This is a genomic window from Subtercola vilae, assembly GCF_004923255.1.
Taxonomy (GTDB): Bacteria; Actinomycetota; Actinomycetes; order Actinomycetales; family Microbacteriaceae; genus Subtercola; species Subtercola vilae.
On record NZ_QYRT01000012.1, the window covers coordinates 1 to 55,768 of the forward strand.

Sequence of the window (55,768 nt, forward strand, 5' to 3'; positions counted from 1 at the left end):
CCCGCCGTCTCACCCGGCCCCATCGAGAAGACGCAAAGTGCTCTCAGACGGGCATGGACAGCACACGTCGAGGCCCCTCGCCTGCGGCGTGCTCAGCGGCGCTGGGCTCCGAGCCGGGGCAGCCGCGGAATGCGCCCCACGGCAGCACCGGCCTCGGGCGGAACGATGATCTCCTGGTTCGCCGCCACCCTGATCGACTCGCTCGACACCGCGAGAACGGCCTCGACGGGGGTAGTGCGCTTGACCAGCGCGAGGGCGATGGGGCCGAGCTCGAAGTGCAGTGCGCTCGACGTGATGAGACCCACCACGGTGTCGGGGGCATCCGGTGTCGTCGCGAGCACCGTCGCCGACGCAGGCACCAGCACCTCGTCGCCGGGCGCGGGCAGCACAGCGTCAGACCCGTCGAGGTGCAGCATGACCAGCCGGCGCGGCGGATGCCCGAGATTGTGTACCTTCGCCACCGTCTCTTGCCCGCGGTAACAGCCCTTGTTCAGGTGCACCGCCGAGCGGATCCAGTCGACCTCGTGCGGAATCAGCTTCTCATCGGCCTCTGTGCTGAGCCGCGGCCGCCAGGCAGCAATGCGCAGCGCTTCGGCGGCCAGCGCGCCGGCGACCTCGAGTTCGCCGCGGCGAACTGCATCGGCGAGCGCGCCGAGTGAGTCTCGCGGTACCAGAGTCTCTCGCCAGCGCCATTCGGCTCCCGGATGCTCGTCGATCTCTGCGTACTGGTGCCCCCCGGCGACGACTTCGGCCCACGGGTCGGCCCACGTCACGGCAACGCCGTTCTCCGCGGCGGCGAACTCTTCGATTCCGGCCTCGACCCCGGCGCCCGACGCACCCTGCTCGTCGGAGCCCGGCATCCAGCCCACCGTGGCGAACTCGACCGACCGGTCGGCGATCTCGACCCGCAGCATGAAGCGCATCCGCAACAACCACGCGGTCAGCGCCTCGACCTCGCCGCCGTCGACGAGCAACCACGCGGTGACGCCGTCGTCGAAGACGCGGATGGCGTGTTCTACGCGCCCACTCGGGTCGAGCAGAAGAGTCTCGGCCGACGAGCCGGCGGCCAGCTGCTTCAGGCTCTGGCTGGTGACGGAGTCGAGCCAGCTCAGCCGGTCGGGGCCGGTCACCGAGATGACCCCGCGGTGCGAGAGGTCGACCACCGCTCCGCCGACGAGAAGACGCTGTTCGCGCAGCGGGTTGCCGTAGTGCGCCGCGACCCCGAGTGTGTCACCGCTGCCGTTGACAGCGCCGGGCAGGGCGAGGAATGGGGATGCGGTCACGAGAACCTTCTCAGTCTGTTTTGGCGAGCCGTGCCGACGCATGGGTGCGCAGGTCTTGGCCGAGCGCCGCGATGTCCCACGCCCAGAGCAGGTGCCCCGCCACTAAGCCATAAATGCGAGTGGCCGCAGAATATTCCTTCGCCGAGTGCGAGCGCATCACGGCGTCAGTGGCGAGGTCGATGCGGGCGGCCTTCACCTGGCCGATGTAGAGCTCGTCGACGCCGCCCGGGTGCAGCAGCGAGACCTCGATGTCGAAGCCGTCGCCGGCATTGCGAAGACCCTCGACAGCCTCGGTGCTGGCGTACGGCCGCGGGTCGGCGCCGGGCAGCATGCCGGGGCCCGGGTCGCCGTCGACCGCGGGGCGGCTGAGCCGCCAGTACCCCATCTCGGTGACCAGCGGCGTGGTCTTCTCGTCGAGCAGCCAGCTGTACGAGCTGTAGTTCAGGTAGGGCAGACCGTCGTGGCTGAAACTCACACGCTGGCCGAACTCATACGTCTTCTTCTCGTCGCCGACGGTGTAGTCGATGACACCGGTTCCCTCCCACACGCCGAGGAGCCAGGAAAGTGGAACGATCTCGGGCGGCAGCCCAGAGGGGATTTCAATCACCACGAGGAGATGTCGGTTGCAGCAGCGGTTAGCGCTGGCCGCGGAACAGCCTCAGGATGACCACAATCGACGTGAAGGCGATGCCGACCCCCGCAAGACCGAGGAGCCCGAGGTAGAAGAGTTCAAGAGGCACGTATGACATGCGTCAATTCTAGGCGAATGTGAGGGGCACAAGCACGAGCGTCGTCACAGCGAGTATGACGAACGAGCCGGCGATGCTCGCCGCGACCCGATCGACGAAGCCCTCCGGCCGTGTCAACGCCAGCTGCGCGATGAGCGTGACGACGGTGGCCGAACCGAGCGCGACCGGCAGGTAGAGCAGGTACTCGCTGGGGGCCGACGCAACGGCGATGAGAACAGCTCCCACCGCAGTGAGCAGCCAGATGGGCACGACCGTCTTCAGCAGCAGCATGTTCACCTGCCCATTCTGCCCGATGCGGCGAGTACCGAGGTCAAACCGCTAGGATTGTGGAAGGTAATTTCTGGAGGATCTCTGTGGCGCAGTTGTTGATCCTGACCTCTGCGGTCGACAAAGAGGTACTTCCTGCGCTCTCTCTGTTGAGTCACCGCACCCGTCAGATTCCCGCAGAGGCATCACAGCTGGTGAACACCCCCAACTGCGATCTCATCTTCATCGACGCGCGGCGCGACCTCGCCAGCGCTCGTTCGCTCTGCAAGATTCTGAAGACCACGGGTATCGGCGTGCCCATTGTGCTCATCCTCACCGAGGGCGGGCTCACCGCCGTCAGCGCCGAGTGGGGCGCGGCAGACGTGGTGCTCGAGAGCGCCGGGCCCGCCGAAGTCGACACACGCATCCGTCTCGCCATCGGCCGTCAGGTTCAAGAGCAGTCGTCGTCGAAGATCCAGGCCTCTGGCGTGGTCATCGACGAAGCGAGCTATTCGGCCCGGGTGCACGGCCGCCCGCTCGACCTCACGTTCAAAGAGTTCGAACTGCTGCGCTTCTTCGCCCTCAACCCCTCACGCGTCTTCACCCGCGAGCAACTGCTCAGCGAAGTGTGGGGCTACGACTACTTCGGTGGCACCCGCACGGTCGACGTGCACGTGAGGCGCCTGCGAGCGAAACTCGGTGACCTCGAGTCGCTCATCGGCACCGTGCGAAACGTCGGCTACCGGTTCAACTTCTTCGAAGACGAGAATGACCGCCTCGCTGGGGCTCGCGGAGTTTGACCCGGAAGGCGCGGCGCACGTTGCCGCGCTGACCGCTCTGCTCTCGCGCGCCACCCTGTCAGACGGCCAGCCGCCGTTCAACGACCAGACGCTCGCCGACGCCCGTGCCGGAACGAACTTCGTGGTTCTGGCTTTCGAGGGCGACCGCCTCGACAGCGACAGCCTGGTCGGCGCCGCGGCTGTCACCGACGACACCCTCGAGCTGGTCATCGCTCCGGATGCCCGGCGGCGCGGCCACGGCGAAGCACTCACGGCGCACATGCTCACCAGCCGCACCGGACCGCTGCTGGTTCGACTACTCGAACCGTTCGTCGCAGCTCATCCCGCGCCCACCCTGGCCTGGGCCCACGGCGACCACCCTGGTGCCCGCGCCCTCGCCGCACGGCACGACTTCGAACCGGTACGCACCCTGCTGCAGTTGCGCATGCCGTTGACTGCCGAAATGCCGCCGCCGCCCGGTGTGACCCGCGTCGAAGCGTTCGTGCCGGGGCAGGACGATGAATCGTGGGTCGAGTTGAACGCGCGGGTGTTCCACGGGCATCCGGAACAGGGCAGACTCACCGTCGACGACCTGCACGCCCGCATGGCAGACGACTGGTTCGATGCGAACGACTTTCTCATCGCCCGCTCGCCCGACGGCGAGATGATCGGCTACAACTGGCTGAAGGTCGAACCCGGCGACACCGTCGGCGAGATCTACGTCATCGGCGTCGATGCCAGCCACTCGGGCCAGGGTCTCGGGCGTGAACTGATGCTGCGTGGGCTCGCTCATCTACTCGGCCGCGGCTGCCGCACCGCAGCCCTCTATGTAGAAGAAGACAACACCCCGGCCGTACCTCTCTACCGCTCGCTGGGGTTCACCGACCACACGATCGACGTGCAGTACCGTAGGCGTTAGCCGCCTCCCCCTCGTTCACCTCCCGTTTACTCTCGGAGATCACCCGGGGGTGACATGATGATGGGATGGACGGCGACAACATCACTCTCGACGCGGGCGTGGGCTCCGACTATCTCGACGACGATTTCGAGATGGTAGAAGACCCCAACGACCCGGCGTTGCCCGAAGGCCGCTACCTCGACCGCGAGCTGAGCTGGCTGGCCTTCAACCGCCGCGTGCTCGAGCTCGCCGAAGACGCCTCGCTGCCGGTCATCGAGCGGGCGAACTTCCTGGCCATCTTCGCCAGCAACCTCGACGAGTTCTTCATGGTGCGGGTCGCCGGTCTGAAGCGCCGTATCGTGACCGGGCTGGCCGTGCCCACCAACGTGGGGCGCGGGCCGCAGGAGGTGCTCGACGACATCTCGCTCGCCGTGCACGAACTGCAGGCCAGACACGCGGCGGCGTACCAGAACCTGGTGAAGCCGGCGCTCGATGGCGCGGGCATCCACATCGTCGAATGGCAGTCGCTCGAACAGAACGAGAAAGACCGCCTCACCGAGGTGTTCAGCGAAGAGATCTTCCCGGTGTTAATGCCTCTGGCCGTCGACCCCGCGCATCCATTCCCTTATATCTCCGGGCTGTCGCTGAATCTCTCGGTACGCGTGCGCAACCCGAAATCAGACCGCCAGGAATTCGCCCGCCTCAAGGTGCCGCAGGTGCTGCCCCGCTTCGTGCGGGTCGACCCGCGTGAACGCACCAGAGACGTGCGCTTCATCAGTCTCGAAGACCTGATGGCCAATCACCTCGGCCACCTGTTTCCCGGCATGGAGGTGCTCGAGCACCACGTGTTCAGGGTCACCCGCAACGAAGACGTCGAAATCGAAGAAGACGACACCGAGAACCTGATTCAGGCGCTCGAGAAAGAGCTTCTGAAGCGCCGCTTCGGCCCGCCCATCCGGCTCGAGATCACCGAAGACATGGATGACGTGACCCTCGGCCTCATCGTTCGGGAGCTCGACGTCACCGAGCAGGAGGTCTACCGTCTGCCCGGCCCGCTCGACCTCGGCGGCCTGTTCGAGCTCGGCAAGATCGACCGGCCAGACCTGAAGTACCCCAAGCACGTGCCCACCACGAACGTGCACCTGCTGCCGCCCGAGCCGAACGCGCGCCCCGACATCTTCAAGGCCATCGCGCGACAAGACATCCTGGTGCACCACCCCTACGAGTCGTTCGCCACCAGCGTGCAGGCGTTTCTCGAGCAGGCCGCGGCCGACCCCGACGTGCTGGCCATCAAGCAGACGCTCTACCGCACCAGCGGTGACAGCCCCATCGTCGAGGCCCTGATCGACGCGGCCGAGGCGGGCAAGCAAGTGCTCGCTCTCGTCGAGATCAAAGCGCGCTTCGACGAGCAGGCGAACATCTCGTGGGCACGCAAGCTCGAGAAGGCCGGCGTGCACGTGGTGTACGGCCTCGTGGGCCTGAAGACGCACTGCAAGCTGGCCCTCGTGGTGCGCCGCGAAAAAGGCCACCTCAGGCATTACAGCCACATCGGCACCGGCAACTACAACCCGAAGACCTCGCGTGTCTACGAAGACTTCGGGTTGTTCACTGCAGACGACCAGGTGGGCAAAGACCTCACCCGGCTGTTCAACGAGCTCTCGGGGTACGCCATCGAGAAGAAGTTCAAGCGACTGCTGGTGGCGCCGCTGCATCTTCGAAAAGGGCTGCTCAAACGCATTGCGCAGGAGGCCACGAACGCGTCACTCGGCTTGCCCTCTGGCATCAGCATCAAGCTGAACTCCATCGTCGACGAGGCCATCATCGACGGTCTCTACCGCGCGAGCCAGGCCGGCGTGCCCATCGATGTGTGGGTGCGCGGCATCTGCGCCATCAAACCGGGTGTGCCCGGGCTCAGCGAAACTATTCGGGTGCGTTCGATTCTCGGTCGCTACCTCGAACACTCGCGTATCTTCTCGTTCGTGAACAACGGCGACCCGCAGGTGTTCATCGGCAGCTCAGACATGATGCACCGCAACCTCGACCGCCGGGTCGAGGCGCTGGTTCGCCTCACAGCACCCGATCACCTCAAAGAGATCGCGTCGATGTTCGAGTTGGCCATGTCTGACACCGTCACCGCCTGGTGGCTCGACGGCGAAGGCGAGTGGGCCAGGCACACCACCAACGATGCCGGCGAAACGCTCATCGATCTGCAAGACCGCCTCATGTATCTCACCTCGCGCCGCAAACGAACGGGCATTGCACGGTGACCGTCTACGCCGCCGGCGCGGTGTGCTGGCGCCTCGACGGCGACAAGGTGCGCGTTCTCGTCATTCACCGGGAGCAACGGGCCGACATCTCTCTGCCCAAGGGCAAGGTCGAGCCGGGCGAGACGCTGCCGGAGACGGCCGTGCGCGAGACGCTCGAAGAGACCGGCCTCGCGATCGACCTCGGGGTACCTCTCGGGTTGACGAGCTACACCATGCCCAACAATCGCGACAAGGTCGTGTACTACTGGGCCGCCGAGGTCACCACCGCAGCGCTGTCGTCGTCGACCTTCGAACCGGGTGAAGAGGTGGCGGGGTGCGAATGGATGTCGCTACGCCGGGCCAAGAAGTCACTCACGTACGAACGCGACGTCGAAGTGCTCGAACGCTTCCAACTGCTCGTCGACCAGGGCGTCTCCCGCACCTTCGCCCTGATCGCGCTGCGGCACGCCAAAACCATCCCCGGCACTGAATTCGACGGCCCGGATGCCCTGCGAACGCTCACCCACCGCGGGCGCACCGACGCGAACGTGATCGTGCCCTCGCTCCGCGCATTCGGCGCCGAGGTCATCGTGTCGAGCACCGCCCGCCGCTGCCTCGAGACCGTGGCACCGTTCGCCGAAGCCACATCCATTCGCGTACGGGCAACCGATCGCATCAGCCAAGACGCCTTCGAAGACGGCACGAGCGACGTGCGGCACGTGGTGGCGAAGCGGGTGCGCAAGCTGCGGTCGAGCATCCTGTGCTCACACGGGCCTGTGCTGCCCGAGATCGTTCGGGAGATCGGTCTCGCCGCGGGCGGTTCTCGGCAGCCCTCGCTCAGCCGCGCTGGAGATCTGCCGGTGGCGGGCTTCTCGGTGCTGCACCTCTCGCACGATCGGCCCGGCTCCGGCATCATTGCGATCGAGACCCACGTTCCGCAACTCGTCTGACATCGGGTTCGGCTGAAACCCCGATTCGTCGACCGTCGTTAACCTTCTGTTCACCTCTCAGGGGGAGCGTGGTCAGGCGCCGTGCATATCTTCAGTGAGGGCCTGCACCGGCCTCGAATTGAAGGGAACACAGTGAAGTTCAAAAATGTGGCTGCGACCGGAGCCGTTTTCGTAACGGTAGCCATCGCGCTCTCCGCCTGCAGCAGTAGCAGCACCAGCGGCTCGAGCACCTCAGCTTCAACCGGCGCCGCGAGCACAGCCGTCACCTCGACTCCGCTCGACGCATCACTCACCGGTACCATCACTGCGGGCGGATCCAGCGCCCAGGCCAACGCCGAGAACGCCTGGATCACGGCGTACAAGGCCCAGGTCGCGGGCGTCACCGTGAACTACGACAAGTCGCAGGGCTCGGGCGGTGGCGTCACCAACTGGCTCGCCGGCAGCTACGACTTCGCTGGCTCTGACGCGCCGCTCAAGGCCGACCAGCAGACCAGCTCGCAGGCCATCTGCGGCACCGGCGGCGCGCTCAACCTGCCCGTCTACCTCGACGGCGTCGCGCTCATCTACAACCTCCCGGGCGTCACCACGCTGAACCTGTCGACCGACACGATTGCCAAGATCTTCTCGCTCGCCATCACCACGTGGAACGACCCGGCCATCGTCGCCGACAACCCCGGCGTCACGCTGCCCGCAACGGCCATCACCACGGTCGCTCGTTCAGACGGTTCTGGCACCACGCAGAACTTCACGAACTTCCTCAGCGCGGCGTCGCCGACCATCTGGACCAACCCGGCCAGCAACGCGTGGCCCATCAAGGGCAATGTCTCGTCGCAGAAGGGTGGCTCTGGCGTCGTTCAGGCCGTCACCGCGGGCTCCGGCACCATCGGTTACGCCGACCACAGCGCGATCGGCACAGCCACTGCGGCAACGGTCAACAAGGTCGCCTTCTCGCAGGAGGGCGCAACCGCAGCGTTCGCCGCAGCCGCCACCACGGTACCCACCGCTACCGGCGATCTGTCGCAGAAGTTCGACTACTCGAAGCTGACCGGCACCACGGTGTACCCGATCCCGCTGATCTCGTACCAGATCGTCTGCACCACGTTCAAGACCGCCGCCCAGGCCACGCTCACCAAGTCGTTCATCGGCTTCGTAGCCTCGTCGGTCGGCCAGCAGGTCGCCGCGAAGAACGCCGGCTCGGCTCCCATCCCGGATGAGATGCTGACCAAGGTTCAGACGGCCCTCGCCTCCGTCAAGTAGTAGTTTGAAACATCCGGTTTCTGTTTGATCTGCCTGCTGAACTCTCGAGAAAGAACGCTGTGAGCGACAAAACAACAGTTCGATCTGCAACCCCGAGTTCGGCGGGCGGGTCAGGCCAGACGCCGGGCACGACCGGCGCCGGGAAGGGATCGCGCGAAGACGCGACCCTCCCCCGGCGATCGACCCGGGCTCGCCCAGGCGATTTCATCTTCAAATCGTTGAGCACGGGCTCTGCGATGCTCATCATGATCATCCTCGCGGGCGTTGCGCTCTTTCTGATCATCTCGGCCATTCCCGCCATCACGGCCGACTGGTCGACCGAGAGTCAGCTCAACACCGGCCCCACCGCGGGCTTTCCCAACTTCTGGGCCTATGTCGGCCCGCTCATCTGGGGCACACTCTGGTCGGCTGCCATCGCGCTGCTGTTCGGCGCACCGATCGGCATCGGCATCGCCCTGTTCATCTCGCACTACGCGCCGCGTCGCCTCGCCAGCATTCTGGGCTACCTCGTAGACCTGCTGGCCGCCGTACCCTCGATCGTGTTCGGTCTCTGGGGCATCATCGTCATCCGCCCGTTCCTGCTCCCACTGTCAGACTGGCTGGCCGCGAACCTGGGCTGGATCCCGCTGTTCGGCGGCCCCGTGTCAACCACAGGCTCCACGATTCTCGCTGGCGCCCTCGTGCTGGCCGTGATGATTCTGCCCATCATCACCTCGATCTCCCGCGAGATCTTCCTGCAGACCCCGCGCCTGCACGAAGAGGCGGCCCTCGCCCTCGGCGCGACGCGCTGGGAAATGATTCGCATGGCTGTGTTCCCGTACGCCAAGTCGGGAATCGTGAGCGCCACACTGCTCGGCCTCGGCCGGGCGCTGGGTGAGACGATGGCCATTGCGCTCATCATCTCGCCGGCCATCCTCGTGTCGGTGAACCTCATCACCGAGGGTAAGAACTCGCAGACCATCGCGGCGAACATCGCCCTCAACTTTCCTATCGCCACCACGCTGCAGCGCGACGCGCTCATCGGTACGGGCCTGATGCTGTTCGTCATCTCGCTCGCCGTGAACTCGATCGCCCGTGTCATTGTCGGCGGCCGCAAAGGCAAGCGCACGAAGTCGAAGGTCTCGCCCAAGAGCCCCGGGCCACTCAGCCGCGTTCCCGCCGGTGACTTCGCTTCGGCCACCGCACTCGACGTGGTATCGGGTCGCAGCAGCGCCGGCATTGCCGACGACGAAGGCCCCACCCCTGAAGAAGACATCGAAGGAGCGAGATATTGACCGCCCTCAGCCCGCGCGTGAAGCCCACCGGGCCGGTCGGCAACTCGCTGACCACCGGCCAGCTGCCGCGCTTCGCCGAACTGTACGTGATCATCGGTGCCGCAGTTGTCAGCGCGCTGCTGCTTCTGCTCATCGGCTTCAACGTGGTGGGCTGGCTCGTGCTCACCGCCGTGGTCTACCTCATCGCCCTCGGGCTTCTCTCGGTCGTCGTAGAGAACCGTCGAAAGGCCACTGACCGTATCGTTCGCGGCCTGGTCACCGTTGCCTTTCTGCTGGCGCTCATCCCCCTCATCTCAACGCTCGCCACGGTTGTCGCCAAGGGTGCCAGCGAACTGAGCTGGAGTTTCATCACCCAGACCGGTGCCTCGACCTTCGACCCCAACACACTCGAGGTGACGCAGACGCCCGGCGCGCTGCAGGCCATCGTCGGCACGCTGATCATCACCGGCATTGCGGCTCTCATCTCGATACCCATCGGGCTGTTCACCTCGATCTACCTGGTGGAATACGCGCTGCCGAAACAGTGGCTCGCCCGAACGGTGACGTTTCTGGTCGATGTGATGACGGGCATACCGTCGATCGTCGCCGGCCTGTTCGCCTTCTCGCTGTTCTCGATCATCGTGGGCCCGAAAGCCTTCAGCGGGTTCTCTGCTTCGGTGGCCCTGTCTGTTCTGATGATTCCCACCGTCGTACGTGCCTGCGAAGAGATGCTGCGCCTCGTGCCCGGTGACCTGCGGGAGGCGTCGTACGCCCTCGGTGTGTCGAAGTTCGCAACAATCGTGAAGATCGTGCTGCCCACCGCCATCGCCGGCCTCATCACGGGCATCATGCTCGCGGTGGCCCGCGTCATCGGTGAGACCGCGCCCATCTTCCTGGCCGCGAGCTTCACCGACAACTTCAACGCCAATCCGTTCGACGGCCCCATGCAGACACTGCCCGTGCTGGCCTATACCGGCTTTGCCTTCCCAGGCAAAGACATCGCCGCATCGAACAGCTCGGCGTGGGGTGCCGCGCTGCTGCTCGTCATTCTCGTGGTGATTCTGAACCTGATCGCCCGTCTGATTGCGCGCATCTTCGCCCCCAAGGGCTCGCGCTAACGCCCCTCCCACACTCGTCCGCCGTTCTTCTGCTCTCACCCGAACATTTGTTAGGAACCCCGTGTCAAAGCGAATCGAAGTCAACGACCTCAACGTCTACTACACCGACTTTCTTGCCGTCGAAGGCGTCACGATCACCATCGAACCGCGCACGGTCACGGCGTTCATCGGCCCGTCGGGCTGCGGCAAGTCGACCTTCCTTCGCACGCTGAACCGCATGCACGAGGTGATTCCTGGCGCACACGTCAAAGGCGAGGTGCTCATCGACGGCAACAACCTCTACGACTCCGGGGTCGACCCCGTGATGGTTCGTCGCCAGGTGGGTATGGTCTTCCAGCGCGCAAACCCGTTTCCGACCATGTCGATTCGCGACAACGTTCTGGCCGGCCTGAAGCTCAACAACAAGCGTCTCAGCAAGGGCGACGGTGACGAACTCGTTGAGAAGGGCCTGCGCGGCGCCAACCTCTGGAACGAGGTCAAAGACCGGCTGAGCCTGCCCGGCGGCGGCCTCTCCGGCGGCCAGCAGCAGCGTCTGTGCATCGCACGCGCCATCACCGTCGAGCCCGACGTGCTGCTGATGGATGAGCCGTGCTCGGCGCTCGACCCCATCTCGACGCTCGCCATCGAAGACCTCATCACCGAGCTCAAAGAGCAGTACACGATCGTCATTGTGACGCACAACATGCAGCAGGCCAGTCGCGTCTCAGACAAGACGGCGTTCTTCAACATCGCGGGCACGGGCAAGCCCGGCAAGCTCATCGAGTACAACGACACCACCACCATCTTCGGCAGCCCCTCGATGAAAGAGACCGAAGACTACGTGTCGGGTCGCTTCGGGTAGCTGCTCGCCGTACTCGCTCTGCACCACGAGAAATGCCCCGCCGGATGACCGGCGGGGCATTTCTCTGCTGTGGCTGTGTTTCAGGTGCTGCTGTGTTTCAGGTGCTGCTGTGTTTCAGGTTGCTGTATTGCAGGTGGATCAGATGACGCTCGGAACCGCCAGGATGGGGTTCGTCGTGGGCTTCTGCGAGCCACCGGCCGGCTCGACGGTGACACCCACGGTGTCGCCCGCGGTCATGGTGCCCGTCAGAACGTGCCAGGTGGTGGTGTCGCCACCCGGCGTGAAGGTACCAGCCGGGCTCACGTTCGACCCGTTGATGTACCAGGCCTCGTACGTCTTGTTCGACGGCAGCGACGGCAGCCCGGTTGCGACGACCGCCGACTTGCCGAGCTTGCTCGACCAGAGAACGGTGGCCTCACCACCGCCATTCACGGTGCTGTGCGTGCTCTCGACATCAGAGGCCGCGTAGATCTCGGCCAGCGAGCTGGCTGCTGCCTGCTGCGACGTCGACGAGGTGTTCTGCATGAACGCAGACCCGACCACGCCACCACCGACGAACAGGGCGACAGCGGCTGCGGCTGCCACGAGGGCTCCGACCGGGCGGCTGAACCACCGCGAGTGGGCCTTTGCTGTAGCGGCGGTGAGGGGTTCGGCCTGGGCAGCGTCGGGCGACGCCGGGGCGGTTTCGAGCTGGCCAGCTTGAAGGCCTTCGGCCAGGGGCACGGCGGCCACGTTCGGCATCGAATGCAGGCTCGGGGTGAGCGGGGCATCCTGAGCCGTCTCTGCCAGCTTCGCCATGATCGACGACTTCAAGCCTGCGCTCGGTTCGACCGGCGTAGCCGCCAGTGCCAGAAGCACGGCCGTCTCGAGCAGATCGTCGCTCTCGGTTGCGAGGTCGGGCGACTCACGCATCGCCTGTTCGAACGCACGAGCCTCGTCGGGGGTCAGCGCATTCAGGGCGTAGGCACCAGACGAGAGGTAGTCAACATCTTTCGTCATGAGGTAACCCCCATCTCATCTCTCAGGCGAATCATTCCATCGCGTAATCGTGTTTTCACCGTGCCAATGGGCACGTGAAGCATTTCTGCCACCTCGCTGTGGCTGTACCCGCCGTAGTACGCGAGCGAGACGGCCTGGCGTTGAAGCTCGGTCAGTTGGCCCATCGCCTTCTTCACCCTCTCGTGTTCGATGCGAATCTCGACGCTCTCGGCGACGTGGTCATACTCTTGCGGCAGGTCGCGGATGCCGATCTTGATGTCGCGGTCGTGGCCCGACTGCGAGGCACGCACCCGGTCGACGGCTCGGCGGTGAGACATCGTGAGGATCCACGACATCGCGGCGCCTTTGTTGGTGTCGAACTTCGCTGCGGTCTTCCAAATCTCGAGGAAGACCTCTTGCGCCACCTCTTCAGATTGCGCGTGGTCGACGAGCAGGCGTTTGATCAGACCGAGCACTCGAGGGGCGACCCTGTCGTACAACTCGGAGAATGCCCGCTGATCTGAGGTGGCGATGCGCTGCAGCAGAGAGTCAAGACTCGACTCCTGCAGAGGGTCATCACGTTCGCTTTGATGGGTCACAAGCTTAAGCATCGCAGGTCTTGCCCTCCCTCGGTTGGTCATCAGTGTCTTGGGTGACAACGGATATTCGGCGCACCGGCTCAAACGGATTGCCCGAGGCGCCGTGAACGGCGTTTTCGGCTATCGCCGGCGGGTCGTAGCGGCGACAATCATGCCGCTGACCACGACAAAAGCCTGGGCGCCGGCCGAGATGGCTTTCTCCGTCGTCCACGAGCCCATGGGCACTCCTGGGAGGCCGAGCGGCAGGTGGATGGGCATCCACACCGAGACGACGAGGGTCGCCAGGCCAGTCAGGGCGACCAGCACGGCGAAGAGCGAACTCCAGACACGCGGGCGGATGAGCACCAGAACCGCGGCGAGCGCATTGACGCCGGCCTCGACGTAGTAGAGGGTGCCGAGGTTTATGCCACTGCTGGGCAGCGCAGAACCCGGAAACGTCTCGACGGAGGGGGCGAGCGTGAAATGGATGTACGCGTTCAGGCCGAGGGCCACCACGGTCCAGAGCACGGCTGCAAACCGGAACGGTCTCATGCGGCCACACGCCCATGCGGTGCGTACGCGACGGGCTCCGTGTACGCAGCTCGTGGCATAAGAGATGTCGGGCCGTGGAAACGCCTCTCGGCGCGAGGCCGCTCGGAGCGGCTAAATTTGGAGCCCGGGGTTACCACGGCCCGACCATCACAGTTTATCAAACGATCGGCCCGGTCGTTCAATCGAGGCTCTGACGTCGCCAGAGGGTTGCGCACGCCGTCAGTTCGGCTGCAATGGAGTGGAACCGCAGCGCACGGGTGGTCAGTTCGCTCGCTCTCGCCGGCGAAACCACCTCGGCGTCATCGGCCAGGCTCGCGCATCCCGCCGACATCAGGCGACAGAACGCGGCCGCCCGGTCGAGCGCAACGGCGAAGTCACCCTCGAACAGCCCGCGCAGAATCTGGTCGGCCAGCTCGGTGATCTCTTCGGGCCCGGTGGGCGTCGACGCGCCCGCAACCACCGGGTCGATGGTCGACGACATGTCGGCCCCCCGTTGAAAGACGAAACTCGACTGCTCAGGGTCTTGCCGCGTCAGCGCGCGCAGCAGGTAGATGCGCCAGAGGGCACCCGGCAGACTGCGAGCGGATGCCCGTGACCAGAGCTCGGCGATGGCATCGATACCGTTGACGTCGGTGTACGCGATGAGCCGGTCGATGACCTCTGGATCTCGGTCTTCGCGTACCCGGCTCAGCAGCGCTGCAGCGGTGTCGTGCGCCAACCGGCTGATGTGCGCCGGGTCTTCGCCGCCCTTGAACGCCTCGAACGTCGAGCTGGCGAACAGTGTCGGCTTGTGAAAATCGTCGCTCACCCGGGCTACTCCTGTTCTCGTGGTTTTTCCTCCACAAAGGTACGACATAAAAAGGTGCGTCAGCCGTGAGCCACAATTTCGGCCTCGGCGAATAAACCGGTAAGTTAGTTCACAAGGGCCTCTAGCTCAGTTGGTAGAGCATCGGACTTTTAATCCGTGGGTCGTCGGTTCGAGCCCGACGGGGCCCACCCCAAATGGCTGGTCAGTGGCAGTTTTTTGTGAAGTTGATTCAAACTCGATGTTATTCGACCACAGTCTGTCTACAACTGAAAGATACGAACCAGAGCGTTCTGCTTCTGGGTCAAGTTGAGCCAGCCGCCGACAGCGGCAGGAAAACTCGGGGGCGCCGCTGGCCAACGCCTTCAGGCTTCTCGCTCTGGGTCGAAACGCTATGCGCACCATAGAGAACAGTTGACCCGGTTACGCCGGGGTGGATCCTAGGTTACTTGACGAAATATCCATTATCAGCGCAAATACCCCTCAAGTATTTGTACCTCAATTTGCGCACAGCGTCAGGCTTCCTCTTTGTCAGCTCCCGGCGGATGTGGCTCTTTTCGTTCCATAGAGCCGTAGGCCCTGCACGCTGGCGTCCGGTGTTGTGTTTTTGAAGGGTTACGGGCGTGCTGATCGGATTCGTTGGACTTGATAGGCGAAGAGGAGGGCGAGCACGAGCAGGCCGAAAGCGATTCCAGTGATCACGGCGGCGATGAGCGGCACGCCGGTTCCGATGGTTAGGACGACGGCGATGCCGGCTCCGCCAAGAACGGAATTGACGACGGTGATCATGCTTGCTGTGGTGAAAAGCACAGCGGTGCGCCCGTATTTCACGCCCATTGTTCCTACCGTTGCCGTGTTGTCTGGTTGAAAATACGTAGCTGCGGCGGGATCTATGTCGGCGTAGAAGCGCCGGATGAGTTCGATCCGGTTTTGCGCGACGACGTTGGCGATGCTGGTGTCGACGAGGCGGACGACGGTGAAGCAGCCGAGGATGAAGACGGTTGGGAAGACGGTGAAGGAGAGTGCTGCGAGAATTCCGGGTGAGCTGCTGGAGAATCCGACGGCGACGAGGCCGCTTGAGAGCGCTGCCAGGTAGATCGAGGCCCTGCTGCCGGATTCGCTGATTGTTGAGCTCGCGGCGGATTGCAGAACGAAATGCTCGGTGACGAGCGCGCTCATCAATGCCGGCGATGCTTTCGTTTCCGTCATGGTGGGGCTCCCCTTGTTCCGGTGTCGCCGGGTGCGACAGCCGTGTGGTCATCAACGTAGGCCTGAGCTGTTGCTTACGCGTGGTGGCAGTGCGCCTAGGAGGAGCGGGGTCATGTCCGTGGTGACGGTAGGTGCGGCGGGGTCACGCCCTGTCGTGGTCGTGGCTCGTAGGCTCGCGGCCATGCACAGAATCGATCCTCTTCTCCTTGCTTGGCTCGAGTCCGTTCAGACGGTACCTGTTTTCGTTCGAAGTCATGACTTCGACGTGGTGGCATCGAACCGGTCGGCGCGGGAGCTCAGTGCCGTGTTCGAGGTTGGTACCAATTTGCTGCGTGCGACGTTCTTTGTCCCGGCCGCCCGGGAAGCGTTACCGGATTGGGCTGGCGCGACCGGTCAGGTTGTTGCGTTGGTGCTGAATGAGGCCGGCCTGATGTCGCCGGAACCGGAGCTCCGTCGCCTTGTCGGTGAGCTCGCGTCCAAGAGCGACCGGTTCTCCGAAGCGTTGGCTGAAGAGCCGGCCGTACTGCCGTCGGGTACGCCGATCGTGTTTGACCACCCGGAGCGGGGGCGGCTGCGGTTGTCGTTTCAGCAGTTGCGGCTGCCCGGCACCGACAGGCAAACCCTCGTCTTGGTCAGCGTCGATAGCGGGTCGCCCGTCTAACGTCTAGGGCAGAAGTGATCTGAGCGCGGTCTCTTCCTGGCTGCCGGGGAGCGCAAAGGTGGTGGTCAGCGCGAGTCGCGGGTCGGTTCGGATGCTCAGCTGCTGCCAGCGCAGTTCGACGACGCCGTACCCGTGGATCGGGTAGCTGGTTGTGCCGTGAGTGCAGGTTTTCACGTCGTGGCGGGCCCAGATACGCCGGAAATCCGTGTCGGTCAGGGAAAGCTCGCCGACGATCTCGTGCAGGCGCGGGTCGTTCGCGTCGGTGCGTTCCCGGGTCGCCGCGAGCATCTCTGACGCCACCGTCTCCCAGTCCGAAACGGTCGCCTTGGCCGTGTCGCTGAACAGCGCCAGCATCAGGTTCCGGCCCGGTTCGTACACCCCGGGCGCGAGCCTACCCGCGAGAGCGTTCGCGGCGAGGACGTCTTGGCAGCCGTTTGTCACGTACGCCGCTGAGTGGTCCCACCAGGTGAGGAAGTCCAGGTCTGCCGGGTCGACATCGGCGAGGGTCGGGGCGAACGGGTGCGTCGCGGTTGGGCTGACCAGCCGTTGCAGATATGCCGTGGCCTGATCATCCAGCAGCAGAGCTTTCGCGATGGCGTTCACGACCTGATCCGACGGGTGGGCGTCTTTGCCTTGCTCCAGGCGCAAGTAGTAGTCGCTGCTGATGCCGGCGAGTTGGGCGACTTCTTCGCGGCGCAGGCCGCTGACCCGCCGGCCGGCGTCGACGTACAAACCGACGTCTTCGGGTTGGACTGTTTCTCGCCGGGCACGGAGAAACTCGCCCACCGGGTTGTTGTCCATGCGCACAGGCTATCGCCCGGCGAACCATTCGCCCCTACGATCAGAGAATGAGCGGTGATGGTCTTCTAGCGGGCTACCTCACCGCGCGCCGCCAGTTAGTGACCCCAGAACAGGTCGGCCTTCCCGCACCCACCACGCACCGCCGAGTTCCCGGGCTGCGCCGGGAGGAAGTCGCGATGCTCGCCGGCATCAGCAGCGACTACTACCTCCGCATGGAGCAGGGCCGCGAACTCAGCCCCTCACCAACGGTCGTTGACGGGCTGATAAAAGCGTTGTGCCTTGACGGCGATGCAGCACTGTACCTGCACGAGATCGCTCGCCCGTCGCTTGGCGCTACCCGACAGTCGGACGCGTTGTTGAGCGCCAGCACGATGGAGCTCGTGGAATCGATGCGAAGTACGCCAGTGTACGTAGCCACCCGGTATCTCGACATTCTCTACGCGAACGACCTGTTCGACGGCCTGGAACCACGGCTTCAGGTCGGCCAGAACATCGTGAAGATCATCTTCGAAGCCGACAGGCCCCGAAACGAGATCTGGCAGTCCGTCGCGAGCCGCGCCGTTGCCGCGTTCCGGTCCGGAATCGACCCTCTAGACAATAGCCACGAGCTACTCACCTTGTTAGCCGAGCTGCATCAGTTCGATTACTTCAGCGAATACTGGGAACGACAAGACACGTTCGCCGCCTCCGGCATGCCCATCCCGGCGTATCACGTGACGGCGGGGATGCTAGCGCTACGGCTACTGACCTTCCGGATTCCAGCGACCGGTGGTCAGGTACTCGGCATGTACGTCGCAGAGCCGGGCTCTGAATCTGCAGCGAAGCTCGCCGCCCTTGCCAGCTGACTGTACCCTCGCCAGCTGACTGACTGTCATGTTCCTAGGTGCGCCGGGGCCACGTGCCCACCGGTACCGCGAACCTACCTTGAGTTCAGGCAGCCAACCGGTCGCCCAAACCGCATCTCTCGCATTGGAGCACCGTCATGTCAACACCCACCAACCCGCCCGTCGTCTTCATCCACGGCCTCTGGATCCACTCCGACTCCTGGACCCCATGGATCGACCTGTTCGACCAGCACGGCTACACCGCCGTCGCACCCGGCTGGCCCGGTGACGGCGACACCGTCGAAGCAACCCGGGCACACCCCGAAGCCCTCGACGGTATCGGGATCGAAGCGATCTTCGACCACTACGCCGACATCATCGAAGCCATGCCGCAGAAACCGATCGTGATCGGCCACTCCTTCGGCGGACTCATCGCCCAAGAACTCCTCGCCCACGACCTCGCCATCGCAGCGGTCGCCATCGACCCCGCCCCGATCAAAGGCGTCAAAGCACTGCCCTTCGCGCAGCTCCGCTCCGGCTTCCCCATCCTCGGCAAGCCATCCAGCAAGAAGCACACCGTCTCCCTGACCGGGGCGCAGTTCCAGTACTCGTTCGGCAACGCCCTCAGCAAAGACGAATCCGACGCCCTGCACACCCGCTTCACGATCCCCGGCCCGGGACGGCCGCTGTTCGAAGACGCCGCCGCGAACTTCTCCCGCACCTCACCCGCCGCCGTCGATACCTACAAAACCCCCCGAGGACCCCTGTTGCTGACCTCAGGGTCGCTGGATCACACCGTGCCTGAGAAAGTCACCCGGGAGGTCTTCGCGCTGTACACCAAGCACACCGACTCCGTCACTGACTTCCACGAGTTCGAAGGCCGCGGCCACTCCCTCGCCTTCGACTCCGGCTGGGCCGATGTCGCCGCCGACGTCCTCACCTGGCTCGACCAGAAAGTCACCACCGATGCGCCCCTGAAATCGTTTGCCGCAAACGCGTAGCGTCACCTTCCTCATCCCCGGGGTGCCCGGCTCGAACCCGACCAGGGCACCCCATAACGTCTCACCTATCGGTCAGCCCTCGGGCGAAGGAGTAAAAATGGATCTCCAACTAGCCGGCAAAACGGCCATCGTCACCGGCGCCAGCAAAGGCATCGGCCTCGCCATCACAACCGCCCTCGTGAACGAGGGCGTCACCGTGATTGCGGGCGCACGTTCGTCGTCGGCAGAACTGGAAGCGCTCGGCGACGCAGTCCGGTTCATCCCCGTCGATCTTTCCACCTCCGACGGCCCCGCCGCGCTTGTTGCAGAAGCCGGCGACGGCCTCGACATCCTCGTCAACAACGTCGGCGCGCTCGTACCCCGCACAGCCGGATTTCTCGCCATCACCGATAGTGACTGGGACGTCACCCTGAACCTTGACCTGATGGCCGTCGTGCGCACAACCCGCGCCGCCATCCCACTACTGATAAAGCGTGGCGGCGGGACCGTCGTCACAATCAGCTCCGTGAACGCGTTTCTCCCCGACCCCGGCGTCATCGACTACTCCGCCGCGAAAGCCGCCGTCTGGAACCTCTCCAAATCCCTCTCCAAAGAATTCGGCCCCCAAGGCCTTCGCTTCAACACCATCAGCCCCGGCCCGGTCTCCACCCCACTCTGGTTAGGTGACACTGGTGTCGCCGCGACAGTCGGCAAAGCCATGGGCGTATCCGCAGACGAAGCACGCAAACGAATCATCCAATCCGGCGGTGGATTCGCCACCGGACGCTTCACCCAACCCGACGAGGTCGCCGACCTCGTCCTCCTCCTCACCAGCAACCGAGCCGGCAACGTCACCGGCGCCGACATCCGCATCGACGGCGGGTTCACGAAAGAACTATGACGACCAGGCGCCCCATCGCGATACAGACGGTAAGGCTGTCAGTCGAGCCGCCTGTACCTGCCCTAAGCCTCGATTAGGGCAGGTTCAGTCGCTCGAATGAACCCGTAAAGCTGACGTATGGTCCGTTATCAGCGCGTTTGCGTCTTGCGGCCGTATGCATCGGATCAGTAGTGGTGCGATGTTCTCCATAAATTTCAGCTGCGTGCCACGGCAGGGCGTCATGCCCGACCGCGTGGCTCCCGGCGACCGCTGGACGCCGGACTGACAAGCTTTAAATGCGCCGAAGGACACTGAGCCTGCGCATGCACTCGCTAAAGCGTAGGCTCTCCGCTCGCCTTCTGCTCCTGCCAGGCGTCGCTGGGAGAAGTTGCGCTGTCAACGCTCTCGCGCTCTCCACCGAACTCTTCGTGCAGCGGTGTACCGACAGGGGCTGACCAAGCTCTTGCCTTATTTCGGAAGACAGTCTCGCTGACGACGACATCTTCAGTGAAAAGCTCTTCAGGCAGTTCGAGCAGCCCGGTCGTCCTCATGTTGCGGGTGACATTCAAAGTCGCAATAGTCAGCACCATGATGAAGCCGACAATCGGTGCGGCGGCTTTGAACCGCTCTTTCACGCCATGCATCTTCGTCGCCGCGAGGCGGTCGACATCGTTGTGCACGATATCCCCGTAGATGTAGGCAAACGCCAGTTCTGTATCGCTGAGGAATTCCGACTTGTTCCCGTCAGCATCCTCAATCTGAGTGCTGGCGCCGAGAATGTTTTTCCCCTTCGGCTGTATCCGATTCCAATCCGAGCGAATCGCAGCGAGGGCGTTCCGAAGCTTTTCGTCTCCGCTATCCTTCGCAAAATACCCGAGAGCGTTCAGAACTTTGATGTAGTGAACGCTATCTTCTTGAAGGATCAGGGGTCGCACACGTGCAGCGGCGGACTCCACCTGCTCTTCGGGTGGGAGAACCTGAATCAGGTATCCCTGATTTTCAGCTGCGACGAACTGGTAAGTCACCTCCATTCTCCAGAGCTTTTGGAGGAGGGCTTTGTCGACAGCCAGTGAATGTGCTTCCACACGTCTTGCCCTCAAGACGAACGCCGACAGAGTAGCGATGTGGCGTTCCTCAACTTGCTGCTTACGGGCGTCATTCATACCGTCATTCTTCCCGACTCGACCGACGCTCCCGTGGTGAACATCGCTCGGTCCGTAAACTGAGCGGGTGACTTCCGGGGATGCAAAAACAGGCGTTGAACTCTCACGCCAGAAAGCTCGAATCTTTGCCGACAAATGGGCAACGGTGACTAATGAGAAGCAGTTCGCCCAGTCTTTCTGGAGCGACTTCTTTCACCAGGTCATTGGCGTGGAAGACCTGCTTGCTACGGGAGTGGACTTCGAATTCCCGATAAAGAATGTTGCTACCGGAACCACGAATTTCATTGACGTTCTGTGGGGCGGCGTAGTTCTGATTGAGCACAAGTCCGCAGGTAAGTCGCTGGACAAAGCCGAAGTTCAGGCTCGTCAATACATGGTGAGCCTCAGCCCACACCTGCGACCGCCTATTCTTATCGTTTCCGACTTTGCCAATATCCGCATCATTGACGTGCTGCGTGGAGCCAGTATTCAGTTCCTGCTCACCGACCTTCCGAAGCACCTTGATCACCTTGATTCGATCTTCAAGGTGTACGGGTCAAAGGCGACAGCAGAGGAAATCGACGCCGACATCAAAGCCGTCAATTTGATGGCGAACCTCTATGTCGAGTTTGAAAAGAACGGCTACGAGGGTCACGCTGCCAGCGTGTTCATGGTTCGCATCCTCTTCCTCAATTTCGGTGATGACACGAGGATGTGGAAGAAGGGTCTCTTCGCTGAATTTTTGGCGGAGAGTGCCGAATCGGGAGGGGGTCTGGGTGGAAGTATTCAGGAACTTTTTCAGGTTCTGGACACCCCCAAAGAGAAACGTCCGCACAACCTTCCTGCGTCCATCTCGAATTTTCCGTATGTGAATGGCGGGTTGTTCAAGGAAATCATTCCCGTCTTCTCGTTCAACGCAGAGATGCGAACAGCACTTATTGCGTCAAGCTCATACGACTGGTCAAAAATCAGCCCTGCCATCTTCGGAGCAATGTTCCAGACCATCAAGAGCAAGGAGAATCGGCGGGCGTTGGGCGAGCACTACACGAGCCAGCAGAACATTTTGAAGGTCATCCGACCGCTCTTCTTGGACGAGTACTTGGATCGACTTCGCAAAGTCTGGGATGACCGTGCTGGACTCAAGAAGCTTCGCAAGGACCTCGGCACCAAGAACTACCTCGACCCCGCTGCAGGCAGCGGCAACTTCCTTTTGGTCACCTACAAACGGCTAAGGGACATAGAGTACAAGATTATCGCTCGACTGATCGAGCTTGAAGGAAAAGTAACGACAGGTTACGACGGTGAAGAGCTTCAAGTCGGTCTGGATGGCTTGGGAACCATCGGTCTTACAGTCAGCCTCGAGCAATTTCACGCCATTGAATACGAGCAGTGGAGCTCGCAGATCGCTTCGGTTGCGATGTACCTCGCTGAGCATCAGGCGAATCAGGAACTGGATGAGCTGACTGGTGCAGCTCCAACGATTTTCCCGCTCTCGCACGCAGCAACTATTCGTCAAGGCAACGCTTTGCGAATCGACTGGGCCGAAGTCTGCCCGATGAATAACGACACGATTATCATGGGCAACCCTCCGTTCTACGGCTCCTCCTGGTTGAGTGCAGATCAGAAGAACGATCAGGCTCTCGTCTGGGGCAAGACGAAGAGTGCGGGCATCCTGGATTACGTTGCGAGCTGGTATCTCGTCGCCGCCCGCAACATCGAAGGCACAACCGCACGAGCTGCCTTCGTCTCCACAAGCTCCATATCTCAAGGTCAGCAGCCGCCCGTCATATGGGGAGCATTGAATAAGCTCGGCATGGGCATCGACTTCGCCCACCGCACTTTCGCCTGGAACAACGACGGTGGAAAGAACGCAGCCGTCCACTGCGTCATCATCGGCTTCTCTGCCAACAGGAAACCTTCTCTTCGCCCGTTGTGGTCTTATCCCAGCCTGAAAGCCGAACCTGTTCTGGTTCGTGTCAAGAATATAAACGCCTACTTGCTGGATGCCACTGACGCTCTAATTACGAGCCGAAGCAATCCGCTTCAAGGCGGAACCCAGAAGATGACGAACGGCAACAAGCCCGTTGATGGCGGACTACTCTCCAACATTTCCGTGGACGAAGCTCAGGAGATCGAAGCGACTGACTCCATAGCTACGAAGTACCTGAGGCGTGTGGTTGGCAGTGCTGAACTCATCGGCGGCATTCTTCGTTACGGTCTATGGCTCAAGGACGCTGACCCCTCCGACCTGCTCGCGTCCCCTGTGTTGAAAGAGCGTATTGCCAAGGTTCGTGAAATGCGTCTGGCTTCTACAAAACTGGACACCCAGAAGTCAGCAACACGTGCTTGGGAATGGCAGCAGGCTCTTCGCCAGCCCACAACTGAGTACCTAGCCGTACCTCGTGTTTCGTCGCAGGAGCGGGAGTATGTCCCGATGGCGGTAATGCCCGCAAAGGTGGTTCCGAACGACAAGCTGCTGTACATTCCGAACGCCACCTCCGAGACCTTCGGAGTCATGATGAGCAGCGTCTTCAACATCTGGAATCGGGCCATCTCTGGTCGGTTGAAGTCTGACTATTCGCTGTCCGCTGAGGTCACCTACAACAATTTCCCCTTCCCCGATTTAAGCAATGAAGCGACGATGAAGAAGGTGCAGTCCGCTGCTGATGCAGTTCTTCTCACACGCGAGCAGTTCCCCACCAGCTCCCTCGCCGTACTCTATAACCGCAACTCAATGCCTTCGGCTCTCCGCAACGCTCACAACGCTCTGGATAAAGCTGTACTGAACGCTTACGGGCTGAAGACCAATGCAACCGATGCTGGCACGCTGGAGCTCCTTTTTGGCATGTACGCGGAGATCACGCAGGGTCTTCTCGCTCCTGAAAAGAAGACGAAGATGCGCGGAGCTGCACCTACCGACGACCTGAACTCACACGTCCTAAATCACTGAACGCGGCGGCCAGCGTCGATATGGTCAATTCATGACAGTTAAACATGGACATCGGCTATCGCCTGCGGCGAGCAGAATGTCCTCGTTGACGGCCTCGCGTCTGACCCAGAGATAAATGGTCGCGTCCGAGATCCCAAAATCGGGACTGCTGACGGCTTTCGGCTAACAGCTACGATCCAGATGAGTTGACTTTGAGGGTGGGACGCAATGAAGTATAGGAATGCCTCCGCGGCGATGATCGCGAAGCTCGATCAACTCCTTCTCACCGGTGTTGAAGTCAGCGTTCGTGGATCAGAAACTCGTGAGTTGATGCACCAGCTGGTTTCTCTGACCAAACCTTTGGAGCGCTGCATTGTTGTTCCAAGTCGAAACAACAACGTGTTCGCCTCGATAGCAGAAACAATGTGGGTGATAGCGGGCCGCAATGACATCGCATACCTCGCAAACTACCTGCCCAGGGCAGCCAACTTCTCTGACGACGGTAAGACGTGGCGAGCCGGCTACGGACCGCGCCTTCGACAGTGGCATGGCGTCGACCAACTCGGGTCCGTCCTCAACACCCTCGCCGACTCACCATCCAGCCGCCGCGCCGTGATGTCGATCTTCGATCCCGCAGCCGATTTGCTCGACAGCCTCGACATTCCCTGTACTAACTGGTTGCACTTCACCGTCCGAGACGGTCACCTCGACCTCAACATCGCGGTGCGCAGCAACGACATCATTTGGGGGTTCTCGGGTATCAACACGTTCGAATGGAGCGTTGTTCAGGAAATGATGGCCTACTGGCTTGGCGCGAAAGTCGGGATAACTAACTATTTCATCTCGTCGCTACATCTTTACGCACGGCATTTCGACCGGGCGACTCAGGTCGTCTCGCAGCCGCCAGTCCCGTCGCCATACACACAACACCCAGCGGTCATCCGATTTGACACCCGATTCGGCGACCTCGAGCAGACTCTCGACAGATGGTTCGAGCTTGAAGCGGCCATCCGCGACGGGGCAAACGTCACCAATCGCATCGATAGCTTCCCAGATCCGATGTTGCGAGATTTTCTTCGAATGCTTTCCGCGTACCGGTCATTCGTCGAAGGCGACACGGCTGCAGCGACCAAGATTTTAGATGGCGTCGAAGACGGCGCCTTGGCTACCGCGGGATCCGATTACATCTCGTGGAAGACTGCGACCCCGTCCCGATCTGTCGTACTTGCGGCGCCCCCAAGAATCTCCAAAGCAGAAATCACCCGATGGCTGAGTCAACTTCACCGCACAAAATCTCTTGCCTATGGCGACAGCTGGAAGCGGCGCGGAGAGCAGATGGCCATCATGGCCAACATCGCAAGAAAAATCGATCGGCTTGCGCTTCACGATCCCAACATTCCATCAGATGGCGAAAATATCATCGATACAGCTGCGGACCTGCTGGTCTATTCCGTGAAGTACGAAACCTACCTCAACGACGTGAACGGCAAACCCCGGCGCGACGCGGCTGCCTGGAGCGACGGAACCGATGGTTTTGATCTGCTGATGCAACAAATGCAGGCCGAAGCAGTGGCTGCGACTCATGCGGAGGCGACGGCTGACGTCATGGAAGTATTCGAGCAGCTCGAGCGCACGTTCACACCAGACACTGGTCCCGCATCCCGCCGCCAACTCGTGCACACCCTCGGCACCCGGGCGCTCGAACTTCTGCAATTTCACCTCCACAAAAACCCTGCCGCTGCCTATCGCGTCATGGCGTTCGAGGAATGACCAAGGGCCGGCGTCCACGCCCGTCGAAACGGATATCTAACCCACGCCGCAGCTACGATGAGGCAACGGCAAAGGAGCTCACATGACTAGCCCAACCCCGCGCCCCCACGCTTTCGACATCTATTGGCAATTTGCCCACGAACGCCACCGAATCTTTCAGTCGCGCCTCACCCAACAGGTTGGCCCATGGACGGACGACCGCATCCTGCGGACCTACAAGTTCTGCAACGTCTACCGCGCAGCAGACAGAGTCAGTCAATATATGATCCGGAACGTCTGCTACAGCTCTAACGACATCAGCGAAGCAGACAGAGTCTTCCAAATCGTCGCCTTCCGCACCTTCAGCAACATCGCGACCTGGGACTCCTTGACCATGTTGCTCGGCCAAGCTCCAGTCGTCGAAGACATCCGCAACGGCCGGCTAGAAGCGGCACTTACGAGCATCCGTGACAGCGACAAACGCCTCTACACGGGCGCCTTTATTCTCTGTGCAACGAACGCCTACGGTCGCGGACTAAAACATCTCAATCACGTCGAACTCTTTCGACACATGTTCGTTCAAACCACGCTGGCTGAAGAAATCCTCGAAGCACCATCGCTAGCGGCGGTATATGCGCTCCTTCACAAGTACCCACTGATGGGCGACTTCATGTCCTACCAAGTGGCGATCGACCTCAACTACTCAGAACTCATCCACTTTTCCGAGAACGACTTCACCCAGCCAGGGCCCGGAGCTTTGAGAGGCATCAAGAAAGTGTTTTCGAGTACCGGCGGAATGACGCCCAGTGACACAGTCATGTGGATGGTCGACAACCAAGACACCGAGTTCGAACGGCTCGGTCTCGATTTTGATGGCCTCTGGGGTCGCCCTATCCAAGCCATCGATGCGCAGAACCTTTTTTGCGAGACGGACAAATACTGCAGGGAGGCCCTGCCGGAGCTTGCAAGCGCCCGAACTCGCATCAAAGCCAAGTTCGTTGAGTCAGCAGAGCCAGTGTCGCTGTACTTCCCGCCAAAATGGGGTATCAACGAGTCTCTTCCCGCCGCCCTTCCGCAAATGCGACAACTCGCGCTCTTCTAGCTCGTCCCGGGCTACGCGCTCGAGCGCGGACCGCTCATGCGAGTCGCGCTGAGGGTGCTTTTCAACAAAAGACCATCCTCTCGTTCGGTCGGGCAGACGTCGCTGACAGAGCTAACTTGTGTTGATGATGACGGACGACTGCTTGCGGACATAGGCTCGTGGGCCAGGCGCCCTACGACGATCAACGCTGACGTGAGCCCGTCCTTCCTAGAGGGCACGAGCAGCTGGACGATACCCGGTCCTAGCTCGAAAGGTCCCTAAACCTGAATAGTTACGTCTGCACCAGCGAAGAAGTTCCCGTGCGTGTGCTGCGCATGTTGCGGGTCCGATGCCAATCAAAAGGCGTTCCTATTGGGCCACGAGGTAACTCCGCAAACCACTCTAGGGCCAGACTAATCTCGTCATCCTCAAATCTGTTTCGGTGACCGCGACCGCTGACGATGCCGAACTCGCGAAGTAGGGTCGGCACAATCGGCCCGCTGCTTCCGAAGTAAACGAAGTCATCGCTGACAAGCACTTTTTCGGTGGTCCCCGTATCGCGTGAGAGATGAACCAGCTCCGGCGTGCCGTCCGCCTTGCTGTGCCTTGAGTCCTCTTGAATCCAGTTTCCAGATGAATCGTGATGATAAATATTGTCACCAAACCGAACCTGACGGCTCCCGCGCAGATTTGGACGCTTTCGTTCGAATCGCTTATCGGACCAATACTCATCGAACGACAACGTTTCGGTGACCCGCATGGCATACACCAAGAACCCGGTTCGCCTGTTCTTGGCAGCGCCAGTCCCCATCACCCAGTCGCCGACGCTGGCGCCTCGGCGAATTATTTGCTTGCAGGTCGCCAGCGTGCAAAACCCTTGAAACGGATTAGGCGCGAAGCCGATGTCGTGATCGACGACGTAACTATGAAGTCTCATGCGTATTCAGCAAGGGGCCCGTGGAATGGAATGAGGCGCGGTCGGAGCGCCGTCTGGGTCGGTCCAGTGTTCGTTTTCAAGGGCGTCAATAATCAATTCGGCGTCCCAATTGATTATCGAATCAGCAAAGTCTTCGAGCTCTTCCGGGAGATTATCTGCAGTAGTCCCAGGTGCCCACACGCCGATAATCTTCTTGTCAGGGAACTTTCTTGCGTATTCGATTTCCCAATCCACCCAGTCGTGGTTGTAGGTTTCCGGGGATACGATGACGATCATCTTCCCCGCCCAGTCAATTCGGGCCCTCAGCAGACTCCTGATGTACTCCTCATTGTGAGCGTCGTTAGGATTATCTGTCGTGATCGACGAATCCCGAATCTCAGCCCCGCTTTTCGCGAGCATCGATTTCAGCTCCCCCACCAGGTGATCGTCTTCATGCCTATGGGCTACAAAGATGTTGTGCGCGCTCATCAGTACTCCTCGTTAGAGATAACATACGACGAACCGCTGACAACTGCTCAACACGCAACGCATGGAAGGCCGCTGGGATGCCCATACCCCCAATTCTTGACGTCTTCGTCGTATGGCATCCCGACGACGAGGGGGGTGTGAAGCGCTTCAGAGAACTGCAGGACCATTTCCACAGTTCGGCGTTCTCGGGGCTTGTCGGCGGAGCGGTCGAGGTCTACGCCAGAAGCGAAGCCTGGTCGACAGATGGGGCACCACGACCGTTCGGTATCCGCACCCCGCTCGCCGACGAACTACCTGCTGCGCAATTCAACGCAATCGTCCCCGTGCTCAGCAAAGAGATGGCGCGCGCTGCCGCAAGTGGAGGCTGGAAACAATTCATTGCCGAAATAGGAGCTCTCGCTGACCTTCCGGGAGTCGGCGTATTCTCTCTCCCCTCAGCGGGTGTTGACCTGCAAAGCGGCGCGTTATCTGTAGCCCTTGGCCCCTTCCAGGTATTGCCACAGGACGTTGTGGAGAACCCGAAAATGCTGGGCCGGGAATTGGATCAAGCGATCGCCCAGAAAATTCGCAGCGAGGACGACCAGGCGGCGCGAATCACCGTGTTCGTCAGCCATTCAAAGCACCGGTCGCTCAGCGAAGACGACGAGGCGCCCGCCATCTATTCATTGGTCCGCGAGCGGATTGCCGAATCGCGGCTTGCAGAATTCTTTGATGCCCACGACATTCAGGTAGGCGACAGATGGGTCGAGGAGCTTGAGCAGAATGCGAGCGAGCACGCACTCTTGATAGTGCGAACTGACCGTTACGCGGAACGTCCGTGGACGCAGCGTGAGGTAAAGGCCGCCAAAACCGCTGAAGTTCCGGTCGTGACCATGTACGCCATTCGGTCTGGCGAGCAACAAGGCTCATTCCTTATGGACCATGTGCCGACGGTTGTGTGTGACCTGGATAATCGCATACCGGGCATAGAGGCCGCCCTCGATGCCCTCGTAACGGAAGCCCTCAAGAGCACGCTTTGGAATGCGCAACGGTCCTACCTGAAGGCTGATGGCTTTGACTGGTTGCCAGCTCGGTCACCTGAACCAACCACGATCGCATCATGGTTAACCACTCACAAAGCTGAGCATCCCGACGATCAACACATCTGGATCATGCATCCAGACCCTCCGCTAGGGCAAGCGGAGCGCGATGTGCTCATTCAGATGGTCGAGCTCGCGGGATACTCCGACGACGTTAACATTTATACGCCACGCACATTCGCTGCTAGAGGCGGAGAAGTGAAATGAACGACCCAGAGGTCATCGCGCTCGGAACACTGAACGAAAAACGCGTGGCGCTTTCAGCATCAGAAAGCGCTGATCTCGGCAGGCTTGGGCTGAGCGAATACCACTGTCGACTGGTTATAGCTGAAGTTGGGCGGGCGCTTATGTTAGCCGGAGCCACAGTCGTCTACGGCGGTAACCTGTCTGCCGACGGGTACACCGACATACTCCTCGAAGAGGCCCAACGCTTCGGAGGATCTCGTCAGTTGCTCGAACTGACAATCCCCGAGTCCGAATACACCAAACATACCGTTTCTGAACTAAATAAGATCGACGGCCGCCTCGGGGAGCACGGAAAACTGGTTCTCATCCGTTCCGATTCTGTCGTGGTGCAGATACGAGACGCGGTCACAACATCCTCGACACGGGTAGATCTATCTCAATCGCTTTCAGCTATGCGAGCGTATACCTCAACTAATACGGACGCCCGTGTCGTAGTAGGAGGAAAGCTGACGGACTATCAAGGCCGATTGCCAGGCGTAATTGAAGAGGCTCTACTGACGGCGGAGGCAGGCAAGACCTTGCTTGTGGCAGGCGGCTTCGGCGGAGCCGCAACCGTGATATCAAATGCCCTGAACTCCGAAGCAACCCAAGGATGGCAACCGCCGAATTTTCCAGTCCATGCGCACAGCGCGACGATGGAAGCTGCACTTGGCCGGCTAAAAACGTCTCGCCCCTACGTAGGAAGTGAAGACGAATACGCAGACCGCCTTCGTAAGGTGCTAGCGGTGAGCCACAGACCTGCAGACATATCGACCTCCGTCATCCGCTTGCTAGCCGCCTCCTTCGAGGAAAGTTAACCATCTAACTACTTCTGTGTGTATGACTCGGGGAGCTTCCCTGACACTTCGTTGTCAGGAATTCCTTTACACCCTAACGATTCGTCTATCGGCGACGCCACAGCAGCGGACTGCGCCTCGCCGTCTCGAAAACCTAAACCTTAACGAGGCATATTGCGCCGCCGGTGACCAGTAGAGAAATGTCCAGAGAATCCGCAGATGCGGCTTGTCTCAAAAACTCATCTTACAATCACGCCTGTCTCCCTCCTGTTTCTAGGGGTTTCTAAGACAGGACGGCTGTGGGAGCTTGGGGATGACAGGGAAGGGCCGTTCCAGAACTATCGACATCCTTTAGACCCCTGCTTCGCTGCCCGGTCTACAGTCCAAGAACGAGTCGAATTCCCGAACTGATCTCGGAGAGTAAATACGAGGGAACGTGGCCCGCCGGATAGGGATCGAGGAACTCGCGGCTGACTGGCCCGACCTGGGAGACGACGGCGACGGAGTCCTTCTCGAGCCCCGACGCCTCTGCAGGAAGCAGAACGTTGCCGGGAAACGCCTCAAGTCCGATGTTCGAGGTCAGTGGAACGACCTGCACCGTGGCGATGCTCGTTGCCAAGAGCCAGTCTTCCTGAATCACGACCGCCGGCCGAACTTTCGCCGGTTCCAACCCCCTCGGCGTGCCGAAGTCGACCCAGACGACATCGCCGCGCGCCGTCACCATTCGGTTCCATCACGCATCACACGCTGCGACTCACGCAGGAACAAGCCGTCACCCGATGGTTGCCCCGTGCGAGCCAGGACCGCATTCGCAATCGCAGTGAGTTCCGACGCGCCCTCCAACTCGTCGGCGAGCCGTTGCGCAGCAAGTCGGTAGAACTCCGACCGGTTCATACCATGCTTGTCGGCCACACGCTCGAAACGCTCGAAGTCACCGTTGGGAACTGATATCGCCGTCTTCATACTTAGAGTATGACCATTCATACCAGATGACGGGAGTAAATAGGCGCGCCCACGAAATGCCCGCAAACGTGCATGAACGATGCACATCTCAGGTGATCACCTAAGACGCGACTTCCGCACCATCACTGGAAAGACCCATCGAAATCAGGGGCCTTCGTCGGTTCGAGCCCGACGGGGCCCACCCCTAATTGTTCAGTCAGAGTGACGTGATCAGCCAGGCCGTGGTCGAGCCTGGGAGGAAGCCCTGTTCGAGCGGTGCGCTCGAAAGGAGCAGCTCCCCCGCCGGCAGAACCACAGGCGACGAACCGAAGTTCGTGACTGATGTCCAGCCGTTCTGTCTCCGGAACGTCAGAACCGCGTCGGCGCTCGTCTGCAGCCATTCGAGGGACTCGTCACACTGCAACCGCTGCCGTAGCGCAAGCGCACCTCGGTAGAGCGAAAGAGTAGAACCCGCGTCACTCCCCTGCGCTTCGACCGAAAGCCGACCGAACGACGCCGGTTGCGGCAGGTGAGCCGCCTGGCTACTGAATCCGAAGGACGGGCCTGACCCAGTCCAGGGCATCGGTATCCGACATCCGTCGCGACCGATATCGACACCCGGATTGCGATAGAAGACGGGGTCCTGCCGACTCGCGGGTGGCAGGCTGGCGACTTCGTGCAGACCAAGCTCTTCACCTTGAAAGAGGTACGACGAGCCCGGCAGAGCGAACTCGAACAATGTGGCGGCGCGGGCCCGCCGCAGGCCCAATTCGGAATCGAGAATGGGCACCTCCCCACCGCTGAGCAGCCATTCGCGACCCTGTTTGTCTGGCCGCCCCGCGAGCGGGGGGAGACCATAACGGGTCGCGTGTCGCACCACGTCGTGGTTCGACAGCACCCAGGTCGTAGAGGAACCTGATTGGGCGGCAAGATCGAGATTGAATGTCACTATACGTCGGAACGATTCGGCTTCGAAGTCCGCCTCGAGAAGATCGAAGTTGAAGGCTTGGCCGAGACCCTCGGCACGGGCGTAACGAACACGCCGCGATGGATCCACCCATGCCTCCGCAACAGCGGTACGCGGCGGGTCGTACGTGTTGAAGACTGTGCGCCATTCTGCATAGATGTCGTGAACTTCATCGCGATCCCACAGGGGGTGCGTTCCGTCCCTCGGCATGACGTCGAGTTCGGCCTGAGAGGGTAGTTCTAACGGCAGTTCCTTCGCGAGGCCGTGGGCGACGTCGATTCGAAAGCCATCGACACCCCGATCAGCCCAGAACCTCAGAGTGCGCAGGAAGTCATCGCGAACCTCACGATTCTTCCAATTGAGGTCGGGCTGTTCCGCTGCGAAGTAGTGCAAGTACCATTGGCCATCACCTGCGGCTGTCCACGCGGATCCGCCGAAAATCGAGGTCCAGTCAGCAGGAGGGAACTGACCGTTCTCGCCGAGACCGTCACGGAACAGATATCGCTCTCGCGCGACGGAGCCCGGGGGCGAATCCAGTGCCTCTCGAAACCACTCGTGTCGGTTCGAGGTGTGATTCGGCACGATGTCGATGATGATGCGGATGCCACTCGAACGCAGCGCAGCTACCATCTCATCGAAGTCGCTGAGTGTACCGAGGTTGGCGTCGACAGTGCGGTGATCGTCGACGTCGTATCCGCCATCGATGAGCGCCGAGGGGTAGAACGGGCTCAGCCACACGGCGTCAATTCCCAGCGCCTTCAGATAGGGCACCCTTTCGGTTACTCCGGCGAGGTCACCGATGCCGTCACCGTTCGAATCGGCGAATGAGCGCGGATAGATCTGATAGACCGCCGCCTGACGCCACCAGGCATCTCTGTTCGGGCGGAACGGAGCGCCGGGCTCGATCGTCTCACGGATGATCATGTTGTTCTCGGTCACCCCAAGTACCCCGTCTTAATGCGCTGCCTCGACACCGTACGTGGCAAGACGCATGGTGGCCGTGGCACTGTGCGCCGCCATGCCCTCAGAATCCGAGATGATCTGTACCGCGTTGGCGAGATCAGGCGTGGCCCCCCGTGAGACGCGCTGGTAGGTGAGAGGTTTCAGAAAGCGCCCTACCGACAGTCCGGCGCTGTGCTTGGCGCCGCCAGCGGTGGGAAGCACGTGATTCGTCCCCGCCATGCCTTTGTCAGAATATGCGACGGTGCTCCAGTGACCCAGAAAGAGCGACCCGTAGTTGCGGAGGGCATCGTGGTACCAGTCGTCTTCAGCGGTCAGGACTTCGAGGTGTTCCGGGGCGAGATCATCCATCAGGGCGACCGCAGTTTCGCGGTTGTCTGCCACGGTGACAACGCCGTAGTCGCGCCACGCCGGGCCGGCTATCGGCTCCGTGGCGAGCGTGGCGAGCTGGCGGTCGACGGCGTCGATCACGGCCCGGCCGTGACTGTCAGAGGTGGTGACCAGGGCAGCTGGCGAATTCGGGCCATGCTCAGCCTGACCCAAGAGGTCAGCAGCAACAATCTCGGGATCGGCCGTCTCGTCCGAGATGACGGCGACCTCGGAGGGGCCCGCCAGCAGATCGATCGCAACAGACCCGAAGAGCTGACGTTTCGCCTCCGCGACGAAAGCGTTGCCTGCCCCCACCAGCATGTCGACGGGCAGTTCCCCGAGCAGACCGTAGGCCATGGCCGCCAGTGCCTGGACGCCGCCGAGCACGAACACCCGGTCGACGCCCGACAGGTACGCTGCGTACACCACAGCGTCGTTCGCGCCCCCGTTCGGTTGCGGTGGCGTACAGGCGATCACGGTGGGCACGCCAGCCGCCTTGGCGACTCCGACGGTCATGAAGGCACTGGCCGTCAGGGGGAAGCGGCCGGCGGGAAGGTAGGCGCCGACTCGGGCGACGGGTACGTAGCGGGCGCCGGTGACTAGGCCCGGCACGAGCTCGGTCTCGAAATCGGAGAGATGAGATCGTTGTGCAGCCGCGAAGGCCTGTGTGCGCGTGGATCCGAGCTCCATGGCATCGCGGAGGTCTGCAGGCAGCCGGTCTCCGCTCGTCGCGATGTGCGCGGCGGTGAGCTCGATGTCAGTGCCGTGATAGTTGTCGAGCTTGCGAGCATAGTCGAGGATCGCGTCGATGCCGCGGTTCTGGATGTCGGCCAACATCGACGAGACGGTGGCGATGACAGCGGGGTCGCGCTGCGCGGCAGGTGCGTCGATGAGGGGAGTCTTCAGGTGATGAAAGGAGCCTTCGAGGCTCTGCAGGAGGGCGGGGCTGTATCGCATGACCAATAGCTAAGCTTCGTTGCTGCTACAGCACAAGCCTGGTGGATCCGATGTTTGCCATCGGGTTTACCATTGGTTATGACGATCGCGCAGCTCACTGCCTTTCTTGCCGCCATTCGGTGTGGCTCGTTCACCGCCGCTGCCCTCGAACTCGACTCGACTCAAGCGTCGGTATCGGAGCTCATAGCCCGCCTCGAGCGAGAGCTGGGAGTTCGACTTTTCACCCGAGGTGCACGCCGACTCACCCCCACCGATGCGGCGATTGCCCTGCAGTCGCACGCCGAGCTGGCCCTCAGCGCTATATCGAACGGCGTGGAGACCATCGCTGCCATCAATTCCCTTGAAGGCGGCATTTGCACCTTCGGAGTGTTGCGCAACGCCGCCTACTACGATCTGGCCGACCTGGTGCAGCGGTTCCACCTCCTGTACCCGAACGTGAAGGTGCGACTCGTCGGTCTCAACTCGGCGCTCGTAGCCGAGTCGATTGCGGCAAACGAGATCGAGGCGGGCTTGATCGTGCTGCCGGTCGACGAGGCAGGCCTGCGCATCACTCCCCTGTTTCGCGACGAGGTGCTCTACGCCTCAACACTGCGCTCACCGAACGATGGCCCCGTGCACATAGCGGAGCTGGCCCGAGCCAAGCTCGTTCTCTACGACGCGTACGCGGGGTGGAGGGATCCCACTCGTCGGCAGCTGCTCGAGCGTGCCCGACTTCAGGGCATCACGATCGATCCCGCCATCGAGGTCGAGCACGTCGAGACCGCCTTGAGCCTGGTCGCAGCGGGTGCGGCGGATACCATCGTGTCGCGAACGATCGCCGAGTCGTCGACATTCCCGCCAGGCATCCTGGTGACGCCGTTCACAGATCCGCTTTTCGACACCATCGCTCTGGCCCAGCGCGAGGGGGCCTACCTCTCCCCCGCGACCCAGCGTCTTGCCGAGCTCGCCGAATCGACGTTGCTTACTGCGGTGGGCGAACATGTGGGGCGCTCTCAAGCAGGCTGACCGCTCGGCTCCAACATCTCAGTACAAGTGAGGTCGACGGTCTCCAAAGAGATCGTTATGAGGAGGGAGGGACTTGTCGCCTCGAACACCAAGAACGAGCGTCTGCACAGCGCAGCCGGATGCGTCGGGTACGGCGAACACCCAGCCTCCGCTGTCAATGACCGCAGTTCCCTCAGTCCACTCCACGCCGCGCTCCGTACCGACCCTGTCTGCGATGACCGTGGCGAGCCGCGAGGAACGCGCGGCAGCCATCGCCTGGATGATCTCCGGAGGCCGCTCACCGTTCGGCCGCGGCACTCGCGGCCAGTTCACCGGAAGCGCCAGCACGTCGGCCCCGCCCAACGCGAGCCTGCGAGGCACCTCCGGAAATTCATTGTCGTAGCAGATCGCAACACCCAACCGACCGAAGGGCACCTCGAAGAGCGCCCCGGCACTGCTTCCCTTCTCGAAAAGCCCGGCCTCCGCACCCCACAGGTGCGATTTGCGGTAGTCACCGATCCATTGATCGCTGGTGAACACCGCGGCGGAGTTGTAGAGGTGGTGTTCGGCGCGTTCGGCATAGCCCACGACCGCAGTGACACCCGGCGCCAGAACCGCGGCGAGCTCGGACCAGAGGGGATCGTCTCGAGTGATGGAGGCCTCGGCAGCCTCATCGCGATCGGTGAAGACGTATCCGCTTGTAGCAAGTTCGGGGAGCACGATGAGTTCTGCGCCGGCGGCGACGGCATCCTTCAACGCGACCCGGATACTCTCAGCGTTGCTCGCGACCTCGCCCAGACGTATCTGGGGCGAGGTCGCGGCAACGCGGAGGGACCAAACCATAATAGGCGTGAGAGCCTCTCGACTCAGTCGTCTTCCGTCGCGGTCACCATCACTCCAACCGGAGCGAGATATCCATTCGGATCGATCATCCAGTCTGCGCGCCGGGCGGCCTCGACGACCTCCGGTGCCCAGTCCAGGTAGACGCGGTCGTCGCCGCCGTTGATGACGAGCAGTTCGCCGAAGCCCGAATCGCCACCTTCGACGCAGCGGAACTCGCGCCAGCTGCCTTCCGGTACCGAGAACGAGTCCGACGACCCGAGCTCCACGGTCGTTGTCGGGTCGCCATTCAACGTGATCTCCCACCGGCCCGATTTCACGAGCAGCGCCTGGGTCTTGTCATGGCGGTGTCGCAGGAGCCCTTCGCCCGCGGCGGCGCGAATCCAAGCGACGTTGAAAGAGTGTGGTTCGTGAATGCGCGGCACCTGGCGACGGTCTTGCGTCATACCGTAGCCGATCGCCAGGCTGAGTTCAGCACCGCCGCCGGGAAGCGCCGCGCACAGCAGGGCGTTGCGGCTGTAGACGCGATCGCCCGGCTGCACGACGCGCGTGCGCAGTTCGTCCACTGAATAGGTGGACAGCTCGTCGATGTAACGCTGCTGCATCGGCGTGATCAGCGGAACGTTCTCAGGCACGACATCGCCGGCGACGGTATCGATCAGCCGGTTGTCGGCGGTGAGGTGCAGGCCATATGACTCCGCCTCCTTGAGCACAGACGGGCCCCAGATGATGCCGCCGGGAGCATCGCGACCGAGCACGGTATAGAGGATCGCCTCATCCGGTCCCTCGTTGGTGAAACCGCGAAAGATCCAGGTGGGGATCGAGACGATGTCGCCGTCAGTGCTGACATACTCGCCCTGCTTGCCGTCTACACCCCAGCGCAGACGGAACGTGCCGCCCAGATTGATGAAGACCTCTGCTGTGAAGTGGAGGTGGAGGTTGTTGGAGATTCCGTTGGGCATCCCGGCCGCGCCGGTGTTGAAGCCGTGGTTCTCGGTCAGGTTGACGACCTGACTCGCGTTCTGGGAGACGCCGGCCCCGATGAAGGCGTAATTCTCCTTTCGGTCCGACCCCGGTGTGCGGCAGTCGATGAACGCTGAGTTGCAGGCAACCCAGTCGCTCTTGCGGATGGTGCGTCGTTCCACTTCTGCTTGATCGATGATTACGTCGATGCTCATGAGTGTGCTTCTTTCCGTGCTGAGTAGTCAGTAGATGTTGGTGGGCCCGGTAGGCTCGTCGCCGCGCATGCCAGCGATCTGGGCCCTCAGTGCGATGTCATCCCAGAGGCGCACCTCTTTAGCGAGGGCGCCTTTGTGGAAGGTGAACTGCGACATGCCCAGAACGTCGACGGGTTTGTTGGTGGTCGGCCCGTAGTTCGGCTGACCGTTGTAGGCACCGACGAACTTCCAGGTGACGGCGACCCTGAGGCCGGCGTAGCGCACGTCGTAGTTCGTCTGTATGTCGCGGACTTCGAACTCTCCTGCTGGGAATGCCTCGAGGAAGCGAAGCAGTGCGCGCCGGTATCCTTCGGGGCGGATGATCGTTCGGTTGCCGACGGTCTGCAGCACCAGGTCGCGGTTGAAGAACGACTCGACCCTCTGAAGGTCGCGTTCGTTCCAGACAGTCTGGATCATTTCGAGTACCGATTGCACTTCGGAACGGAAATCATCCGGTCGAGGGCCGGAATCGCCACAGACGATCGGGTCGATGGGGGCCGGTTCCAGCCAGGATCCCGCGTAACCCCGGAACGCCTGAGCGCGGGCGAGCGCGTCGAGGTCGTCCCCCCGTTCCAGGGCGCCGGCCAGTGTGTCACGCACGACCCACTCCTCGACCATGCGCCCTCGACGATAGAGGCAGTTCGCGATGGTGCGGCTGACTTCAGGAGCTTGCAGGTGGCCGGAGAGAACGAGATGTGAGCTGAGAAAGGCATCGTCGCCCCGGGCTTCCCAGATCACATCTTCGGCTTGGCCCGTTCGGTCGGGCGTGGCCGAGATGCGCATCAGAGTGCCGTGAATGACCTCTGCGCGATTGTCGATCGTTCCATAGCCCCCATGCACGATGGAGTCGGGTTCGTAGTTTTCACGGATGAAGCTGATCGAGCGATCAACCCAGATGAGGTCTGTGACCTCGCGGATGAAATCGTCGGGGTCGGCATACGGTTGATAAGCGACCGGATCGAGAGGCACGCTTGCGCTCCTTCTTTGTCGTGGCCCGTTGCACTGATGCGTCACGGGCCGTGGATATTTGGCAGCGTATACGTATGCACGATTGAATGCAAGGAGACCCAGCTCGGCAACCGGAGATCAGTCCGAGAGTGGTGCCGACGAGAGCGTTCGACGTTCGACAAAGGACGTCTCATATTCGACATGGAGCACGGAGGCATCGGGCTGTTCGATGCGGCGGGTGATCAGCCGAGCTGCCTCGCCAGCCATTGCGGTGAGATCGTAGGCGATTGTCGAGAGCTCGATGATCGGCCAGGAGGCCGCTGGCAGATCATCGAAACCGACGATCGACAGGTCACCGGGAACCGAAACGCCCCGTCGGCTCGCAGCGTTCAGTGCCCCGTAGGCCACGACATCGTTGGCGCAGAAGAGGAGAGTGGGGGGCGACGGCTGGCTGAGCAGCGAGGTTGTCGCCTCGTCTCCCGTGCGTGTATCGAATGGCCCGCGCCTGATGTCATCCGGACTGAGACTGAGGCCGTTTGTCGCCAGGGCCGCGCGAAGGGCCACCTCACGGGACTGCGCCGTGCTCGTGTTGCTCGGGCCGAGTACAGCACCGATTCGAGTGTGCCCGAGAGCGACAGCCCGAGAGACGGCCGCTTCGAACCCGGCCGTTGGCTCCACTACGGTCGCGTCGGCGTCGACGAAGGATGTCGTCCGGTTGAAATAGACGAACGGCAGACCATGGTCGCGCAGGCGCAGCGGTACGACGGAATCCACGGTCGTCGTTGCGAGGATCACCCCGTCGAGGCCGTTTGCGATCAGCCGCTCGACGATCGTGTCGTTATCTGCCGTCTCCGTGTGAAGCATGAGCTGATAGCCGAGCCGTTCCAGCTGGAGGTGAACCGGCGCAATGATGTGAGTGTAGAACTGATTCTCGATATCGGTGATGAGAAGGCCGATGCGACGGGTACGGCCGGAGGAGAGGGCTCGGCCCGCTTCGCTGGGTACATAGCCCAGCTGTTCGGCCGCAGCCCGTACCTTGGCCTTCGTCGCCTCGGAGACACGAGGGTCGTCACGAAGAGCCCGGGAGACCGTGGGCTGCGAAACGCCGGCTAGTCGCGCAACATCCCGGCTGGTGATGGCCATTTCTTTTCCCTCACAGTCGATGGAGGGTTGACCCTCCGTGCATACGAAAGCATAATGGCAGCATACGTATGCATGGCGAAAGGAAATCAGCAATGGTTGTGTACCTGAAGAGCGCTCCGACGAAATTGTTCACCGACAGCGCCCAGAGCGACGTGGCTGAGCGGGTGAAATCCATCATCGCCACCATTCGTGAAGACGGCGACGACGCCGTTCGTCGGTACTCGCAACAGTTCGACTCGTGGTCGCCAGAGGCGTTCCGCCTCGACGATGCTCACATCGAGGCGATAATGGCCAGTCTCGATCCCCAGGTGATAGCCGACATCGAATTCGTTCAGAAGCAGGTGAGTGCCTTTGCGCAGGCTCAGCGCGACTCGCTGGTCGACATCGAGGTCGAGACGCTCCCGGGCGTCTTCCTCGGGCAGAAGCACGTGCCCGTACAGGCCGTCGGCGCATACATTCCCGGCGGCAAATACCCGCTCACTGCTTCTGCGCACATGACCATCATCACGGCGAAGATCGCTGGCGTGCCGCGTGTGGTCGCTTGCACTCCGCCCATCCGCGGGGAGATTCCCGCCGCCACTGTCGCCGCGATGAAGCTCGCCGGTGCCGACGAGATCTACGTACTCGGCGGCGTGCAAGCGGTGACGGCGATGGCCGTCGGAACCGAAACGATGCAGCCCGTCAATATGATCGCCGGCCCAGGGAACGCGTACGTGGCCGAGGCCAAGCGCCAGTTGTTCGGTGAGGTCGGCATCGATCTGTTCGCCGGCCCGACCGAGATCATGATCGTGGCTGACGGTGAGGCGGATCCCTTCCTGACCGCCGTCGACCTGCTTTCGCAAGCGGAGCATGGCCCGGAGTCACCGGCCGTTCTGATCACGACGTCACAGACTCTCGGCGAACAGGTGATGGCGCACATCGAGCAGTTGCTGCCAAGCATGTCGACGAGGGACTATGCCGAGCCGGCCTGGCGCGATTGGGGCCAGGTCATTGTCGTCGACGACATCGACGAGGCCTACGCTCTTGCTGACTCGTTCGCCTTCGAGCACGTGCAGATCTTCACGGAGGAGCCGCGGCTCGCCTTGGCGAAGATGCATGACTACGGGGCTCTGTTCCTCGGCGAGAACACCTGTGTGTCATACGGAGACAAAGTCATCGGCACGAATCATGTGCTGCCGACCCTCGGCGCGGCCCGCTACACCGGCGGGTTGTGGGTAGGCAAATACCTTCGCACGGTCACGTACCAGCAGATCACCGACCCCGCCTCGTCAGGGATGCTCGGCGAAGTGTGCGGCCGTGCCGCGCGGGTTGAACTGTTCGAGGGCCACGCCCGGTCGGGAGACGCACGAGCCTGGATCCATAACGGCCGGACCTTCCCCTGGATCGAGGAGAACCTCGCTTCACGAGAGCGCGTACAGTGAGCGCGCTCGCTGGCCGAACAGCCCTTGTGACCGGAGGCGGAAGCGGCCTCGGTGCAGCCATCGCCACCGCCTTGCACTCTGCTGGCGCTGACGTCGTCGTCGTCGGCCGTGACACCGCGAAGCTTGTCAGCGTCGTCGACCGGCTCGGAGACCGCACCCGAGCGCTCTCGTGTGACGTGACGGACTCCGAGTCGGTCGACCGGCTGGCGATGAGTCTTGCGGACACGCCCGTGTCGATCCTGGTCAACAACGCTGGCGTGCCCGGGCCCGTGGCCTCACTCATCGACATCTCGGTCGAAGAGTGGGACGCAGTCTTCGCTGCCAATGTGCGCGGGATCTTCTTGCTCTGCAAGGCGTTCCTCCCTCCCATGGTCGAACGGGGTGCCGGAGACGTCATCAATCTCGCCTCGGTCTCGGGCAAGCGGCCTCTCCCGTTCCGCACTCCCTACTGCGCCTCCAAGATGGCCGTGATCGGGCTGACATCCACACTCGCCTTTGAAATGGGACCGGCCGGCGTCAACGTGAATACGTTGTCGCCCGGGCCCGTGGAGGGGCCGCGCATGCAACGCAACTTCAGGCTCGAAGCCGACCGTGCCGGAACGTCGATCGCCGAGGCTGAAGCGTCGTTCGTCTCGCGATCGGCGCTCGGTCGGATGGTAACGGAGGAAGAAGTCGGCCGCGCCGTGGTCGCCATGCTCGGTATGCCCGGGCTGTCCGGCGCTGACATCGACCTCTCAGCGGGAATGGTCGCATGACATCGGGGTCTCTTCGAGCGCGAGCCGAGTCGGGCGAGCGTCTTCTCGGAGTGCTGGTGAGGATTCCCGCGGAGGAACTCGTCGAGATGGCAGCAGTCGCCGGGTTCGACTTTGTGCTCGTCGACTGTGAGCACGGGCCCGCCGACGTCGTAGCGCTGCGTCAACACATTGCTGTGGCCGCGATTCACCGTGTTCCCGTTGTGGTCCGAGTCGGCGAAAACGATCCCGGCATGATTCTGCGCGCGCTCGACCAGGGCGCCGAAGGCATCGTCGGACCCCATGTCGACACTGCCGCGGACGCTGAGGCGCTGGTCGCTGCTGCCCACTACCCCCCGATCGGCACGCGGGGCTTCGCGACGTACAGTCGTGCCGGTCGGTTCGGTGAAACCGACCCGACCGGCCACCGTGACTGGTACCACGCGAACACACTCGTCATCGGCATGATCGAATCGCCCGCCGCGGTAGCCGAGGCAGACGCCATCGTGGCAACGTCGGGACTCGACGGCGTGATGATCGGCCCTGCAGACCTGGCTGCATCATCCGGTACCCATGACCTCCCCGTCGCCGAGGCTATCAAATGCGTGAACACGGCCATTTCATCAGGCGGTGTTCTCCGAATGGATATCGTGAGCAGCGTCGAGGCCGCGAATGCCGCTTTTGAGCAAGGAGCGCAGCTGGTCGTGTACAACCTCGCGGCCTCGCTAATGACGCATCTGATCGGTCTGCTGACTCCGAGAAACTAGGTGCGGCGCGGCGCGTTCGTGAGCCAGGGCTCGCTTGTGTGCCATGCCCGTATGGCCTCGCCAATCACATTCGCTCGTTCGAGGGGCAGGAGGTGTCCACCGTCGACGTTCGCGAGCCGTGCATTCGGCATCTCGGCCACAATCTCATGATGGAATTCGGGTGGACAGATCGCGTCGCGAATTCCTGAGATGACGAGCGTCGGGATCCGAATTCCTCGCAATGTCGGCCGCAGGTCGACGCGCGTGCCCTGCATCGCGAGCTGAGCATCGAGAGTAGATGCACTCGTTGCCGCTCCCATCTGACGAGTCCTCCGAACGAGGTCGGGGCGATGGGCGAGTGCATCGGCCGACAGGAGCGCGGGCAAGATTTCATCCTGAAGTTCTGCGGGAGTCTCGCCAGCGCTGATTCTCTCTGCCCAGGCCCTCCAGGACTCGTGTTGCGCTGGCGTCGGAGCCTTCGCGTTGGTCGATATCAGGCACAGACGCTCGACGCGCCCGGGTGCCTCCGCAGCAAGTGCCATGGCGACGATGGCGCCCAGGGACAACCCGCAGAGGACGAAAATCGGCGGAAGCTCGGCGAGCAGTCGATCGACTTGTGCACTGACGGATCGCTCGTCGAGCGCGGGTGCCAGAACATCACCGAGCCCGCAATCAGCCCAGAGATCATCCGTGCAGTTCATGCCCGGCAGAAGAACGAGCGGCCTCATCTCACCCCTTGACTGCACCATCGCTGAGCCCAGCGACGAGGTATTTCTGGGCGACGAGCGCGATGAAGATCACCGGGATCGTCAACAGTAGTGCGGCCGCACCCGACTGTTGAAGCATCGGGAGGGTTTGCCCGAGTTGCGTAGCGATGAATACGGGAACGGTCTTCGAGGAGGTGTCTGTGAGCACCAGGGCGGTGAGGTATTCCTGAAAGGCGAAGAGGAACACGAAGATACCGGCCGTGATGATGCCGGGGCCCATCAGCGGAATCATGACGCGGCGCAGGACTCCGATGCGTGTACAACCATCGAGCATCGCGGCCTCGTCGAGCTCTCGCGGAATGTCCGCGAAGAAGTTTCGGAGAAGCCAGATCGTGAACGGCTGGTTAATCGCGACCAGCGCTATGGCCAACGCGAAGGTGGTGTCGTAGATGCCAAGCGACCGGCTGATGTCGTACATCGGCAGCACCACGGCGAAGCGCGGCAGCGCCCGAAAAATGAGTGCGAGTACGAGGAGCAAGGCTGACACGTAGTTCGGGAACCGCGACAGAGCGTAGGCGGCAGGGATGCCGATCACCAGAGCGATGACCGTCGAGACGACAGCCACGACAAGGGTGTTCGTGAGGTAGTCGGCGAAGTAGGTGGTCTCCCACAGGTCAACGAAGGCTTGGAGGGTGGGCTGATAGCCCCCGAAGACGGGCGGGTTCGCGAATGCAACGTTGGTCGGTTTCGTGACGGAGAGCGTCATCCAGATGATCGGACTCAGGGTCAGCAGACAGAACAGGCCGAGCAAGGTGCCCGTGATGATCGGCGGCCTGCGCCTGGCCCGGTTCTTCGGCATCCCCGTTCCGCCTCTCCCGGGCGCGGGAGCAATCGTTCGTGCAGGGAGTGTTCTGGAGTTGAGCGTCATCGTAGAGCCTTCGCTTCCTTGAAGATCCCCCTGATGAAGGGAATCAACATGATGAGGATGAGGATGATGGTGAGTACGTTGATCGCGCTTCCCAGGCCGAGCTCCTGCGCGCCGTTGGCGAACGCCACAGAGTAGACATAGAGCATGATCGACTCGTTTCCGATGGCTTCCGCCTGCGGCGAGAGGGGGATCAGGTTGTCGAACATGCGCAGCACGTCCATGATCGAGATGAGCGTCACGAAACCGAGCACACCTCGGATCGTCGGGATGATCACGCTGATGTGAGTCTGCAGGGGCGACGCCCCATCGATGTTCGCCGACTCCCGCAGCTCAAGCGGCACGCCCTGTAGGCCGGCGAGAATGATGAGCATCGCGAACGGAAGCATGTGCCACACGGTGTTCGCGATGATGAGGATCGCGTTGGGCACCTGGTCGGTGAACCACAGTACCTCCCCTCCGCCCATCAGACCGATGAAGCGGTTGACCAGACCGCCGAAGTTGTCATCGAACAGCCAGGAGAAGGCGACGGCACCCACGAGGTTGGGTAGCACGTACGAGACGAGCAGCAGCCCCAGTACGATCGGGCGCGACTTCGTGAGCCTGTCGATCCCGGTCGCGATGACGTAGCCCAGCACCAGCAGAATCGCTGTCGTAATCACGGTCACCGTGACCGTGAAGAGAACTGCCCTGCCGAACCTCGGGTCGGTGAGCGCCGTGACGTAGTTGTCGAACCCGACAAAAGTGCCGGGTGTGCCGTAGCGCACGTTCTCGACGCTCCACTGGATCGTGCGGATAAGCGGGATGACGAGAAGCCCGCCCATCACCAAGAAACTCGGTGCAAAGAGCAACCAGAATTCACGCCTCTTCATCTGTTCATCTCCACTGACAGGCCGCGGCCTGGACTGGGTCCAGGCCGCGGCGATGGATTGTTGGATAGTGCTGCGGAAATTCAGCCGGCGGCAGACTCGCCGGCGGCTTGCATCTGCGTCAGACCGTCATCGACGGAAATAGCGCCCGTCAGCACCTGCACCAGGATCGGACGGATCTTGGTGGTCACCGCGGCCAGGTCCGCCGCAACGACAGGCGGCATCGCGGCCGCAATCGAATCGTTCGCGGCTTGACCGTAAGGAGAATTGTCGGCCGTCACCATCCCTTCGCGCGCCGGGTAGGCCGCCGGTACCGACGCCTTCGACGCATCCTCATTGACGGACGATGCCATCATCACGAAGAGCATGTCGGGGTCGAGTTTGGTGTTGGCAGGAATCGACCATCCGTCTATCGACAGGCGGTCGTAGGCATATTTGGAACTGTCGGTGACCTTGGGCGGAGACGCAAAGGCAAACGACGTCGACAACGTGCTGTTCTTGTCGAGGGTGAGGTCGTTCATACGACCCGAGAACATGATCGACATCGCGGCAGTGTTGTTGTACATCTGCTGCTGCACCTTGGGCTGGTCGAAGGTGGTCACCTGCGGATCCATGTATGGCTGAAGCGACTTCAATGCCTCCAGAGCCTGTTTGCCCTCAGGAGTGTTCAGGGTGACTTTTCCGTCAGAGGTGACGAAGTCGGAGCCCAGGGAGTTCATGGCAGCTTCGTAACTCGTCGAGACGTCTGCCGTCGCGAGCCACGGGAGAGCGATCGGATACTGCATGAGGCCGGCGGCCTTGATCGCGTCGGCTGCCGTGATCATCTCGGCAAACGTTGTCGGAATCTTCAGGCCGAGCTTCGCGAAGATGTCTTTGCGGTAGGCCATCACATACATCTGTGTCTGCATCGGGAGGGCATAGAGCTTTCCGTCGAAGGACATGCCTTTTTGCAGGGACGCACTGATCTTGTCGAGACCGTAGTCGCTCGCGTACTTCTTGTAGAGATCGTCGAGCGGCATGAGTTTCTTGTCGGTCGCCAGGCTGGGAATCACGAAGCCGTACGTCTCGATGATGTCATAGGAGCCCGAATCGCCCGCGAGGGTCGCAGTCGTCTTGGTGACTTGGCCGCCGAAGTCGATGGGATCGTGTTTCACTGTGACATTGCCTTTGGTGCAACTGGACACCATGGTGTTCGTGAAGGGGTCGATAGCGGACGAGTTGTACGCCAGAACGTTGACTGTCGTGGCCGAACTGGGTGCTGTGTAGTCACAAGTGACCTTGGTCGCATTCGCATTGCCGGTGCGGCTGCCCGCGCTGCATCCGGTGATGGCGAGTGCGCCAACGGTGCCCATTACTATGAAGGCTAAAACACGCTTTCTGAAAGTTGACATGCGCTTACCGTATACGTATGCATGCCACTAAGGAAAGCCTTACTTTTTCCCCTCGTTTCCCACTCAGCAACAGAATGCATACGCATACTCATACCCGGTGCTTCGCACGGGGCAGTCGGGATGCACCGCCGGGACTGGTGCGCACGTGCAACCGCTCGGTAAGACCAGTCGAACACGCCTCGATCACGGCCCACATGGGACTGTTGAAGGTGTGGATGGCTGGGCGACGTGCCCCACGGTTTGGTTGCCTGAACTGGTGTAAGGATCGAGCCTTCGCTGAGAGGCTTCATCCATGCCACGACCATTCCCTGTGGAATTCCGAATGCGTACTGTCACGCTTGTCTGAGCCGGCAAACCCGTCGCGACCACAACTCACGAACTCGGCGCCATCGGCGAGCTCGCGCAGCGACTGTCAGGCGAGGGTGAGAAAGAGCTTTTCGAGTTCTTCTACCGTCAGCGAGCTGCGGGCGGCGTCCTTCCGGTCGGCGGGTTCGTCAGTGATGCACTGGCGCATCGCGGTAGAGACGATCGCGAAACCGGCTCGGTCGAGGGCGCTGGAAACGGCGGCGAGTTGGGTGACGACGTCGCGGCAGTCTGCGCCAGTTTCTACGGCTGTGATGACGGCAGCGAGTTGGCCCTGCGCCCGCTTGAGACGGTTGGCGATCTTCCGCACGGCGACGTCGTCGCGGTGGCCGCCGTTCGTGTCTTTCGGATCTGGGGTCACGACTGGTTCGTTTCTACGTTGTGGCCGTTCTGAATCCATGCCGTGGTGCCGCCTTCGACGTTGATCGCATCGATGCCAAGGTCAGTGAGAAGCGCCGTTGCTTGGGCGCTGCGCCGACCGGATTGGCAGATGACGTGCACGGGTCTACCGACGGGGATGTCGCCGACGTGGTCGATGAGCTCCGAGAGGGGAATATTCACGGCGCCCGGCGCGTGTCCGGTCGCGTATTCGTCGGGCTCTCGAACGTCGAGGAGCATGGGGGCTCTTAGTTTGGCGAGTTGGTCGACGGTGATCTGGTTCATCGTGTTTCTTTCGTGAGGCAAGCAGGGCTGGTTGAGGTGGTTCCGGCTTTCCAGGTCTGGTATCCGCCATCGAGATTGGTGACGTCGTGACCGAGCTGGGTGAGGAGGCGAGAGGCGGTGTGGCCGCGTTGGCCCACCTGGCAGTGCACGATGAGCGGGCCGTCAGGAAGTTCGGCGTGACGGGCGCGGAGCTCGTCGAGGGGAATGTTGATGGCGCCCGGAATCGCTCCTGACGCGAATTCGGTTGCGCTCCGAACGTCGATCAGGGTGTCCCCGGATTCCTGGCGTGCGCGGAGCTTGTGCCATTGGGTAGTGCGGGTGGTGCCCGCACGCACGTTGTCAGCGACGTATCCGGCGAGATTGATGGGGTCTTTCGCTGATCCGTATTGGGGTGCGTAGGCCAACTCGAGGCGCGAGAGCCCCGAGGCGGTGATGCCGCCGGTCATGGCGGTCGCGATGACGTCGATTCTCTTGTCGACGCCGTCTTCTCCGACGATCTGGGCCCCGAGGATACGGTCGTCTGCCGGGTCGACGAGGAGCTTAACCGCCATCTGCTTCGCGCCCGGGTAGTAACCGGCATGGGATGAGGGATGCGTGTGGATCACTGTGCGCTCTCGACCGGCCGCGCGGAGACGCTTCTCGCTCCAGCCGACAGTGGCGATCGTCAACCCGAGAACACCGACGATCCCTGTGCCGAGAGCCGACGCCGCCTCTGCGTCGAGGACGCCGGCGATCGCGTCGGCTGCCGCACGGCCGTGCCGGTTCGCAAGCCCGGCCATGGTGATCAGGGCGGGAGTGTGGTCGAGAGCATCGATCTTCTCGACGCCGTCGCCCACCGCGTAGATCGATGCGTCGCTCGTGCGCTGGCGTGCGTCGACTGAGATTCCACCAGTCGGCCCGATCGTGAGCCCCGCACCGCGGGCTAAGCCGGACTCTGGATGAACGCCGCTTGCCTCAATCACCAGATCGGTGGGTACCTCGGTTCCGTCGGACAGCACGGCGATGCCCGGTCGGGCGCCCGTCACCGTGGTGTTCAGTCGGAGGTCGACGCCGTGGTCGCGGAGGACCCGTTCGACGGGTGTCACCATCTCGGGGTCGAGGGGCGACAGGATCTGGGGGCCGCGTTGCACGAGGGTCACGAGCGCTCCCCGTGCAAGGAGATTTTCGACCGCCTCAAGACCGATGTAGCCGGCACCGATCACCGTGACCCGCGCGGGCCCGTCGACGGAACCTAGGATCTCAAGCACACGATCGACGTCGTCGACGCTTCGGAGGGTGTGCGTGGGGAGTATGCCCGCTGTCGGACCGACACCGGCTGACGACCCGCCGGCAAGAACCAGCGTGTCGTAACTGGCCTCGAACTCCATTCCCGCATCGAGATCGCGAATCGTGACGGTCTGAGTGGCAGGATCAATGGCGATGACTTCGTGACGCACCCGCACGTCGAGGGCGAACCGCGCGGCGAGGGATTTTGGTGTCTGTAACAGAAGTGCCGAGCGATCCTCGATGACGCCGCCGACGTGGTAGGGCAGGCCGCAGTTGGCGAATGACACATAGCTGCCACGCTCGAGCACCATGATGTGTCGCTGCTCGTCGAGCCGGCGGAGGCGGGTCGCCGCGGACATTCCTCCGGCGACTCCCCCGACAATGATTGTTCTCATAACGACATAATACCCCCTGGGGTATATTTATTTTGAAAGGTTCACTCCGTGGACCTGAGATCGAAGGAGCGTTCATGTGTAGAGCTGTGAAGTGCCGTGTCTGCGGGAAGACGACTTGGGCGGGCTGCGGTCAACACGTCGATCAGGTTATGCGCGCTGTTCCACGAGCGGATCGGTGCCCCGGGCACGAGAAGGAACCGTCGAAATCGAAAGGCTTCTTCGGGCGACTCCTGACGAAATAGATGGATGCCCCGCATCTGAACATTCACAGCGACAGACACGCCGGAGGGCTTCCATCCAGCGCCCACCACAGCCCAGCTCAACGCCGCCATCCCCCCCAGCACCTCTTCATGGCCAGCGCACCCGTTCGCCCAAACGAACTGCAACCCGGTATCGAAACGGTGCCGTCTGCTGTGGCATTCCTGGCCGAACGACAATTCAACAGATGGGCCTACATCCGGATCTGACATTTCTCATGAGCAACAGGACCCTCCGTCACCGGGCCCGGAGGAGCAGACACCGGTCTCGGGGAGGATGAGCTGCACGACACGAGCCGCATCAGGGTCGCCTGCGAGTTCGTCGGCAATGGATCGAACCTGCTCGTAGCCGGTCAGCATCAAGAAAGTCGGGGCGCGCCCGTACGACTTCATCCCTGCAATGAAGAAGTTCGGCTCCGGTTGCGTCAGCTCTGCGACCCCGTGCGGAGGAACAGTTCCACAGGAATGAAGGTTGGGGTCGATCAACGGCGCCAACTGGCGAGGAGCTTCGACGATGTCATCCAGCGACAGGCGTATCTCGCGCAAGATCGAAAGGTCCGGCCGGAACCCGGTCGCTGCTACGACGATGTCGCCACGAAGCTCGAACGGGTTCCCGTATCGGCGCCCTGTCAGCCGAACACCCTCCTCGTCGGGGTGGGCGTCGTCGATCTCGAACAGATCGACGAGTTCAACAACGCCGCGACGAACAAGAGAATGAGTGTTGTCACCGAGTTGCCCGCGGGCGGCCAATTCGTCTGTTGCCTCTCCGAAGACCCGCACGGGGGTCGCATTTCGGATCACCCACACGATCTCGGTTTCTGGCTCCGTTTCTTTCAACTTCGCCAGAGCCAGGAGGGTATTCGCGGCCGAATGCCCTGCGCCGACGACCACGACACGGCGCCCCGCGAACCTGGCCCGTTCCGTACCGAGCACATCAGGCATCGCGTTCGCCAACCACAGTGCCCCGTCTGCGGTGGGGTTCCAGCCGGAGGCGAGGAGCCCATTCGCGTTCGAGAGGGTTCCCGACGTATCGATGACCGCTCGCGCCAAAAGGGTCTCGTCAGCAGTTGGCGTGGAGATTCGAAGGAGGAAAGGAGTATCGGCGCGGCCCATGGAGCGAGTTTTGTCCATACCCTGCCGGGACACCGCTGTCACTCTCGATGAATATCGCAGCACCGGGGAGAGCGCGGGTGTTCCGGCGAGGGGAAGCAGGTAGTCGCGCACGACCTCAGACCCCAACGGCAGCCTCCTCGCTTCGGGGGCATCCCAGCCTGCCGCATCGAGGAGCCGGGCGGCGGCCGGATCGACCACCTCAGACCACGGCGAAAAAAGTCGCACATGACCCCAGGACGACACTCCGGCACCAGCGGCTTCGCCGGCTTCCAGAATCAGGACCTCCACGCCCCTCTCGAGCAGGTGCGCGGCTGCAGCAAGGCCCACCGGCCCCGCGCCGATCACGACCACGGGGAGTCCGGCGAGGCGGGACGCTTCGCGTCTCGCCGGCACCGTCAGTGCCATCGTCACGAAAGCATCTCCTCGGTCTCGGCGGGGAGCAACTCCGACAGGAGCGCTTCGATACGGGCCCGGATGTCGTCACGGATCGGCCGTACCTCATCGATGCTCTTCCCGGCCGGATCGGTGAGTTCCCAGTCCTCATAGCGCTTGCCGGGGAAGATCGGGCAGACATCACCACAGCCCATCGTGATCACGACATCGGATTCGCGCACCTGGCCCGTCGTCAGCAGCTGGGGCACATTGCCCGTGATATCGATGCCCTCCTCGGCCATCACGGCAACCGCGACCGGATTGATCTGGTCTCCCGGTTCCGAGCCACCGGAAAGCACCTCGACCCGCCCCCCGGAGAGCTCCTTCATGAACCCCGCAGCCATCTGGGACCTACCAGCGTTATGGACACACACGAACAACACCGTCGGCTTCTCGGCCATCACCACTCCAGACATAGACGAACATCGATGCCTAGATTCTGGATCAAGACATCGACAACTGTCAATGTCTTTGTCAGACTGGTGCCATGCCCGTCGCCACACTGCTCCCCCTTACCGATGTCACGGCCTGCTGCGCGCCCATCACCCGGGAACCGCTCGGCGCCCACGACGCGGAAACGCTCGCGAAGACCCTGAAGGCTCTCGCCGATCCGGCCCGGCTCCGCCTGGTCTCGATGGTGGCCGCACACGATGGTCAGGAAGCCTGCGTCTGCGACCTCATCGAACCCCTCGGCCTCAGCCAGCCGACCGTATCGCATCACCTGAAGGTCCTCGTCGACGCGGGCATTCTCAGCCGCGACAAACGCGGCGTGTGGGCCTATTACGCCATCATTCCTGGGGCCCTGGACGCTCTGGCGGCCGCCCTGACAACTCCCTGATCGACAGGTCTGCGTCACCGTTCGCCTCGTTGCCGGAGAGAAGCTGCGACAGTTTCGAGGCCCTGCCTGAAACGTAGGGGCTTCCGGGGTTCGGCAGGTGCCGCCTGGTCTGGACAGTGAACAGCACGACACCGACCACTGCCAAGAGGAGGGCGGCGATCACGTTGGCTTTCAGGCCGGCGAAGACAAATTCGGTCGGGTCGAGGCGAAGGGATTCGAAGAACGCTCGCCCGATTCCGTACCAGATGAAGTACAGCGCGACGGTTCGGCCGGAGTGCAGTCGGAGGCGGCGTTCGAGATAGATGATCAGGAACGCGCCGGCGATGTTCCAGATCATCTCGTAGAGGAACAGGGGGTGGAACAGGGTGCCCGGTGGCAGGCCGGGGGGGAATGCGGCGTTTGTCGCCTCGATCTGAAGACCCCAGGGCAGCGTGGTTGGCCCGCCGTAGAGCTCGTGGTTGAAGTAGTTGCCGAACCGGCCGAACGCCTGGGCGAAGAGAAGACCCGGGACGAGGGCGTCGGTGAACGCCCAGAACCGAAGGCCCCTCCTTCGACAGGCGATGTATGCGCCGATGCTCCCCGCGATGATGGCGCCGAAGATCGCAAGCCCGCCTTCCCAGACGAACAGTACTTTCCAGAGGTCGGCGCCGGGGAAGAAGTAGTCGTTCGGGTGTGTGACGACGTGATAAAGCCGCCCTCCGACGATTCCGAGCGGGACGGTCCAGAGTGCGACGTCGAGCACGATGCCCTTCTCTGCTCCTTGGCGGCTGAGTCGGCGTTGGGTGAGCGCGACTGCAATGAGGATGCCGGTGAGGATGCAGAGGGCGTAGAAATGGATCGTGAACGGTCCGATATCGAAGGAGCTGATCGGGGGGCTGGGAATGCTTTCGTGCACAGTGCTCATTTCAGTTGGGCGAGGTCGTCTCGCACCGAATCGATGGCGTGTTGGGCGTTCTGCAGCTGTTCGGTGCTGCTCTGGCTGAGGTCCGAAGGCCTGGGCACCAGGCCTTCGGATAGGGGCTGCAGGTCATCGTGAAGGGGCTGCACTATCGGGGGCGCAGTGATTGCCGGAACGAGAGTCGGGGCAGTACCCGTCATCCCGTCACAGCCCGATCGTCAGAAGGTCGTGGAGTGGAATCTCCCCGGCTGCGTGCGTGAAGGTGTCGAACGCGACGGTCAACGCGACCTGCTCCTCTTCGCTGAGGGCCGAGAGGATCCGGGCCAGTTCGGTGCGCCGCGATGCCGTGACCTGGTCGACAAGCGCCTGTCCCTTCGCTGTGATGGTGATGACGATCTCCCGACGGCTGTCGGGGCTCGGTGTGCGATTCAGCCACCCCGCCGACACCATGCGCTGAACACTGCGGCTGAACGTGGACTGCACCGCACCCATCCGCGCGGCCAGATCACCGATCCGGATCTGACCGGCACCTGAAACGACGACCAGAACCCGGAACTGCGGCAGCGTGACCTCGGTCAACGCCTCGATCATCGACCGGGCCACAACGCCCAGAAGCGCTCTCGATGCGAGCAAAGTCGCGTCGACCAGGGCAATTTCACCCACCCGCTGACCACCGCCAATCCTGTGATAAGTCACAGACATATGCGTTAGCGCATATGAATTGAGTGTACCTAGTGGGAGCCTTTGTGGCTTCGGGGTCGACTGTCGGTTCCAGGGTGGGCGGTGAGTGAGTGGATGCGGTCAGGTCACAGTGACCCGCCGATCGTGAGGCCGGCGAGCGCTGCCAGAATGGCGAGCACGAGCATCCCGAACCCGTTCATCAGTGCGGCGCCCCATCGGCGTTCCTGCAGCAGGCGAACGGTCTCGAAGCTGGCTGTGCTGAACGTGGTGAAGCCGCCCATCGGCCCGGTTCCGATGATGAGGTGCCACGACTCCGCGACCGCATGGCTGAGGGTCGCACCAGTGCGATACCGCAGAAAGTTGCTGCGGCGCCCAGCAGCACTGTCATGACGGCGTAGACGATCGCGACACTGGTGCGGCCGTGGGTGAGCAGGATGCCCGTGTCGGTGGCAAGCGTGCTGTAGGTCGTGAACCCCCCGAGCACACCGGTGCCGACCAGCAGACGCACGATGCGTCGGCGTCCGTGGTCAGGCCCGGCACTCGCGAGGGTTTCCAGCAGCACGCCGAGTGCGAGAGCGCCGATGACGTTGATCGCGATGATCACGACGGCGATGTCATCGATCTGGGGTGCGCCGAGCGCGAGCAGCTCCCGGATCGCGGTGCCGACCACGCCGCCCACTGCGACCAGCGCGAGGTAGGCGGGCCGGATGTGTACCGGCCGAGGGGCCGCCCCTCTGGCCTGGTCGGTTTCGATGTCGCTGTCGACCGGGAGTTGATCGCCGCTCATGCGAGTCCGTAGGAGATCGTGGGGTTCTGTGCTTCGATCTGGGTGAGCCGGTTGTATTTCGCCACGCGTTCTCTGCGGGCGGCCGTGATGGCGTCGAGGGTCTGGCTGACGGTTCCGATCTGGTTCGGTTTGATGAGAGCCGCCGTCGAGTAGTGCTCGTGCGCGCCGTCGAGGATGCGGGCGGCGTCGGTGACGTAGAGGTCGTCACCGACGAGCTGGATCCGGTCGGCGAGGCGCCCGGAGAGCGCGATCCACCCTTCGTGGTCGTCTTCGGCGAAGCCGTCCTCGATGCTCCGGATCGGGTACGAGTCGACAAGGTTCTCGTAGTAGTCGACGAGCTCGTCGCGGGCCAGTTCCCGGCCCGCCAGCCGGTAGCGGCCGCCGCCGAGGGAGAAGCCGTTGGCGGCAGGGTCCATCGCGATCGCGACACTGTCGACTCCGGGCGTGTAGCCGGCATCGGTGATCGCGGCCACCAGCAGATCAAGCGCTTCCTCGGCGGAGTCGATCGGTGGCGCGAATCCTCCCTCGTCACCGAGGCCCGCGGCGGAATACTTCGTACTGATGCGCCGGGCGAGAGCATGGTAGATCTCCGCTCCCGTCCGTACTGCCTCGGCTTCGGTGGCCGCCTGCACGGGTGCGATCATGAATTCCTGGAAGTCGAGTGCGTTCGTCGCATGGGCGCCGCCGTTCAGCACGTTGAAGTGCGGCACCGGCATCCGCTCTGCCGAACCCGTCACGAGCGACAACCAGCGGTGAAGCGGCAGCTCTGCCCGGGTGCCGTCGAGGTCACGGAGTGCCCGGTCGAGGTCACTGATCGTGTTGTACGAATGGTGTGTCAGAAGCGTGCCGATCTCGGTTCGTACTGCGGTGACCGCGCCCTGCACGCCGAGGCCTCCGTATGCGGGGCCACCGTCGCGGAGTTCGACGGCCTCGAACGCTCCCGTCGAGGCTCCCGCGGGTGCTGATGCGACCGCCTCGAAACCGTCGTCGAGACGAAGCGACACACGAACGGTCGGGTTGCCGCGCGAGTCGAGAATCTGCTCGGCGGTGACCGTACTGATGGTGAGCGCGTGTCCTGTCGGGTGGCTGACGTATTCGCCCGCGTCGTAGGCAATAGTGCGGTTGTGGTGTCCGGTGTAGTCGTTCATCAGGTTCCTCCTTCGTGTGCCAGCAGCTCGGCGGCGGCGTGGGCGCTTTCTGTGTTCAGGTATGTGCCGGTGCCGGTGCGGGTGCGCACCCGCAATGTTTTGTCGAACGAATACACGAGCGGATGCCCGGTGGGAATGTTCAGCCGTTCGAGCTCGGTGCTCGGCGAAGAAGGCCCGCACCCTGACTTACACATCGGTAAGGGACTCCGAGCGGGTCAGCGCCTCGGCGGGCAGTCGGCCGAACAGACGGCTGCCTGCCAGCGTTTCGTATTGGGCATCTGTCATCGGTGGTGGGGCATCGGAAACCGATCGTCGCCATCGCAGAAACTGTGCATCACCGTATTCGGCGCGAACTTCGGCCTTCGACAAGCCGGTCAGGGAGCCGTAATTGCGTTCGTCGAGGCGCCAGTCGCGAAGGACACGAGCCGGCCACAGGCGCAGGTCATCGACGACCGTCTGCGCCGTGATCGTCACACGCCTCAGTTCCGAAGCGAACACGGCGTCGGGCGCGATGT

57 protein-coding genes, 1 tRNA gene and 1 pseudogene (1 of these 59 cut by a window edge) are annotated in these 55,768 nt (G+C 62.3%); 23 read left to right on the forward strand and 36 right to left on the reverse strand.

The window, feature by feature from the left end:
• Positions 1–92: 92 nt before the first annotated feature.
• The 3 genes from ygfZ to D4765_RS08050 form a co-directional block, all read right to left on the reverse strand.
• On the reverse strand, positions 93–1,325 hold the full coding sequence (ygfZ, locus tag D4765_RS08040; protein WP_136641775.1) for a CAF17-like 4Fe-4S cluster assembly/insertion protein YgfZ: 1,233 nt from the start codon (positions 1,323–1,325) through the stop codon (positions 93–95).
• Complete coding sequence (locus D4765_RS08045; protein WP_136641875.1) at positions 1,294–1,890, reverse strand: heme-binding beta-barrel domain-containing protein; 597 nt, start codon at positions 1,888–1,890, stop codon at positions 1,294–1,296. The genes ygfZ and D4765_RS08045 overlap by 32 nt, the downstream gene beginning before the upstream one ends.
• Positions 1,891–2,041: 151 nt before the next feature.
• The gene (locus tag D4765_RS08050; RefSeq protein ID WP_136641776.1) at positions 2,042–2,308 is read right to left on the reverse strand and encodes a hypothetical protein; all 267 of its coding nucleotides are present in this window, start codon (positions 2,306–2,308) and stop codon (positions 2,042–2,044) included.
• 77 nt (positions 2,309–2,385) lie between these two features.
• On the opposite strand from D4765_RS08050, the gene D4765_RS08055 reads away from it, so the two are divergent.
• The 8 genes from D4765_RS08055 to pstB all read left to right on the forward strand — a co-directional run bounded on the left by D4765_RS08055 (position 2,386) and on the right by pstB (position 11,620).
• Positions 2,386–3,078, forward strand: a complete 693-nt coding sequence (locus D4765_RS08055) for a response regulator transcription factor (protein WP_136641777.1) — start codon at positions 2,386–2,388, stop codon at positions 3,076–3,078.
• Entirely contained in the window at positions 3,047–3,976 is a 930-nt protein-coding gene (gene mshD, locus D4765_RS08060) for a mycothiol synthase (RefSeq protein WP_136641778.1), read from the forward strand. Before D4765_RS08055 ends, mshD begins: the two co-directional genes overlap by 32 nt.
• A gap of 65 nt (positions 3,977–4,041) precedes the next feature.
• On the forward strand, positions 4,042–6,222 hold the full coding sequence (locus D4765_RS08065; RefSeq protein WP_136641779.1) for an RNA degradosome polyphosphate kinase: 2,181 nt from the start codon (positions 4,042–4,044) through the stop codon (positions 6,220–6,222).
• The gene (locus D4765_RS08070; RefSeq protein WP_136641780.1) at positions 6,219–7,151 is read left to right on the forward strand and encodes an NUDIX hydrolase; all 933 of its coding nucleotides are present in this window, start codon (positions 6,219–6,221) and stop codon (positions 7,149–7,151) included. Before D4765_RS08065 ends, D4765_RS08070 begins: the two co-directional genes overlap by 4 nt.
• A 132-nt stretch (positions 7,152–7,283) precedes the next feature.
• Positions 7,284–8,408 carry a phosphate ABC transporter substrate-binding protein PstS gene (locus D4765_RS08075; protein ID WP_136641781.1) on the forward strand — a complete coding sequence of 375 codons (1,125 nt, stop codon included), beginning with the start codon at positions 7,284–7,286 and terminating at the stop codon, positions 8,406–8,408.
• Positions 8,409–8,614: 206 nt separating this feature from the next.
• Positions 8,615–9,682 carry a phosphate ABC transporter permease subunit PstC gene (pstC, locus tag D4765_RS08080; protein ID WP_237280323.1) on the forward strand — a complete coding sequence of 356 codons (1,068 nt, stop codon included), beginning with the start codon at positions 8,615–8,617 and terminating at the stop codon, positions 9,680–9,682.
• A complete protein-coding gene (gene pstA / locus D4765_RS08085) occupies positions 9,679–10,779 on the forward strand; it encodes a phosphate ABC transporter permease PstA (RefSeq protein ID WP_136641782.1) in 1,101 nt (366 codons plus the stop codon). Before pstC ends, pstA begins: the two co-directional genes overlap by 4 nt.
• A gap of 61 nt (positions 10,780–10,840) precedes the next feature.
• A complete protein-coding gene (gene pstB, locus D4765_RS08090; protein WP_136641783.1) occupies positions 10,841–11,620 on the forward strand; it encodes a phosphate ABC transporter ATP-binding protein PstB in 780 nt (259 codons plus the stop codon).
• A gap of 138 nt (positions 11,621–11,758) precedes the next feature.
• On the opposite strand, the gene D4765_RS08095 is transcribed toward pstB, so the two are convergent.
• From D4765_RS08095 to D4765_RS08110, 4 genes are all read right to left on the reverse strand, one after another.
• Positions 11,759–12,619: an anti-sigma factor gene (locus tag D4765_RS08095; RefSeq protein WP_136641784.1), complete on the reverse strand. Its 861-nt coding sequence runs from the start codon at positions 12,617–12,619 to the stop codon at positions 11,759–11,761.
• Positions 12,616–13,209, reverse strand: coding sequence for a sigma-70 family RNA polymerase sigma factor (locus D4765_RS08100; protein WP_136641785.1), 594 nt, complete (start codon positions 13,207–13,209; stop codon positions 12,616–12,618). The genes D4765_RS08095 and D4765_RS08100 overlap by 4 nt, the downstream gene beginning before the upstream one ends.
• Positions 13,210–13,317: 108 nt before the next feature.
• Positions 13,318–13,728 carry a hypothetical protein gene (locus D4765_RS08105; RefSeq protein WP_136641786.1) on the reverse strand — a complete coding sequence of 137 codons (411 nt, stop codon included), beginning with the start codon at positions 13,726–13,728 and terminating at the stop codon, positions 13,318–13,320.
• Between the two features lie 178 nt (positions 13,729–13,906).
• Positions 13,907–14,536 (reverse strand): DNA-directed RNA polymerase subunit beta, encoded by a 630-nt coding sequence (locus tag D4765_RS08110; protein WP_136641787.1) that lies wholly within the window; start codon positions 14,534–14,536, stop codon positions 13,907–13,909.
• A gap of 115 nt (positions 14,537–14,651) precedes the next feature.
• Here D4765_RS08110 and D4765_RS08115 point away from each other — a divergent pair.
• A tRNA-Lys gene (locus D4765_RS08115) sits at positions 14,652–14,724 on the forward strand.
• A 424-nt stretch (positions 14,725–15,148) separates the two neighbouring features.
• On the opposite strand, the gene D4765_RS08120 is transcribed toward D4765_RS08115, so the two are convergent.
• Entirely contained in the window at positions 15,149–15,742 is a 594-nt protein-coding gene (locus D4765_RS08120) for a hypothetical protein (protein ID WP_136641788.1), read from the reverse strand.
• A gap of 181 nt (positions 15,743–15,923) precedes the next feature.
• On the opposite strand from D4765_RS08120, the gene D4765_RS08125 reads away from it, so the two are divergent.
• Positions 15,924–16,403 carry an MmyB family transcriptional regulator gene (locus tag D4765_RS08125; protein WP_136641789.1) on the forward strand — a complete coding sequence of 160 codons (480 nt, stop codon included), beginning with the start codon at positions 15,924–15,926 and terminating at the stop codon, positions 16,401–16,403.
• A gap of 3 nt (positions 16,404–16,406) precedes the next feature.
• On the opposite strand, the gene D4765_RS08130 is transcribed toward D4765_RS08125, so the two are convergent.
• Positions 16,407–17,204, reverse strand: coding sequence for a helix-turn-helix transcriptional regulator (locus tag D4765_RS08130; protein WP_136641790.1), 798 nt, complete (start codon positions 17,202–17,204; stop codon positions 16,407–16,409).
• A 47-nt stretch (positions 17,205–17,251) separates the two neighbouring features.
• On the opposite strand from D4765_RS08130, the gene D4765_RS08135 reads away from it, so the two are divergent.
• The 3 genes from D4765_RS08135 to D4765_RS08145 all read left to right on the forward strand — a co-directional run bounded on the left by D4765_RS08135 (position 17,252) and on the right by D4765_RS08145 (position 19,909).
• Complete coding sequence (locus D4765_RS08135) at positions 17,252–18,049, forward strand: helix-turn-helix transcriptional regulator (RefSeq protein ID WP_136641791.1); 798 nt, start codon at positions 17,252–17,254, stop codon at positions 18,047–18,049.
• A gap of 137 nt (positions 18,050–18,186) precedes the next feature.
• Entirely contained in the window at positions 18,187–19,029 is an 843-nt protein-coding gene (locus D4765_RS08140; RefSeq protein ID WP_136641792.1) for an alpha/beta hydrolase, read from the forward strand.
• 97 nt (positions 19,030–19,126) lie between these two features.
• Positions 19,127–19,909 (forward strand): SDR family NAD(P)-dependent oxidoreductase, encoded by a 783-nt coding sequence (locus tag D4765_RS08145; protein WP_136641793.1) that lies wholly within the window; start codon positions 19,127–19,129, stop codon positions 19,907–19,909.
• A gap of 311 nt (positions 19,910–20,220) precedes the next feature.
• Here D4765_RS08145 and D4765_RS08150 read toward each other — a convergent pair whose 3' ends face one another.
• Positions 20,221–21,051, reverse strand: coding sequence for a hypothetical protein (locus tag D4765_RS08150; RefSeq protein WP_136641794.1), 831 nt, complete (start codon positions 21,049–21,051; stop codon positions 20,221–20,223).
• 67 nt (positions 21,052–21,118) lie between these two features.
• On the opposite strand from D4765_RS08150, the gene D4765_RS08155 reads away from it, so the two are divergent.
• From D4765_RS08155 to D4765_RS08165, 3 genes are all read left to right on the forward strand, one after another.
• Positions 21,119–23,980: a DNA methyltransferase gene (locus tag D4765_RS08155; RefSeq protein ID WP_136641795.1), complete on the forward strand. Its 2,862-nt coding sequence runs from the start codon at positions 21,119–21,121 to the stop codon at positions 23,978–23,980.
• Positions 23,981–24,214: 234 nt separating this feature from the next.
• The gene (locus D4765_RS08160) at positions 24,215–25,729 is read left to right on the forward strand and encodes a thymidylate synthase (RefSeq protein ID WP_161580391.1); all 1,515 of its coding nucleotides are present in this window, start codon (positions 24,215–24,217) and stop codon (positions 25,727–25,729) included.
• Positions 25,730–25,811: 82 nt separating this feature from the next.
• Entirely contained in the window at positions 25,812–26,810 is a 999-nt protein-coding gene (locus D4765_RS08165; protein ID WP_136641797.1) for a nucleotide kinase domain-containing protein, read from the forward strand.
• A gap of 271 nt (positions 26,811–27,081) precedes the next feature.
• Here D4765_RS08165 and D4765_RS08170 read toward each other — a convergent pair whose 3' ends face one another.
• Both D4765_RS08170 and D4765_RS08175 read right to left on the reverse strand, forming a co-directional pair.
• Positions 27,082–27,726 carry an Nmad2 family putative nucleotide modification protein gene (locus D4765_RS08170; RefSeq protein ID WP_136641798.1) on the reverse strand — a complete coding sequence of 215 codons (645 nt, stop codon included), beginning with the start codon at positions 27,724–27,726 and terminating at the stop codon, positions 27,082–27,084.
• A 6-nt stretch (positions 27,727–27,732) separates the two neighbouring features.
• On the reverse strand, positions 27,733–28,194 hold the full coding sequence (locus D4765_RS08175; protein ID WP_201799261.1) for a TIR domain-containing protein: 462 nt from the start codon (positions 28,192–28,194) through the stop codon (positions 27,733–27,735).
• 77 nt (positions 28,195–28,271) lie between these two features.
• Here D4765_RS08175 and D4765_RS08180 point away from each other — a divergent pair, with 77 nt between their 5' ends.
• On the forward strand, positions 28,272–29,480 hold the full coding sequence (locus D4765_RS08180) for a toll/interleukin-1 receptor domain-containing protein (protein WP_136641800.1): 1,209 nt from the start codon (positions 28,272–28,274) through the stop codon (positions 29,478–29,480).
• Positions 29,477–30,316 (forward strand): hypothetical protein, encoded by an 840-nt coding sequence (locus tag D4765_RS08185; RefSeq protein ID WP_136641801.1) that lies wholly within the window; start codon positions 29,477–29,479, stop codon positions 30,314–30,316. The genes D4765_RS08180 and D4765_RS08185 overlap by 4 nt, the downstream gene beginning before the upstream one ends.
• Positions 30,317–30,671: 355 nt before the next feature.
• On the opposite strand, the gene D4765_RS08190 is transcribed toward D4765_RS08185, so the two are convergent.
• The 4 genes from D4765_RS08190 to hisD (D4765_RS08205) form a co-directional block, all read right to left on the reverse strand.
• Positions 30,672–31,019, reverse strand: coding sequence for a type II toxin-antitoxin system PemK/MazF family toxin (locus D4765_RS08190; protein WP_237280315.1), 348 nt, complete (start codon positions 31,017–31,019; stop codon positions 30,672–30,674).
• Positions 31,013–31,258 carry a CopG family transcriptional regulator gene (locus D4765_RS08195; RefSeq protein WP_136641802.1) on the reverse strand — a complete coding sequence of 82 codons (246 nt, stop codon included), beginning with the start codon at positions 31,256–31,258 and terminating at the stop codon, positions 31,013–31,015. The genes D4765_RS08190 and D4765_RS08195 overlap by 7 nt, the downstream gene beginning before the upstream one ends.
• 196 nt (positions 31,259–31,454) lie before the next feature.
• Positions 31,455–33,128: a glycoside hydrolase family 13 protein gene (locus D4765_RS08200; protein WP_136641878.1), complete on the reverse strand. Its 1,674-nt coding sequence runs from the start codon at positions 33,126–33,128 to the stop codon at positions 31,455–31,457.
• 30 nt (positions 33,129–33,158) lie between these two features.
• Positions 33,159–34,490 (reverse strand): histidinol dehydrogenase, encoded by a 1,332-nt coding sequence (gene hisD / locus D4765_RS08205; protein WP_136641803.1) that lies wholly within the window; start codon positions 34,488–34,490, stop codon positions 33,159–33,161.
• A 78-nt stretch (positions 34,491–34,568) separates the two neighbouring features.
• Here hisD (D4765_RS08205) and D4765_RS08210 point away from each other — a divergent pair, with 78 nt between their 5' ends.
• The gene (locus tag D4765_RS08210) at positions 34,569–35,495 is read left to right on the forward strand and encodes a LysR family transcriptional regulator (protein ID WP_136641804.1); all 927 of its coding nucleotides are present in this window, start codon (positions 34,569–34,571) and stop codon (positions 35,493–35,495) included.
• An 18-nt stretch (positions 35,496–35,513) separates the two neighbouring features.
• Here D4765_RS08210 and D4765_RS08215 read toward each other — a convergent pair whose 3' ends face one another.
• The 4 genes from D4765_RS08215 to D4765_RS08230 form a co-directional block, all read right to left on the reverse strand.
• A complete protein-coding gene (locus D4765_RS08215) occupies positions 35,514–36,317 on the reverse strand; it encodes a nitrilase-related carbon-nitrogen hydrolase (protein WP_136641805.1) in 804 nt (267 codons plus the stop codon).
• 23 nt (positions 36,318–36,340) lie between these two features.
• Positions 36,341–37,492 carry a cupin domain-containing protein gene (locus D4765_RS08220; protein WP_136641806.1) on the reverse strand — a complete coding sequence of 384 codons (1,152 nt, stop codon included), beginning with the start codon at positions 37,490–37,492 and terminating at the stop codon, positions 36,341–36,343.
• A gap of 27 nt (positions 37,493–37,519) precedes the next feature.
• Positions 37,520–38,500, reverse strand: a complete 981-nt coding sequence (locus D4765_RS08225) for a nuclear transport factor 2 family protein (protein WP_136641807.1) — start codon at positions 38,498–38,500, stop codon at positions 37,520–37,522.
• A gap of 117 nt (positions 38,501–38,617) precedes the next feature.
• A complete protein-coding gene (locus D4765_RS08230; RefSeq protein WP_136641808.1) occupies positions 38,618–39,622 on the reverse strand; it encodes a LacI family DNA-binding transcriptional regulator in 1,005 nt (334 codons plus the stop codon).
• Positions 39,623–39,714: 92 nt separating this feature from the next.
• On the opposite strand from D4765_RS08230, the gene hisD (D4765_RS08235) reads away from it, so the two are divergent.
• The 3 genes from hisD (D4765_RS08235) to D4765_RS08245 are packed head-to-tail and all read left to right on the forward strand — an operon-like array spanning position 39,715 to position 42,541.
• Positions 39,715–41,043: a histidinol dehydrogenase gene (gene hisD / locus D4765_RS08235; protein WP_136641809.1), complete on the forward strand. Its 1,329-nt coding sequence runs from the start codon at positions 39,715–39,717 to the stop codon at positions 41,041–41,043.
• Positions 41,040–41,798: an SDR family NAD(P)-dependent oxidoreductase gene (locus D4765_RS08240; RefSeq protein ID WP_136641810.1), complete on the forward strand. Its 759-nt coding sequence runs from the start codon at positions 41,040–41,042 to the stop codon at positions 41,796–41,798. The genes hisD (D4765_RS08235) and D4765_RS08240 overlap by 4 nt, the downstream gene beginning before the upstream one ends.
• Positions 41,795–42,541 carry an HpcH/HpaI aldolase family protein gene (locus D4765_RS08245; RefSeq protein WP_136641811.1) on the forward strand — a complete coding sequence of 249 codons (747 nt, stop codon included), beginning with the start codon at positions 41,795–41,797 and terminating at the stop codon, positions 42,539–42,541. The genes D4765_RS08240 and D4765_RS08245 overlap by 4 nt, the downstream gene beginning before the upstream one ends.
• Here D4765_RS08245 and D4765_RS08250 read toward each other — a convergent pair.
• From D4765_RS08250 to D4765_RS08290, 9 genes are all read right to left on the reverse strand, one after another.
• Positions 42,538–43,248 carry an alpha/beta fold hydrolase gene (locus tag D4765_RS08250; protein ID WP_161580392.1) on the reverse strand — a complete coding sequence of 237 codons (711 nt, stop codon included), beginning with the start codon at positions 43,246–43,248 and terminating at the stop codon, positions 42,538–42,540. The two genes, D4765_RS08245 and D4765_RS08250, sit on opposite strands and share 4 nt — an antisense overlap.
• A gap of 1 nt (position 43,249) precedes the next feature.
• Positions 43,250–44,086, reverse strand: a complete 837-nt coding sequence (locus D4765_RS08255) for a carbohydrate ABC transporter permease (protein WP_161580393.1) — start codon at positions 44,084–44,086, stop codon at positions 43,250–43,252.
• A 65-nt stretch (positions 44,087–44,151) separates the two neighbouring features.
• Positions 44,152–45,024, reverse strand: a complete 873-nt coding sequence (locus tag D4765_RS08260; protein WP_136641814.1) for a carbohydrate ABC transporter permease — start codon at positions 45,022–45,024, stop codon at positions 44,152–44,154.
• 80 nt (positions 45,025–45,104) lie between these two features.
• Positions 45,105–46,208, reverse strand: coding sequence for an ABC transporter substrate-binding protein (locus tag D4765_RS08265; RefSeq protein WP_420824530.1), 1,104 nt, complete (start codon positions 46,206–46,208; stop codon positions 45,105–45,107).
• Positions 46,209–46,824: 616 nt separating this feature from the next.
• The gene (locus D4765_RS08270) at positions 46,825–47,136 is read right to left on the reverse strand and encodes a metal-sensitive transcriptional regulator (RefSeq protein WP_237280316.1); all 312 of its coding nucleotides are present in this window, start codon (positions 47,134–47,136) and stop codon (positions 46,825–46,827) included.
• Positions 47,133–47,438, reverse strand: coding sequence for a rhodanese-like domain-containing protein (locus D4765_RS08275; RefSeq protein ID WP_136641817.1), 306 nt, complete (start codon positions 47,436–47,438; stop codon positions 47,133–47,135). The genes D4765_RS08270 and D4765_RS08275 overlap by 4 nt, the downstream gene beginning before the upstream one ends.
• A complete protein-coding gene (locus D4765_RS08280; RefSeq protein WP_136641818.1) occupies positions 47,435–49,099 on the reverse strand; it encodes an FAD-dependent oxidoreductase in 1,665 nt (554 codons plus the stop codon). Before D4765_RS08280 ends, D4765_RS08275 begins: the two co-directional genes overlap by 4 nt.
• A gap of 473 nt (positions 49,100–49,572) precedes the next feature.
• Entirely contained in the window at positions 49,573–50,874 is a 1,302-nt protein-coding gene (locus tag D4765_RS08285) for an FAD-dependent oxidoreductase (RefSeq protein ID WP_162849201.1), read from the reverse strand.
• Between the two features lie 2 nt (positions 50,875–50,876).
• Complete coding sequence (locus D4765_RS08290) at positions 50,877–51,302, reverse strand: arsenate reductase ArsC (protein ID WP_136641820.1); 426 nt, start codon at positions 51,300–51,302, stop codon at positions 50,877–50,879.
• 86 nt (positions 51,303–51,388) lie between these two features.
• Here D4765_RS08290 and D4765_RS08295 point away from each other — a divergent pair, with 86 nt between their 5' ends.
• Complete coding sequence (locus D4765_RS08295) at positions 51,389–51,739, forward strand: ArsR/SmtB family transcription factor (protein WP_136641821.1); 351 nt, start codon at positions 51,389–51,391, stop codon at positions 51,737–51,739.
• On the opposite strand, the gene lgt is transcribed toward D4765_RS08295, so the two are convergent.
• The 7 genes and pseudogenes from lgt to D4765_RS08325 all read right to left on the reverse strand — a co-directional run.
• Positions 51,690–52,643, reverse strand: coding sequence for a prolipoprotein diacylglyceryl transferase (lgt, locus tag D4765_RS08300; RefSeq protein ID WP_136641822.1), 954 nt, complete (start codon positions 52,641–52,643; stop codon positions 51,690–51,692). The genes D4765_RS08295 and lgt overlap by 50 nt on opposite strands.
• A 198-nt stretch (positions 52,644–52,841) precedes the next feature.
• Positions 52,842–53,300 carry a MarR family winged helix-turn-helix transcriptional regulator gene (locus D4765_RS08305; RefSeq protein WP_161580395.1) on the reverse strand — a complete coding sequence of 153 codons (459 nt, stop codon included), beginning with the start codon at positions 53,298–53,300 and terminating at the stop codon, positions 52,842–52,844.
• Positions 53,301–53,443: 143 nt separating this feature from the next.
• Complete coding sequence (locus tag D4765_RS19450; protein ID WP_237280317.1) at positions 53,444–53,599, reverse strand: FluC/FEX family fluoride channel; 156 nt, start codon at positions 53,597–53,599, stop codon at positions 53,444–53,446.
• A 77-nt stretch (positions 53,600–53,676) separates the two neighbouring features.
• Positions 53,677–54,105, reverse strand: a pseudogene (locus D4765_RS08310) (fluoride efflux transporter FluC); the annotation flags it as partial.
• Positions 54,102–55,253, reverse strand: a complete 1,152-nt coding sequence (locus tag D4765_RS08315) for a phosphopyruvate hydratase family protein (RefSeq protein ID WP_136641825.1) — start codon at positions 55,251–55,253, stop codon at positions 54,102–54,104. The gene D4765_RS08315 and the pseudogene D4765_RS08310, both read right to left, overlap by 4 nt.
• Positions 55,253–55,447: a hypothetical protein gene (locus tag D4765_RS08320; RefSeq protein WP_136641826.1), complete on the reverse strand. Its 195-nt coding sequence runs from the start codon at positions 55,445–55,447 to the stop codon at positions 55,253–55,255. The genes D4765_RS08315 and D4765_RS08320 overlap by 1 nt, the downstream gene beginning before the upstream one ends.
• Positions 55,440–55,768, reverse strand: partial view of a 2,3-bisphosphoglycerate-dependent phosphoglycerate mutase gene (locus D4765_RS08325; RefSeq protein WP_136641827.1) — the 3' portion only. It continues 157 nt past the right edge of the window; 329 of the gene's 486 nt are visible here — the last part of the coding sequence; its start codon lies off the right edge, out of view; it ends in the stop codon at positions 55,440–55,442. Before D4765_RS08325 ends, D4765_RS08320 begins: the two co-directional genes overlap by 8 nt.

Excerpts from the sequence above, each read along its gene's own strand:
- D4765_RS08210 (WP_136641804.1), top strand. The coding sequence starts at position 34,569 with ATGACGATCGCGCAGCTCACTGCCTTTCTTGCCGCCATTCGGTGTGGC.
- D4765_RS08175 (WP_201799261.1), bottom strand. The coding sequence starts at position 28,194 with ATGAGCGCGCACAACATCTTTGTAGCCCATAGGCATGAAGACGATCAC.
- hisD (WP_136641809.1), top strand. The coding sequence starts at position 39,715 with ATGGTTGTGTACCTGAAGAGCGCTCCGACGAAATTGTTCACCGACAGC.
- D4765_RS08130 (WP_136641790.1), bottom strand. The coding sequence starts at position 17,204 with ATGGACAACAACCCGGTGGGCGAGTTTCTCCGTGCCCGGCGAGAAACA.
- D4765_RS08320 (WP_136641826.1), bottom strand. The coding sequence starts at position 55,447 with ATGTGTAAGTCAGGGTGCGGGCCTTCTTCGCCGAGCACCGAGCTCGAA.
- D4765_RS08250 (WP_161580392.1), bottom strand. The coding sequence starts at position 43,248 with ATGAGGCCGCTCGTTCTTCTGCCGGGCATGAACTGCACGGATGATCTC.
- lgt (WP_136641822.1), bottom strand. The coding sequence starts at position 52,643 with ATGAGCACTGTGCACGAAAGCATTCCCAGCCCCCCGATCAGCTCCTTC.
- ygfZ (WP_136641775.1), bottom strand. The coding sequence starts at position 1,325 with ATGCGTCGGCACGGCTCGCCAAAACAGACTGAGAAGGTTCTCGTGACC.
- D4765_RS08185 (WP_136641801.1), top strand. The coding sequence starts at position 29,477 with ATGAACGACCCAGAGGTCATCGCGCTCGGAACACTGAACGAAAAACGC.
- D4765_RS08190 (WP_237280315.1), bottom strand. The coding sequence starts at position 31,019 with ATGGTGACGGCGCGCGGCGATGTCGTCTGGGTCGACTTCGGCACGCCG.
- D4765_RS08215 (WP_136641805.1), bottom strand. The coding sequence starts at position 36,317 with ATGGTTTGGTCCCTCCGCGTTGCCGCGACCTCGCCCCAGATACGTCTG.
- D4765_RS08140 (WP_136641792.1), top strand. The coding sequence starts at position 18,187 with ATGTCAACACCCACCAACCCGCCCGTCGTCTTCATCCACGGCCTCTGG.
- D4765_RS08260 (WP_136641814.1), bottom strand. The coding sequence starts at position 45,024 with ATGAAGAGGCGTGAATTCTGGTTGCTCTTTGCACCGAGTTTCTTGGTG.
- D4765_RS08295 (WP_136641821.1), top strand. The coding sequence starts at position 51,389 with ATGCCCGTCGCCACACTGCTCCCCCTTACCGATGTCACGGCCTGCTGC.
- D4765_RS19450 (WP_237280317.1), bottom strand. The coding sequence starts at position 53,599 with ATGGGCGGCTTCACCACGTTCAGCACAGCCAGCTTCGAGACCGTTCGC.
- D4765_RS08145 (WP_136641793.1), top strand. The coding sequence starts at position 19,127 with ATGGATCTCCAACTAGCCGGCAAAACGGCCATCGTCACCGGCGCCAGC.
- D4765_RS08290 (WP_136641820.1), bottom strand. The coding sequence starts at position 51,302 with ATGGCCGAGAAGCCGACGGTGTTGTTCGTGTGTGTCCATAACGCTGGT.
- D4765_RS08200 (WP_136641878.1), bottom strand. The coding sequence starts at position 33,128 with ATGATCATCCGTGAGACGATCGAGCCCGGCGCTCCGTTCCGCCCGAAC.
- D4765_RS08230 (WP_136641808.1), bottom strand. The coding sequence starts at position 39,622 with ATGGCCATCACCAGCCGGGATGTTGCGCGACTAGCCGGCGTTTCGCAG.
- D4765_RS08195 (WP_136641802.1), bottom strand. The coding sequence starts at position 31,258 with ATGAAGACGGCGATATCAGTTCCCAACGGTGACTTCGAGCGTTTCGAG.
- D4765_RS08100 (WP_136641785.1), bottom strand. The coding sequence starts at position 13,209 with ATGCTTAAGCTTGTGACCCATCAAAGCGAACGTGATGACCCTCTGCAG.
- D4765_RS08160 (WP_161580391.1), top strand. The coding sequence starts at position 24,215 with ATGATCGCGAAGCTCGATCAACTCCTTCTCACCGGTGTTGAAGTCAGC.
- D4765_RS08255 (WP_161580393.1), bottom strand. The coding sequence starts at position 44,086 with ATGCCGAAGAACCGGGCCAGGCGCAGGCCGCCGATCATCACGGGCACC.
- D4765_RS08095 (WP_136641784.1), bottom strand. The coding sequence starts at position 12,619 with ATGACGAAAGATGTTGACTACCTCTCGTCTGGTGCCTACGCCCTGAAT.
- hisD (WP_136641803.1), bottom strand. The coding sequence starts at position 34,490 with ATGCGATACAGCCCCGCCCTCCTGCAGAGCCTCGAAGGCTCCTTTCAT.
- mshD (WP_136641778.1), top strand. The coding sequence starts at position 3,047 with ATGACCGCCTCGCTGGGGCTCGCGGAGTTTGACCCGGAAGGCGCGGCG.
- D4765_RS08170 (WP_136641798.1), bottom strand. The coding sequence starts at position 27,726 with ATGAGACTTCATAGTTACGTCGTCGATCACGACATCGGCTTCGCGCCT.
- D4765_RS08165 (WP_136641797.1), top strand. The coding sequence starts at position 25,812 with ATGACTAGCCCAACCCCGCGCCCCCACGCTTTCGACATCTATTGGCAA.
- D4765_RS08275 (WP_136641817.1), bottom strand. The coding sequence starts at position 47,438 with ATGAACCAGATCACCGTCGACCAACTCGCCAAACTAAGAGCCCCCATG.
- D4765_RS08065 (WP_136641779.1), top strand. The coding sequence starts at position 4,042 with ATGGACGGCGACAACATCACTCTCGACGCGGGCGTGGGCTCCGACTAT.
- D4765_RS08125 (WP_136641789.1), top strand. The coding sequence starts at position 15,924 with ATGCACAGAATCGATCCTCTTCTCCTTGCTTGGCTCGAGTCCGTTCAG.
- D4765_RS08265 (WP_420824530.1), bottom strand. The coding sequence starts at position 46,208 with ATGGTGTCCAGTTGCACCAAAGGCAATGTCACAGTGAAACACGATCCC.
- D4765_RS08105 (WP_136641786.1), bottom strand. The coding sequence starts at position 13,728 with ATGAGACCGTTCCGGTTTGCAGCCGTGCTCTGGACCGTGGTGGCCCTC.
- D4765_RS08220 (WP_136641806.1), bottom strand. The coding sequence starts at position 37,492 with ATGAGCATCGACGTAATCATCGATCAAGCAGAAGTGGAACGACGCACC.
- D4765_RS08120 (WP_136641788.1), bottom strand. The coding sequence starts at position 15,742 with ATGACGGAAACGAAAGCATCGCCGGCATTGATGAGCGCGCTCGTCACC.
- D4765_RS08180 (WP_136641800.1), top strand. The coding sequence starts at position 28,272 with ATGCCCATACCCCCAATTCTTGACGTCTTCGTCGTATGGCATCCCGAC.
- D4765_RS08245 (WP_136641811.1), top strand. The coding sequence starts at position 41,795 with ATGACATCGGGGTCTCTTCGAGCGCGAGCCGAGTCGGGCGAGCGTCTT.
- D4765_RS08150 (WP_136641794.1), bottom strand. The coding sequence starts at position 21,051 with ATGAATGACGCCCGTAAGCAGCAAGTTGAGGAACGCCACATCGCTACT.
- D4765_RS08135 (WP_136641791.1), top strand. The coding sequence starts at position 17,252 with ATGAGCGGTGATGGTCTTCTAGCGGGCTACCTCACCGCGCGCCGCCAG.
- D4765_RS08280 (WP_136641818.1), bottom strand. The coding sequence starts at position 49,099 with ATGAGAACAATCATTGTCGGGGGAGTCGCCGGAGGAATGTCCGCGGCG.
- D4765_RS08315 (WP_136641825.1), bottom strand. The coding sequence starts at position 55,253 with ATGAACGACTACACCGGACACCACAACCGCACTATTGCCTACGACGCG.
- D4765_RS08285 (WP_162849201.1), bottom strand. The coding sequence starts at position 50,874 with ATGGCACTGACGGTGCCGGCGAGACGCGAAGCGTCCCGCCTCGCCGGA.